The 42,930-nt window shown below is 62.3% G+C and carries 36 protein-coding genes and 1 pseudogene; 34 read left to right on the top strand and 3 right to left on the bottom strand.

From position 1 onward, the window contains the following. From Q6E04_RS07140 to hflX, 16 genes and pseudogenes are all read left to right on the top strand, one after another. Positions 1-539 (top strand): annotated as a pseudogene (locus tag Q6E04_RS07140) (sodium-dependent transporter); the annotation flags it as partial. A 155-nt stretch (positions 540-694) separates the two neighbouring features. Then, entirely contained in the window at positions 695-2,497 is a 1,803-nt protein-coding gene (locus Q6E04_RS07135) for an ABC transporter ATP-binding protein (protein WP_303250098.1), read from the top strand. 276 nt (positions 2,498-2,773) lie between these two features. Next, positions 2,774-4,777 carry a ribonuclease J gene (locus Q6E04_RS07130; RefSeq protein WP_303250097.1) on the top strand — a complete coding sequence of 668 codons (2,004 nt, stop codon included), beginning with the start codon at positions 2,774-2,776 and terminating at the stop codon, positions 4,775-4,777. Between the two features lie 73 nt (positions 4,778-4,850). Beyond that, entirely contained in the window at positions 4,851-7,760 is a 2,910-nt protein-coding gene (locus Q6E04_RS07125) for a DNA translocase FtsK (protein ID WP_303250096.1), read from the top strand. A 20-nt stretch (positions 7,761-7,780) separates the two neighbouring features. Next, on the top strand, positions 7,781-9,052 hold the full coding sequence (locus Q6E04_RS07120) for a RodZ family helix-turn-helix domain-containing protein (protein WP_303250100.1): 1,272 nt from the start codon (positions 7,781-7,783) through the stop codon (positions 9,050-9,052). Positions 9,053-9,131: 79 nt separating this feature from the next. Beyond that, the gene (locus Q6E04_RS07115; RefSeq protein ID WP_303250095.1) at positions 9,132-9,629 is read left to right on the top strand and encodes a YajQ family cyclic di-GMP-binding protein; all 498 of its coding nucleotides are present in this window, start codon (positions 9,132-9,134) and stop codon (positions 9,627-9,629) included. A gap of 15 nt (positions 9,630-9,644) precedes the next feature. Further along, positions 9,645-10,991, top strand: coding sequence for a 30S ribosomal protein S12 methylthiotransferase RimO (gene rimO, locus Q6E04_RS07110; protein WP_303250094.1), 1,347 nt, complete (start codon positions 9,645-9,647; stop codon positions 10,989-10,991). Continuing rightward, positions 10,981-12,102, top strand: coding sequence for a CDP-diacylglycerol--glycerol-3-phosphate 3-phosphatidyltransferase (pgsA, locus tag Q6E04_RS07105; RefSeq protein ID WP_303250093.1), 1,122 nt, complete (start codon positions 10,981-10,983; stop codon positions 12,100-12,102). The genes rimO and pgsA overlap by 11 nt, the downstream gene beginning before the upstream one ends. Before the next feature lie 339 nt (positions 12,103-12,441). After that, the gene (gene recA / locus Q6E04_RS07100) at positions 12,442-13,470 is read left to right on the top strand and encodes a recombinase RecA (RefSeq protein ID WP_303250092.1); all 1,029 of its coding nucleotides are present in this window, start codon (positions 12,442-12,444) and stop codon (positions 13,468-13,470) included. A 118-nt stretch (positions 13,471-13,588) separates the two neighbouring features. Continuing rightward, positions 13,589-14,119, top strand: a complete 531-nt coding sequence (locus tag Q6E04_RS07095; RefSeq protein ID WP_303250091.1) for a regulatory protein RecX — start codon at positions 13,589-13,591, stop codon at positions 14,117-14,119. Positions 14,120-14,340: 221 nt separating this feature from the next. After that, the gene (gene rny, locus Q6E04_RS07090) at positions 14,341-15,882 is read left to right on the top strand and encodes a ribonuclease Y (RefSeq protein WP_303250090.1); all 1,542 of its coding nucleotides are present in this window, start codon (positions 14,341-14,343) and stop codon (positions 15,880-15,882) included. Positions 15,883-16,014: 132 nt separating this feature from the next. Continuing rightward, a complete protein-coding gene (locus Q6E04_RS07085; protein ID WP_303250089.1) occupies positions 16,015-17,097 on the top strand; it encodes an ATP-binding protein in 1,083 nt (360 codons plus the stop codon). A gap of 115 nt (positions 17,098-17,212) precedes the next feature. Further along, positions 17,213-17,524 (top strand): stage V sporulation protein S, encoded by a 312-nt coding sequence (locus Q6E04_RS07080; RefSeq protein ID WP_303250099.1) that lies wholly within the window; start codon positions 17,213-17,215, stop codon positions 17,522-17,524. Positions 17,525-17,562: 38 nt separating this feature from the next. Next, complete coding sequence (miaB, locus tag Q6E04_RS07075; RefSeq protein WP_303250088.1) at positions 17,563-18,918, top strand: tRNA (N6-isopentenyl adenosine(37)-C2)-methylthiotransferase MiaB; 1,356 nt, start codon at positions 17,563-17,565, stop codon at positions 18,916-18,918. Beyond that, the gene (miaA, locus tag Q6E04_RS07070; protein ID WP_303250087.1) at positions 18,911-19,915 is read left to right on the top strand and encodes a tRNA (adenosine(37)-N6)-dimethylallyltransferase MiaA; all 1,005 of its coding nucleotides are present in this window, start codon (positions 18,911-18,913) and stop codon (positions 19,913-19,915) included. Before miaB ends, miaA begins: the two co-directional genes overlap by 8 nt. 15 nt (positions 19,916-19,930) lie before the next feature. Continuing rightward, complete coding sequence (hflX, locus tag Q6E04_RS07065) at positions 19,931-21,235, top strand: GTPase HflX (protein ID WP_303250086.1); 1,305 nt, start codon at positions 19,931-19,933, stop codon at positions 21,233-21,235. Positions 21,236-21,334: 99 nt separating this feature from the next. Here hflX and lexA read toward each other — a convergent pair whose 3' ends face one another. After that, a complete protein-coding gene (gene lexA, locus Q6E04_RS07060; protein WP_303250085.1) occupies positions 21,335-22,012 on the bottom strand; it encodes a transcriptional repressor LexA in 678 nt (225 codons plus the stop codon). A gap of 318 nt (positions 22,013-22,330) precedes the next feature. Between lexA and Q6E04_RS07055 the strand changes: the two genes are divergently transcribed. From Q6E04_RS07055 to dut, 4 genes are all read left to right on the top strand, one after another. Beyond that, positions 22,331-22,504 carry a hypothetical protein gene (locus Q6E04_RS07055; protein WP_303250084.1) on the top strand — a complete coding sequence of 58 codons (174 nt, stop codon included), beginning with the start codon at positions 22,331-22,333 and terminating at the stop codon, positions 22,502-22,504. 184 nt (positions 22,505-22,688) lie between these two features. Continuing rightward, positions 22,689-23,972, top strand: a complete 1,284-nt coding sequence (locus tag Q6E04_RS07050; protein ID WP_303250083.1) for a dicarboxylate/amino acid:cation symporter — start codon at positions 22,689-22,691, stop codon at positions 23,970-23,972. 263 nt (positions 23,973-24,235) lie between these two features. After that, positions 24,236-24,688: a transcriptional regulator NrdR gene (gene nrdR, locus Q6E04_RS07045; protein ID WP_303250082.1), complete on the top strand. Its 453-nt coding sequence runs from the start codon at positions 24,236-24,238 to the stop codon at positions 24,686-24,688. A gap of 126 nt (positions 24,689-24,814) precedes the next feature. Next, positions 24,815-25,261, top strand: a complete 447-nt coding sequence (gene dut, locus Q6E04_RS07040) for a dUTP diphosphatase (RefSeq protein ID WP_303250081.1) — start codon at positions 24,815-24,817, stop codon at positions 25,259-25,261. Between the two features lie 112 nt (positions 25,262-25,373). On the opposite strand, the gene Q6E04_RS07035 is transcribed toward dut, so the two are convergent. Further along, positions 25,374-26,243, bottom strand: coding sequence for a DegV family protein (locus Q6E04_RS07035; protein ID WP_303250080.1), 870 nt, complete (start codon positions 26,241-26,243; stop codon positions 25,374-25,376). Between the two features lie 237 nt (positions 26,244-26,480). Between Q6E04_RS07035 and ileS the strand changes: the two genes are divergently transcribed. The 3 genes from ileS (at position 26,481) to Q6E04_RS07020 (ending at position 31,017) form a co-directional block, all read left to right on the top strand. After that, positions 26,481-29,327, top strand: coding sequence for an isoleucine--tRNA ligase (gene ileS / locus Q6E04_RS07030; protein WP_303250079.1), 2,847 nt, complete (start codon positions 26,481-26,483; stop codon positions 29,325-29,327). Positions 29,328-29,332: 5 nt separating this feature from the next. Beyond that, on the top strand, positions 29,333-29,878 hold the full coding sequence (lspA, locus tag Q6E04_RS07025; RefSeq protein ID WP_303250078.1) for a signal peptidase II: 546 nt from the start codon (positions 29,333-29,335) through the stop codon (positions 29,876-29,878). 182 nt (positions 29,879-30,060) lie between these two features. Next, positions 30,061-31,017 carry an RluA family pseudouridine synthase gene (locus Q6E04_RS07020; RefSeq protein ID WP_303250077.1) on the top strand — a complete coding sequence of 319 codons (957 nt, stop codon included), beginning with the start codon at positions 30,061-30,063 and terminating at the stop codon, positions 31,015-31,017. A 407-nt stretch (positions 31,018-31,424) separates the two neighbouring features. Here Q6E04_RS07020 and Q6E04_RS07015 read toward each other — a convergent pair whose 3' ends face one another. Continuing rightward, complete coding sequence (locus tag Q6E04_RS07015; protein ID WP_303250076.1) at positions 31,425-31,835, bottom strand: peptide deformylase; 411 nt, start codon at positions 31,833-31,835, stop codon at positions 31,425-31,427. Between the two features lie 645 nt (positions 31,836-32,480). On the opposite strand from Q6E04_RS07015, the gene rpsO reads away from it, so the two are divergent. The 11 genes from rpsO to Q6E04_RS06960 all read left to right on the top strand — a co-directional run. Continuing rightward, positions 32,481-32,768: a 30S ribosomal protein S15 gene (gene rpsO, locus Q6E04_RS07010; protein ID WP_123197487.1), complete on the top strand. Its 288-nt coding sequence runs from the start codon at positions 32,481-32,483 to the stop codon at positions 32,766-32,768. Positions 32,769-32,903: 135 nt separating this feature from the next. After that, positions 32,904-35,150 (top strand): polyribonucleotide nucleotidyltransferase, encoded by a 2,247-nt coding sequence (locus Q6E04_RS07005; RefSeq protein ID WP_303250075.1) that lies wholly within the window; start codon positions 32,904-32,906, stop codon positions 35,148-35,150. A 136-nt stretch (positions 35,151-35,286) separates the two neighbouring features. Next, positions 35,287-35,532: a 30S ribosomal protein S16 gene (rpsP, locus tag Q6E04_RS07000; protein ID WP_123197486.1), complete on the top strand. Its 246-nt coding sequence runs from the start codon at positions 35,287-35,289 to the stop codon at positions 35,530-35,532. Between the two features lie 2 nt (positions 35,533-35,534). Continuing rightward, on the top strand, positions 35,535-35,792 hold the full coding sequence (locus tag Q6E04_RS06995) for a KH domain-containing protein (protein WP_303250074.1): 258 nt from the start codon (positions 35,535-35,537) through the stop codon (positions 35,790-35,792). 3 nt (positions 35,793-35,795) lie between these two features. After that, entirely contained in the window at positions 35,796-36,359 is a 564-nt protein-coding gene (locus Q6E04_RS06990) for a ribosome maturation factor RimM (protein ID WP_303250073.1), read from the top strand. A gap of 4 nt (positions 36,360-36,363) precedes the next feature. Then, the gene (trmD, locus tag Q6E04_RS06985; RefSeq protein WP_303250072.1) at positions 36,364-37,095 is read left to right on the top strand and encodes a tRNA (guanosine(37)-N1)-methyltransferase TrmD; all 732 of its coding nucleotides are present in this window, start codon (positions 36,364-36,366) and stop codon (positions 37,093-37,095) included. Positions 37,096-37,137: 42 nt separating this feature from the next. Further along, complete coding sequence (gene lepB / locus Q6E04_RS06980) at positions 37,138-37,707, top strand: signal peptidase I (protein ID WP_303250071.1); 570 nt, start codon at positions 37,138-37,140, stop codon at positions 37,705-37,707. Positions 37,708-37,709: 2 nt separating this feature from the next. Further along, the gene (locus Q6E04_RS06975) at positions 37,710-38,627 is read left to right on the top strand and encodes a glycine--tRNA ligase subunit alpha (protein WP_303250070.1); all 918 of its coding nucleotides are present in this window, start codon (positions 37,710-37,712) and stop codon (positions 38,625-38,627) included. Position 38,628: 1 nt separating this feature from the next. Next, the gene (gene glyS / locus Q6E04_RS06970) at positions 38,629-40,713 is read left to right on the top strand and encodes a glycine--tRNA ligase subunit beta (RefSeq protein ID WP_303250069.1); all 2,085 of its coding nucleotides are present in this window, start codon (positions 38,629-38,631) and stop codon (positions 40,711-40,713) included. Positions 40,714-40,895: 182 nt separating this feature from the next. After that, a complete protein-coding gene (locus Q6E04_RS06965; protein WP_303250068.1) occupies positions 40,896-41,801 on the top strand; it encodes a pyruvate, water dikinase regulatory protein in 906 nt (301 codons plus the stop codon). Between the two features lie 45 nt (positions 41,802-41,846). Further along, positions 41,847-42,930: PEP/pyruvate-binding domain-containing protein (locus Q6E04_RS06960; RefSeq protein ID WP_303250067.1), on the top strand; the 1,084-nt coding region annotated here is incomplete at its 3' end.

Raw genomic sequence — 42,930 nt, 5'->3', positions numbered from 1 at the left:
TCACGCCCGACTCCGGCCCCTCGCTCGTGTTCGTCACGTTGCCTGTGGTGTTCGGCCAGATGCCGCTCGGCAACGTCTGGGGCGCGCTGTTCTTCGTGTTCATGAGCTTCGCGGCGCTGTCCACCGTCATCGCCGTGTTCGAGAACCTGATCAGCTTCACCATGGACAAGTGGGGCATCGACCGCAAGCGCGCGGTGGCGCTCAACGCCGTGCTCGTGGTCGTTTTGAGCCTGCCGTGCGTGTTCGGCTTCAACGCGCTTGCAGGCGTCACCATCCCCGGTATCGGCGATATCCAGTCGATCGAGGACTTCGTGGTGTCCAACAACATGCTGCCGCTCGGCGCGTTGGTCTTCGTGCTGTTCTGCACGCAGCGCTTCGGTTGGGGATGGAAGAATTTCCTCGCCGAGGCCGATGCGGGCGAGGGTATGAAATTCCCGGCATGGAGCCGCCTGTGGGTGAGATGGGGCATTCCCGTGCTGATCGTAATCATCTTCATCATGGGATACGCGCCGAAAGTCGCGCTCTGGCTGGGGCTGTAGCGCTCGTTCGGAATCGTATGCGAGAAATTCTCGAAGCGGCGTCGCGTGGTCGGCGCCGCTTCGTCGTATACGGGCCGCGCCTGCGTCGTCCGTACGGCGTTTCGTCGCGGACATGTGCTCTGTGGCATAATCGGAAGTCCGACGAAAGGGGACTCATGGCGACCGATGATGGCGAAAAGAAGAAGGCGGCATCGACCACGAAGCGCACGCTTCACTACTACTGGCAGGTCACGCGCAAGCATTTCGGCTTGTTCTCGCTGCTCATGGTTTCGACGTTTCTCTTCGTCGCATTGCTTTCATACGGCAACCCGTACGTGATGAGCCTGGTGGTCGACAAGGTGAGCGCAGGACCCGTGCCGCCCGACCGGGTGTTTTCCGAGTTCGGTCCTTTTATTTTCGCACTGATCGCGATCAACGTGTTCGGCCAGGCGGCCAGCAAGTTGCAGGATTACGCCATGTACAAGCTGCAGATCGCGGCGTCCTACGACCTCGCTACGATGAGCTTCGACGCGCTGTGCAACCAATCGATGAGCTTTCACTCCAACCGCTTCGGCGGCACGCTGGTCAGCCAGACCGCGAAGTTCATGAGCGCCTATCAGCTGCTGCTCGAAACGATCACGTTCCCGTTTCTGCCGGTGGCCTGCTCGATCATCTTCACCTGCGCCATCCTGGCGCCACGCGTGCCGGTGTACGTGGCGATCCTCATGGCGCTGCTTACGCTCTACGCTTGCGTTTCCTACTATATGTACAAACGCATCCTGCATCTTAACGAGCAGGCCGCAGGCGCGCAGAACCACCTGTCGGGCGAGCTGTCCGATTCGGTGGCCAACATCCTGGCCGTGAAGACCTATGGGCGCGAAGACTACGAGCGCAGTCTGTTCGATGCCGCGAACAAAGACGTGGTAGCGCGCGATTCCAAACGCATGCAGGCGTCGCTTACGCGCGGCATCATCACGGCCTGCATCGCGGTGACGATCATGGCGGCGGTGTCGGTGTTCATCGCCGGCGGCAACGCGTGGTACGGCATCACGCCCGGCACGCTCGTGATGATGTTCACCTACACCTACACGGTGACCAACCAGTTCAATTTCATCAACAACGGCCTGCAGCGCTTCAACCGTGCTTTCGGCGACGCGTCCGGCATGACGGCTGCGCTCGACGAGCCGCGCCTGGTGGCCGATTCGCCCGACGCGTTCGACCTCGAAGTGAACGAGGGCTCGATCGATTTTGCGGGCATCGGCTTCGATTACGACGACGGCGGCGTCAAGATCCGCGTCTTCGACGGCTTCGACCTGCATATCCCCGCAGGCCAGCGCGTCGGGCTGGTGGGGGCGAGCGGGGCGGGCAAGACCACGCTCACCAAGCTCTTGCTGCGCCTGTCCGACATCCAGGAGGGCAGGATCGAAATCGACGGCCAGAACATCGCCCGCGCCACGCAGCAATCGCTGCGCCGCCGGATCGCCTACGTGCCGCAGGAGTCGCTGCTGTTCCATCGCAGCGTGGCCGAAAATATCGCCTACGGCAGGCCCGATGCCACGATGGAGCAGATTCGCGAGGCCGCGCGCCGCGCCAACGCCCTCGAGTTCATCGAACGGCTGCCGCAGGGCTTCGACACCGTCACGGGCGAGCGCGGCGTGAAGCTTTCGGGCGGCCAGCGCCAGCGCATCGCCATCGCGCGCGCCATCCTGGCCGATTGCCCGATTCTCGTCTTGGACGAGGCGACGAGCGCGCTCGATTCCGAAAGCGAGAAGATGGTGCAAGACGCCCTCGCCGAGCTGATGCGCGGGCGCACGGCGGTGGTCGTGGCGCATCGCCTGTCCACGGTGGCGGGCCTCGACCGCATCGTGGTATTGGAGAACGGGCGTATCGTCGAGGACGGACCGCACGACGAGCTGATCGAGGCGGGCGGCGTGTACGCTGGGCTGTGGAACCGCCAGACGGGCGCGTATCTCGACTAACGGCGGTCTTCGTTCGCCTGCTCGACCGCGCATTCGCACGGTCTGTCGTGCGCGGGCGAGTTGTGGCGTTTGGACGTGCTGCCCGGACGCGATGGAGCGAGGCGCGGTTAATTGGTACAATAAACCGTTGATTATCACGAAACGGGCGCGTCGGCCGTTAGGCCGTACAGGGCGTCCTGGGCACGAAAGCCCTCCTTACGAACGAAGCATCGGCCTTTGGAGCGCCGATGTTTGTATAGCAACCATGTCGTCCGATATCAAAGGAGCATTACCGTTTTGAGCAACGAACATATCAACGGCGAATCGAACGCCGATATTTCCCAGAAGAACGCGGCCGATCGCTCTGAGGCGCGTCGCGCGTCTCGCGGTCAGAACCAGGGACAGGGCCGCTCCCAGTCGCGCGGCGGCCAGGCCAAGTCCGATTCTGAAGGCGCGGCATCCGAGCAGCGCAGCCAGAATCGCCGTCGTCGCAACACGACGCGCCATAAGACCGTCTCGGTCGAGCATAAGCGCCCTCAGATCACGCCGGAAGACCAGATGGAGAAGGAAAGCTTCTCCAAGCCCCGTACGCGCAACGCCTCGAAGACCACGAACGGCACGCGTCGTCGTGCGGGCGTGAAGAAGAATCCTGCCGCCAAACTCAAGATTATCCCGCTGGGCGGCCTCGACGCCATCGGCAAGAACATGACCGTGTTCGAATGCGGCGACGACATGCTGCTCGTCGACGCGGGCCTGATGTTTCCCGACGACGATCACCCGGGCATCGATTTGATTCTTCCCGACTATACTTATGTGCTCGAAAACGAGCATAAGCTGCGCGGCATCATCATCACCCACGGCCACGAGGATCATACGGGCTCGCTGCCGTACCTGATGAAAGACCTGTCCCGCAAGGTGCCGATTTACGGAACAAAAATGACGCTCGGCCTGATCGAGGGCAAGTTCAACGAGCATCGCGTGAAGGCCAAGCTTGCAGAGATCAAGGCGGGCGACGAAATCAAGCTGGGCGGTTTCATCGTCGATTTCTTCGCGGTGAACCATTCCATCCCGGGCGCCGTGGGCGTGTTCATGCAGTCCGCTGCGGGCAACGTCCTGCATACGGGCGACTTCAAACTCGACCAGAGCCCCATCGACGGCGTTCATACCGATTTCGGCGCATTGGCGCGTTTCTCCAAGATGGGCGTCGACTTGATGATGTCCGACTCTACGAACGCGCAGAACCCCAACTTCACGCCTTCCGAGGCCGAAGTGGGTCGTACGCTTCGCCAGATCATCGAGAACGCGAAGGGCCGCGTGATCATCGCCAGCTTCGCAAGCCATATCCATCGTCTGCAGCAGATCGCCGACGCAGCGGTGGCAAACGGCCGCAAGGTGGTCGTTACGGGTCGGTCCATGGTTCAGAACACCGATATCGCGCGTCGCCTGGGCTATCTGAAGATCCAGGATGTCGACCTGATCGACGCCTACGATCTCAAGGGCACGCCGCCCGAAAAGGTCGTCATCATGTGCACGGGTAGCCAGGGAGAGCCGCTGTCCGCCCTCGCGCGCATCGCCAACGGCGAGCATCGCACGATCCGGATCGACGAGGGCGACACGGTGATCATCTCGGCAACGCCGGTTCCCGGCAACGAAAAGGCCGTCACGCGCGTCGTCAACTCGCTTGCCAAGATCGGCTGCGAGGTCTATGACAAGAAGCGCGCCATGGTGCACGTGTCGGGCCATGCGGGCGCCGAAGAGCTCAAGCTGGTGCTTTCCATCGTGCAGCCGAAGCATTTCATGCCGGTGCACGGAGAGTCCACGCACCTGCGCGCCCATGCGCGCCTTGCCGAAGCCACGGGCGTCGATCCTCGCAACATCTTCTTGTGCGAGAACGGCGACACGCTCGAGCTGTCCGAGGCGGGAGTGCGTTTCGGCGACCCCGTCGAAAGCGGCATCGTCTACGTCGACGGCCTGTCGGTGGGCGATACCTCTCGCGACGTTCTCGACGAGCGTCAGGCGCTTTCCAATTACGGCATCGCGACCATCGCGGCCGCGGTCGATGTGCGCAAGAAGCAGATCGCGGCTCCGGTGCGCGTTGAGATGCGCGGCATCACCGGCGGCGACGTCGCTCAGCTTCGTCGCGAGGCCGGCGAGACCGTGAAGGGCACGCTGCGCCGCGCGCTCGACAAGGGCACCAAGGGCAAAGACCTCGAAAAGGTCTGCCGCGACGCGCTGTTGTCGCTGCTGTGGGAACGCACCAAGCAGCGCCCCATGGTGGTGTGCGCGATCATCGAGCTGTAGACTCGGTGCATATGCGGCGAAAACGCAGTTCAAACGCATAATAAACGCGGCATAAGGCAAGGAGTGCAGAAACGTGGCTCGCGGTTCCAAGACCACCGAATCACAATCGAAGAAGAAAAGCGATGCGGCCAAGGAGGGCCGCGTCGCTTTGAAAGACGCGCCCGCGAAAAGCAAAGGACGCCGTAAAGAAGCCGAAGCCGAAGCGCCCGAAAGCGCCGCTCCGCTCATTTTCGACGAACGAACCAAGCGCGATATCGCCGGCGTCGCCATCGCCGTCGCCGCCGTGGTCCTATTCGTCACGGCGGTCCTGCCGCCGTCCGGTTTCATCACGTCGGCTTTGGCCGAGGCTCTTCATGCCGCACTGGGCGTGGGGGCCTATGTCTTGCCCGTCCTGCTGGCCGCAGTGGGGGCTTGCTTTCTCGTGCGGGGCGAGACCGATGCGCTCGCCGTGCGCATGAGCGTCGGTTTCGCCATGTTGTTCGTAGCTTTCGAAACCTTGCTGGCCCTGTTCGTTCCGGGAGCCGACGCCGATGCGTCGCTCCTGTTCGGCGCCGATGCGTTGCGTTCGCACGGCGGATATCTCGGGGCGGGCATCGCATGGGCGCTGCTTGAGCTGCTCGGTCGCGTGGTCGGCTCCATCGTCATGGTGGGCCTGGCCCTGGGCGGCGCGGTGGTCATCGGATTTTCCGTCTCGGGCGCGCTGCATACCGCGCATGACGCCATTTCTTCTGTCAAAGAGCGCGTCGAGCATCGACGCGAACGGCGCGAGGCGGCTGCTGCCGAAGACGAGTCCGATGTAGTGGAAGCGCCGCCGTATCGCGTCGCGCAAGCTTCCGAGCCCCCTGCGCGTATCGTGCGCCGCCCCGATCCGATTCCTCGGGTTCCGCGCGACCTGTCTCGTCCTCGCCGTGCATCCCAGTCGCTTTCCACCCAGGTTCTGGGCGCGCCGCGCACCGTGCAAGGCGGTCCGTCCACGACGTCTGTCGATATGTATTGGCCTTCTGACTACGCTTACGACGAGGCCCGCGCCATCGCCGACGAAGGCCGTGCCATAGAAGCGAAGCGCACGAGGGTCCTCGGCGTGGAAGACCCCCTCGACGAGCGAGGGATGGTGCCGGTGGCGTCCGAGGCGGCGCCTTCGGATCAGGCGTTCTTGCGTTCCGACCGCCCGGCGTCCGCCGCGGTCGATTCTGAATCTGAAGACGTGCGCGAGGAGGCGCCCGCGATGGCGACGCGCTCGCTTTCGGCGCGCAAGGAGAAGCCCGCCAAGCACGTGCTTCCGTGGGAGGATCCTGAAGAAGACGACGCGCCGTATGCGCCGCAGGAGGCGTCGCCTGTGCTCGACGAGCCGAAATCGATGCCGCCTGCGCCCATGCCGCGCAAGCTCGAACGCACGGCGAGCGCATCCGATGCGCCCGTTCCCGCACCGACCCGTTCGCTTAAGAAGCCCGCTGCGGCATCGCGTATCGCGAGCGGCGACGGCGAGACGCGCGGCGGTTTCACGCTTCCCGCGTTCAGCCTGATCCGCCACAGCGAGCATGCGGCGGAAGCCGACGAGCGCGAGCTTGCGGCTACGGCGGCCGATCTGCAAGGGACGCTCGAGGACTTCAATATCATGGCCACGGTGGTGGGCTGGGTCGCGGGTCCTACGGTGACGCTGTTCAAGGTCGATCTGCCTAGCGGCGTGCGCGTGAGCAGGATCATGGCTCTGCAGGACGACATCGCCCTCGCGCTTGCGGCTCCCGGCGTGCGCATCTTCGCGCCTATTCCCGGCACCAACCACGTGGGCATCGAGGTTCCTAACAAGGTGCGTCAGAACGTGCTTCTGGGCGATGTGATCAAAGACGCCAAGGGCTCTCCGCTCGAGATGGCCATCGGCAAGGACGTCGAAGGCCATTCGATCGTCACCGACCTGGCAAAGATGCCCCATCTGCTGATCGGCGGTACCACGGGTTCGGGCAAGTCGGTTGCGATCAACGCCATGATCATGTCTATCCTGATGCGTGCAACGCCCGACGAGGTGCGCTTCATCATGATCGACCCCAAGCGCGTCGAGTTCACGCCGTACAACGGTATTCCGCATCTCTACGTTCCGGTCGTCACCGAGAACAAAGAGGCGGCGAGCGCTTTGGCATGGGGCGTGGCCGAGATGGAGCGCAGGCTCAAGGTGATGTCGAAGGCCGGCGTGCGCAATATCGCCCAATACAACAAGAAGGTCGAGCAGGGCGTCTTCGACGATGAGGCCGATGAAGACGCCGAACCCGCCAAGAAGATGCCCTACATCGTCATCATCATCGACGAGCTCGCCGACCTGATGATGAACGTGGGCAAGGAGGTAGAGCTTTCGATCAGCCGCATCGCCCAGCTCGCGCGCGCCGCGGGCATCCATATGATCGTGGCGACGCAGCGTCCGTCCACCAACGTTGTCACGGGCTTGATCAAGGCGAACATCACCAACCGTATCGCCTTCAATGTGGCTTCGGGCATCGACTCCCGCGTCATCCTCGATACGCCGGGTGCCGAGAACCTGATCGGCTTGGGCGACATGCTTTTCAGCAAGCCCGAATATGCCAAGCCGCAGCGTCTGCAGGGCTGCTTCGTTTCCGAGGAGGAAATCGAGGCCGTGGTGGCGCACCTCAAAGAGCAGGGCGAGCCTGAGTACCATCAGGAGATCCTGCAGACCAACGTCATAGGTCTCGGATCGTCGATGCCCGACGGATCGGGCGGCTCGTCCTCGTCGGACGATCCTTTGTTGTGGGAGGCGGCCGACATCGTGGTGGCGAGCGGCATGGGGTCGACTTCGAACATCCAGCGGCGGTTGAGCGTGGGCTACTCGCGCGCCGGCCGTATAATGGACATGCTTGAAGAGAAGGGCATCGTCGGTCCCCCGAACGGCAGCAAGCCGCGCGAGGTCTTGGTCGATGCGATGGAACTTGAAACGCTCAAGGCATTCGAAGCCCAGGATGCCTCGGAAGGATTCTAAGGAGGAACGGCGTGGACGAAATGAATTTCGGCGACGTTTTGCGTCATGCGCGAGAACAGAGCGGCGAAGACCTCGTGTCGGTCGCCCGACGCATCCGCATACGCCCCGATATCCTCGAACGCATCGAGGATTCCGATATCGACGCCATGCCGCCGCGCGGCTACTCTCGCAATATGATCAATGCTTACGCCCGCTATCTGGGACTGAACACCACCGAAGTGGTGAAGATGTATCAGAATGCGTACTACAGCAGCCAGGTGGAGCATGCTCGCGAAAACATCAGGCCTGCGGGCTTCGACATGCCGTCGTCGCGCCGTTCGGCCTTGCTCGATCATGGCCACGAAAGCGGTCAAGATGCCGGAGAGCAACCTGCTTCCGAGCGCCCGCGCCGCTCGTCGGGCGGCTTCGATGACCGGCTGTTCGACGACATCGACGCGGCCATCGCGCCGCCGAAAGAACCCACCAGCCGCATCGGCGCGGTGCATGTGGGCTCGTATAACGCCTACGGCCAGGGGCTTTCCCAGCGCAATGCCCGCCGCTCGAGCGATCAGACGCGCCGCATCGAGCCGGTCGACGACGGCCGCCGCCACGACGCGCGCAGCACCCATCGCGCCCGCCGTTCGAGCATGCCGGGGGAGCACTACACCAACCTCTACGCCGCGCCGAAAAACATCGGCGTGCGTCCTCCCAGCTGGCGCGACAAGCTGCCCTTCATCATCGCGGGCGTCGTCGTGCTGATTCTCGTGGCGGTCATCGCGGTGTTCGCCAACGGGATCGGCCGTGCTCAAAATGCCGAACAAGAGCCGACTCCTTTGAACGTCACGGGCCTTCCCGGTTCGACGACGACCGATTCCTCTTCGAGCGAGGGCGCATCCGAAGGCGATTCCGCCAAGTCCGAAGAGGAACCTGCGAAGACGGAGGATTCGGCCAAGGCCGCGGCTCCTACGAAGACCGTCATGGCTTACGACATCCCCAAGGGCGTTACGACGTATTTCGAAGTGTATATCGACGGCAAGTATGTCGACGGCGGCGATGTGACAGGCCCCAAAAGCCAGTCCTACGACGTAACGGGCGATTTCGAATTCCACGTCACGCCGCCCGACGGCGTGACGCTGACGCAGGACGGCGTCGAAATCCCGCTTAAGGCAGGTTCGTCGGGCGTGGCTACGGTCAACGTGAGTTTTGCCGACGTCCTTGCGAAGTGGAACGAGGAGCATGGCGCTTCAGGCGATGCTTCGACGACGGGAGCTGCCGATACCGCTTCCGATGACGGGGCTTCCTCTGCCGCATAACGCGCTTTTTCCCACGGGCGGGCCGCACGACTCGCCCGTTTTGCTGTTTTCCATTCAACAAGAAGAAAGGTTTTCGATCATGGCGAAAGAATCCAGCTTCGACGTCGTATCCACCGTCGACATGCAGGAGGTCGACAACGCGTTCGGCCAGGCGAAGCGCGAGCTCGCCCAGCGCTACGACCTCAAGGACTCGGGCGCTGAAATCACGCTCGACAAGGGCGGACGCAAGATCGTCGTCTCCGCACCGGCTGACTTCGTCGCCAAGCAGGTCATCGACGTGCTGGCCAGCAAGCTCATCCGTCGCGGCATCGACCTGAACTCCGTGAAGTGGGGCGAGCCCGTGGCCGCCGCGGGTCAGAGCGTCCGCCAGACGGGCGAAATCGTCGAGGGAATCGACAAGGAGACGGCCTCCAGGATCAACAAGGACATCAAGGCCCAGAAGCTCAAGGTGAAGGTGACCATCGAGGGCGACAAGCTGCGCGTGAGCTCCGCTTCGCGTGACGCGCTCCAGGAGGTCATCGCGTTTTTGAAGGGCAACGACTACGGCCAGCCGTTGCAGTACGTCAACTATCGATAGCAAGGCGGTGCACCTGTGACCAACATCGACGTCACGACGGCGCATTGCGACGAGCGCGCGGCGGCCCCTTCGGTCTGCTTCGTCACGCTCGGCTGCGCCAAGAACGAAGTCGATTCGGCGGAGATGACCAAGCGCGTTCTTTCCGCGGGATTCGACGTGGTCGAAGACCCCTCCGCGGCCGATGCCGTGGTGGTGAACACCTGCTCGTTCATCCAGGCGGCCACCGAGGAAAGCCTCGATACGATCTTCGACATCTGCGGACTTGATAACTTCGAGAACGGTTCGGCGAAGCTGGTCGTTGCCGGCTGCATGCCGGCGCGCTATGGCGACGACCTCGAAGACGAGCTGCAGGAGGCTAAGGCGTTCGTCCCGTGCAGCCGCGAGGACGACATCGTCGAAGTGCTCTGCGCCGTCCTGGGCGCGCGTCCCCGGGCCCGTTGCGAATCGTTCGTCTCGCCGTATGCCGAAAGCCCGGCGTCCTATGTCAAGATCAGCGACGGCTGCGACCGTTTCTGCAGCTTCTGCGCCATTCCTTACATCCGCGGCCGTTACCGTAGCTTCCCGCTCGACGACGTGCGCGCCGCCGTGGCCGAGCGCGTGGCGGCGGGCGTGCGTGAGATCACGCTGATCGCGCAGGACACCGGCCGCTGGGGCGAGGATTTCGACGAGCCCGACACCACGGCGCATCTGCTCGACGTGCTGGCCGGCGAATTCCCCACGACATGGTTCCGTCTCATGTACATCGAGCCGCAGGGCGTCAGCGACGAGCTGCTCGACGTGATCGCCGCGCGCGACAACGTGTGCTCGTATCTCGACGTTCCGCTGCAGCATGCGAGCAAGCCCGTGCTGCGTGCCATGAACCGTGCGGGCGATGCCGAATCCCATCGCGCCTTGGTGGAACGTATCCGTTCGTGGGTCCCCGGCATCACGTTGCGCACCACGCTGATCGCGGGCTTCCCGGGCGAGACCGACGACGACTTCGAGGAGCTTTGCGCCTTCCTCGAAGATGCCGAGTTCGACTACGCGGGCGTGTTCCCGTATTCGGCCGAGGAGGGCACGCGCGCCGCGACGCTCGACGGCCAGGTCGAAGAAGAGGTCAAGATCGAGCGCGCCCAGCGCGTCCGCGACATCGCCGACGCCATCGGCGAGGGCCGCGTGTCGGCTCGCATCGGCAGCGAAATGGACGTGCTCGTGCTCGGCCGCGAGGAAGACGGCCAGCTGTACGGCCGCGCGATGTGCCAGGCCCCCGAGGTCGACGGCGTCGTGTATCTGGAAGAGGGCGAGGTCGGCGACATCGTGCGCGTGCGCATCTCCGACACGCTCGTGTACGAGATGGAAGGCGAGCTGTGCGATGGGCGATAACGTTTCGAAGCCGGCCGAAAGCGTGATGACCCCCGCGAACATCATCACTATGGTCCGCATCTGTCTGGTTCCCGTGTTCGTGGCGGCGATCATCAGCCCGTGGCCCGAGTGGATCGGGTTCGCAGAGCTGAACGTATGGAAGGCCTGGATCGCGGCGGGCATCTTCGTCGTCATTTCTGGCACCGACTGGCTTGACGGGTATCTGGCGCGCAAGCGCAACGAGGTCACCGACTTCGGCAAGTTCATGGACCCGTTGGCCGACAAGATTCTCGTCACGGCGGCGCTGCTCGTGCTGATCGAGCTGGGCGCCATTCCCAGCTGGGTCGTGCTCATCATCGTCGCGCGCGAGTTCATCGTTTCGGGCGTGCGCATGGTGGCCGCCAGCAAGGGCGAAGTCATCGCGGCGTCGTGGTACGGCAAGTTCAAGACGGTGTTCCAGATGGTCGCCATCGTGCTGTTCGTGGTGAAGGAAAGCCCCGCGTTCGGCGATCCCACGTCAGGCTTCTATATCGGCTTGTACGTGTTGAGCTGGGCCGTCATGGGCGTCGCGCTGGTGCTTACCGTGGTGTCGATGGTCGACTACATCTCGAAGGCACGCCATCTGATCGGCTTCAAGCCGAAGGGTGACGCCGCCGTGGAAGAGCTCCCGCTCGCCGAGCGCGTCATCGATGCGGCGAAAGGCCGCAAGCTGCGCATCGGCACGGCGGAAAGCTGCACCGGCGGCCTCGTCTCCGCCGCGTTGGTTGACGTCCCCGGCGCTTCCGATGCCGTCTGGGGCGGCGTCGTGAGCTACGCCAACGACGTCAAGCAGGGCTGCCTCGGGGTCTTGTCCGACACGCTGGCCGTCCACGGCGCCGTCAGCGAACAGACCGCATGTCAGATGGCCAAGGGCGCCCGCGCGGCTCTCGGCGTCGATGTCGCGGTGTCCACCACGGGTATCGCGGGCCCCGGCGGCGCGGTCGACGGCAAGCCCGTCGGAACCGTTTGGGTCGGCGTGTCGTCGGCCTCGGGCGAGCATGCTGCTCTGCACCACTTCGACGGCGACCGCGCGGCGGTGCGCCGCCAGGCCGTCGATGCCGCTTTGAAGGCGCTGCTCGACGAAATCGCGTAGCGTTTCGAAAGCACGTGGTTTTTCCGGCCCCGTTCGTTCCCACCGTTTCGTGGGGGCGGGCGGGGCCTTTTTGCGTTGCGGGGCATGATGCGTGCCGGTTTTCGCCGGCGCGGTGCCGGCGCGTGGATGCGGAGCGCCGTCATGCGGGTCTGATTCGGACGCGATGCGCGCCAGACTGCGGTCGGGAGCCGGATACCCTGCGGCAAGGCCGTCGTGGTTTCATGGTGATGCGGTCATATCGCGAAGCATTTCTTCGTCGACGATTGACATGAGAACATCTGTTCGCAATAATAATGCGGCTGCCGTTTCGCGGCTGCAGGTCGATATCAAGGAGCAGGGATGAATCAGGACAAAGAACAGACGCTGAAGCTCACCACCGAGCAGATCGAGCGTAAATTCGGCAAGGGTTCGATCATGAAGCTCGGCGAGGAGGGGTGCAATCTCGAAGTCGGCGTCATCCCGACAGGCGCGCTTCCGCTCGATGCGGCGCTCGGCATCGGCGGCGTGCCGCGCGGCAGGATCGTCGAGGTCTACGGCCCCGAATCGAGCGGTAAAACCACCCTCGCGCTCCAGATTATCGCTGAAGCCCAGGCTCTCGGCGGCGTGGTCGCATTCATCGACGCCGAGCATGCGCTCGACCCCACGTATGCGGCCCGTCTCGGCGTCGATATCGATGAAGTCTTGATCTCGCAGCCCGACACCGGCGAGCAGGCGCTCGAAATCTGCGACATGCTGGTGCGCTCCAACGCGATCGACGCCATTGTCATCGACTCGGTGGCTGCATTGGTTCCGCGCGCTGAAATAGAAGGAGAAATCGGCGATAGCAGCGTCGGCCTGCAGGCGCGCCTCATGTCCCAGGCGCTGCGCAAGCTTGCCGGTTCGCTTTCGAAATCCAATACGACATGCATCTTTATCAATCAGCTGCGCGAGAAGATCGGCGTGATGTTCGGCAACCCCGAAACCACCACCGGCGGCCGCGCCCTCAAATTCTTCTCGAGCGTGCGTATCGACATCCGTCGCATCGAGACCCTGAAGAACAAGAGCAATGAGCCTATCGGCAACCGCGTGCGTGCGAAGGTCGTGAAGAACAAGGTCGCTCCTCCGTTTCGTCAGGCGGAATTCGACCTTATGTACGGCACGGGCATCTCGCGCGAGGGCTGTATCGTCGACATGGGCGTCGAAGCGGGCGTCGTGAAGAAGAGCGGCGCCTGGTATACCTGCGGCGAGCAGCGTCTTGGCCAGGGCAGGGAAGCGGCGAAGGAGATGCTGCGCACCAATCCCGACCTACGTGATGAAATTGAAGCGAAGGTCCGCGAGTTCTTCGGCATTCCCAGTGTGCGCCCCGGCCAGGACGGCGCCGCCGAATAGGATTCGCCCGGTATCGCGCCGGCGCGGCGGCATGATATGCATCTGCACGGCTCGTCCTGATGGGTCGGGGCGGGTCGTGCGCTTGCGAGAGGCTCGGAAGAAAGAATGCGGAGGCGTCATGCCGATTATCGATGATGAATTCCTGTCGAAGCTCGTGCGCGAACCCGTCGTCGTGCGAGTTTCCGAAGATCAAGAAAAGGCATTCGCGAGAATCGTCAGGCTTTCGGCCGCGCGCGACCGCTGCTCGCATGAGCTTGCCGGACGCCTCGAGCGCGACGGCTTTTCCGCCGATGATGCACATGCCGCGATCGAGCGCGCCACGGCGTGCGGTCTCGTCGATGACGCCCGGTATGCCGAAACGCTCGTACGCACGCGCCTTTCCCAGGGAAAGGGCAGGGCCGGCATCGAAAACGAATTGGCTTCCGCGGGTATCGCCGTCTACGATATCCCCGGATGGCCCGACGAGTATTTTCCTTCCGACGGGCTTTCGGAAGAAGACCGCGCGTTCGAGCTGCTGTGCAAAAAACCTCCTCGGTCGAAGAATATTTACGCTTCCGCATGTCGCAAACTTGCTTCGCGGGGGTTTTCAAGCGATGCGGTGTTCGCGGCGGCGCGCCGTTACGCGCGGGAGAGCGATGGGGTTTTTTGACGAAACGCGGAAGGTTTTCCTGCAGTGTCGGTGTATTATGGGGAAAGCTTGAGTGTATTCGCATCGAATGTTCGATGCTTTTCGATAGAAACAATCGCATATGCATGCCTTTATCGTTCCATGCGCTTCGCTCATGCCAGGTGTTTATGCCCGGCTTTTTTTATTTCCGGTACACCTATACATCATTTTGTCTGAATTCGAATGTAAGAAAGGGGAAGCCGATGCCCGAATTGCCATGGCTTATCGCCGTAGTCATCGTCGCCATCCTCGGCGTCGCTGTCGGTTTCGTTATCTCCCGTTACCTCGTCAACGCTTCGAGCAAGAAGGCCGCCGAAGAGGCCGAGCAGCTCGTCGCTTCCGCCAAGCGCCAGGCAGAGACCCTGCGCCGCGAGGCGGTCGTCGAGGCGAAAGACGAAGTCTTCAAGATGAAACAGGAGGCTCAGGCCGAGAATAAGGAGCGCATGCGCGAGGTGCGCAACGCCGAAAACCGCATCAACCAGCGTGAAGAGAGCCTCGACCGCCGCGTCGAGAGCCTCGACGCTCGCGAACATCAGCTTTCCTCCATGCAGGGCCAAGTCGAGCGCCGCGAACGCGATTTGAAAAATGCCATGCAGGAGGTCAACGTCCGTCTCGAGCGTGTCGCGGGTATGACCCCCGACGAGGCCAAGCAGGAACTGCTTGACAGTCTGCGCGACGAGGTCACGCACGAGAGCGCCGCGATCATTCGCGAGGCGGAGCAGCGTGCCAAGCTCGAGGCCGATAAGAAGTCCCGTGAAATTCTGAGCCTGGCCATCCAGCGTGTCGCTGCCGACCATTCGGCCGAGACCACGGTCAAGACGATCCATATTCCCTCCGACGACCTTAAAGGCCGCATCATCGGTCGCGAGGGTCGCAACATCCGCTCCTTCGAACAGCTCACCGGCGTGAACCTGCTTATCGACGACACGCCCGAATGCGTCACCATCTCGTGTTTCGATCCCGTTCGTCGCGAAGTCGGTCGCGTGACCATGGAAAACCTCATCGCCGACGGCCGCATTCACCCCGCTCGCATCGAGGAGATGTACGCTAAGGCCGAGAAGCAGGTCAACCAGCAGGTCCAGGAAGCAGGCGAGCAGGCGACCTTCGACGTGGGAATCCACGATCTGCATCCCGAGCTCGTCCGTACCCTCGGCCGTCTGCGCTTCCGCACTTCGTTCGGCCAGAACGTGCTGAATCACTCCCTCGAGGTCGCCTATCTCTGCGGCGTCATGGCCGCCGAGCTCGGACTCGACCCGGTTCCTGCGAAGCGTGCGGGCTTGCTGCACGACCTCGGCAAGGCCATCGATCATGAAATCGAAGGCCCTCATGCCGTGATCGGCGCCGATTTGGCCCGTCGTTTCGGCGAGAAGCCCGAAATCGTCCACGCTATCGAGGCCCATCATGCCGATGTCGAGCCCAACAGCGTTCTCGACGTGCTGGTCCAGGCCGCCGATGCCGTTTCCGCAGCGCGCCCCGGCGCTCGCAAGGAAAGCCTCGAAAGTTACGTGAAGCGTCTCGAGAAGTTCGAAGAGATCGCCAACGCCCATAAGGGCGTCGAGCGCACCTATGCCATGCAGGCCGGCCGCGAGATTCGCGTCATGGTCGTTCCCGACCAGGTCGACGAGGCCGCAGCCGTCGTGTTGGCGCATGATATCGCCAAGCAGATCGAGGACGAGATGCAGTACCCCGGTCAGGTCAAGGTCGTGGTCATCCGCGAAAGCCGCGCGGTCGATTACGCGAAATAGCATCGTATGAAGCAGACGCGCCCGTTCGAGATACGGGCGCGTCTTTTATGTCCTGCGGGCGCATGCGCTACGGCTGCATGCGCCCGCTTCGCGTGCGCTCGGCCGAATGCGGCACGGAAGGGGAGGCTTGCTATGGATAATCGCGGTCTAGGAATGTTTCTCGACGAGGTGTCGGACGGATCTTTTTTGCGCGTCGAAAGCGACTTGGGTAACGGGTTCGTGCGCTTGCGCGTTTCCGAAGCCCAACGGCGTCAGGCGAAGCAGGATATCCGTTGCGTCGAGGATGCCGTCATCGAAATGTTGCGCAACGCGCGTGATGCCCACGCCCGAAACATCTTCTTGGCAACGGCCCGCAGCGCTGATTTGCGTACGGTGACGATGGTCGACGACGGCGACGGCGTGCCGCAGGATATGTGCGAGCGTATCTTCGAGCCGCGCGTCACCTCGAAGCTCGATGCTTTCTCTGAGGACGACTGGGGCGTGCACGGCAGGGGCATGGCCCTTTATTCGATCAAGGAGAATGCGGCCGAGGCATCCGTGGCGGCATCCGTCCTCGGCGAGGGCAGCGCGATTCGTGCTGCGTTTCGGATGTGCGATCTGCCCGAACGTAAAGATCAGAGCACGCTTCCCGAGTTGCTGGGCAGTGCGCGCGAAGGGTGGCGGCTTGGAACGGGCCCGCGCAACATCGCGCGCGCGACGGCGGAGTTCGCCCTGTCGTGCCGGTCGTCGTGCACGGTGTATTTCGGCAGTCCTGTCGAGGTTGCGGCGACGCTGCGCGCTTATGGGCGCCGTTGGGCCGCAGGCCTGGCCGAGATGCATGCCGCAGTCGATCGGGCCGCGCCCGCGAAACGCATCGCTCTGTGCTCCGATGCCGTCGCGTTGTCGCAGTGCGCATGCGGGCTCGGTCTCGACGTGTCTCAGCGAAGCGCATATCGGATTTTGCAGGGAGAGGTCGAGCCTCTCATGCCGCTTCTGGGAATCTTGCGCGACCGCTCGTCGCGCGACGATGCGGGATCGCGCGCTGGGCGCGACAGAGTGCGGGATATGAGGGGTCTCAAGATCGCTCCCGAAGATATCGACGATTTCTCGGCAGGACTCAAGCATGTATGGCGCGATTTGGCCGAGGCGTATTATCTGGAGCCTGACGTCGAGCCCGTCGTGAAGGTTTCGCGTGATGGGGTGCAGGTCACATTTCCTGCTTCCAAGCAGCTGTAGTACAATAATCCATTGCGGCTGGAACGGTCGCAAGGCATGCCGTCCAGGCTTACAACGCAGTTCAAACATCGTATAAAGGAAACACATGCCTCAAGATACCGATCAGAAGCCCCGGATAGGCTGTCTGAAAGTCTCATCGAAATCGTCGGCCGCATCCGTGGCGGGCGCCATCGCCGGCATGGTCAAAGACGGGTCGTGCGTCGAAATCCAATCCGTCGGCGCAGGTGCCGTCAATCAGGCCGTCAAGGCCATCGCTATATCCAGGGGGTTCCTTTCTCCTGTCGGTATCGAAATCGTCTGCATCCCTTCGTTCGCCGACATCGTGATCGACGGCGAATACCGCACCGCCATTCGCTTCAATGTAGAACCGCGCGGTATCCAGGGTTTTGCGCCCGCGTCCCGCGAAGCGCTCGATCTTCAATCGTAAATATCTCGGGCGTTTCGCCCTATGAAAAGGAGCCACTTATGCCCAACCTGCCCCAGAAGACGTTCTGTCTTTACACGTATGGCTGTCAGATGAACGAGCACGATTCCGAGCGTATTGCCGGCATGCTCGAATCCCATGGTGCGATCAGGGTCGATGCTGTCGAAGAAGCCGAAATCGCCGTGTTCGTGACGTGTTGCATCCGCGAGGCCGCGGACGTGCGCCTCATGGGACAGGTCGCTTCGATTAAAAATATCCCGCTGCCAGAAGGAAGCACGCTGGGCAAGCGTATGGTCTGCATCGGCGGCTGCATCGGCCAACGCGACGGCGACGCTCTTCCCGGCAAGCTTCCTCATGTCGATGTGGTGTTCGGCACCCAGAATATCGAGCGTCTTCCGTATTTGCTCGAGGCCGCCATGGCCGAGGGCGGTCATCATGTCGAGGTTCTCGAGAAATCCGATTCATTCTCCACCGATCTGCCGTCGAAGCGCGATCGCGCCTGGTCTGCATGGCTTCCCATCACGGTTGGCTGCAATAACTTCTGCACGTACTGCATCGTTCCCTACGTGCGCGGCCGCGAGCGCTCTCGCTCGATCGAAGACATCGCCGCCGAGGCCCGTTCGCTTGTCGCGGACGGCGTGAAGGAAATCACGCTGCTCGGCCAAAACGTCAATTCCTACGGCCGCGACCTGTACAGCGAGCCCCGCTTCGCCGATGTGCTGCGCGCCGTTTCCGAGTCGGGCGTAGAGCGCCTGCGCTTTGCGACGTCTCATCCGAAGGATCTGACCGACGAGGTCATCGGTCTGTACGCAGCGCTCGACAACCTGATGCCCGCGCTCCATTTGCCCGTGCAGTCGGGCAGCGACCGCATCCTCAAGGCAATGAACCGCCGCTATACCGCCGAGCGATACCTGGCCTTGGTCGACGCCGTGCGCGAGGCCAATCCCGATGTCTCGCTTTCGACCGATATCATCGTCGGTTTCCCGGGCGAGACCGAAGAGGATTTCCAGGCGACGTATGATTTGGTCAAGCGCGTCGGCTATTCGCAGGTGTTCACGTTCATCTATTCGCCGCGCGAAGGCACGCCTGCCGCGTCGATGGTCGACGACACGCCGCGCGAGGTCATCCAGCGTCGTTTCGACGCCCTGGTCGATTTGGTCCAGGAAAACGCGCTCGAACAGAATCGCCGCTTCGTCGGCCGCACGCTTCCGGTGCTCGTCGAAGGCGCGTCCAAGCGCGATGAGCGCGTGCTTGCAGGCCACAGCCCGCACAACGTCACGGTGCATGCGCCCGTCCCCGAGGGCCTCGACGCCGCAAGCCTCGCGGGCACCACGGTGATGGTGCGTATCGACGAGGCTCGCGCCTGGTATCTGTCGGGGGCGGTCGTCGGTGCTTAGTCCGGAAGAGCGGCAGGCGGCAACGCCCGGATTCGAGGTTGATTTGAAGCAGCCCGTGGTCTGCGTGGTGGGCCCGACGGCATCCGGCAAGACGGATGTTGCCCAGGAAGTGGCCGCCCGCATCGGCGGCGCCGTCGTCTCGGCCGATTCGATGCAGATCTATCGCAGCATGGATATCGGCACGGGCAAGATCGCGCCTGCGCAGCGCCGCGTGGAGCATTTCGGCCTGGATATCTGCGAGCCCGGCGAACCGTATTCCGCCGCGCTGTTCCAGGATTATGCGCGTTCGTGCTTCCGCGCGCTCGACGCCCAGGGGCGTCGCAGCGTATTGGCGGGCGGCACGGGCCTGTATGTGCGCGCCGCGATCGACGATTACCGTTTCCCGCGCGGCGAGCAGACGGGCAATCCCGTGCGCGACCATTATTCCCGCGTGCTCGAGGAACAGGGAGCCCAGGAGCTGTGGAACATGCTCGAGCGCCGCGACCCCGAGAGCGCGGCGCTGATCCATCCCAACAACACGCGCCGCGTGATCCGCGCGTTCGAGATGATCGAGCTCGAAAACACCACCTACGCCCGCCAGCACGAGGGGTTCTCGCATATGGCGCAGTCTGTGCCTGCGGTATTCTTCGGCTTGGCCGTCGATCCCGCCGTGTTGAACGAGCGCATCGACCGCAGGGTCGATTCGATGGTCGAGCAAGGGCTGCTCGACGAGGTCCGATCGCTTGCCGCGCACGGCTTCGAAGAGGCGTTGACCGCCCGTGAGGCGATCGGATACAAAGAAATCGTCGCCGCGTTGCAGGGAGAGTGCACGCTCGACGAGGGCATCGAGCAGATCAAGACGGCAACGCGCAGGTACGCGAAGCGCCAGCGTACATGGTGGCGCAAAGACGAGCGCGTTCGCTGGATCGACGCCGACGATGCGGACGTCGCGCGCATGGCGGATGAGATCGTCGCTTCGATGGGCGGCGCGGCCGCATGCGGCGCATCGGCCCGATGACGAAAGGGGGCTGCCATGTCGTTTGCCGATATGTCCCAGACCAGCTTCACCGAAGACGCCGAGCGCGCCATTTTGGTGGGCATCGAATACAAGGACGCTTCGCTCGATGACTCCGAATCGTCGCTTGCCGAGCTGGCGCGCCTGACCGATACGGCAGGCGCGACCGTCGTCGCCACGGCTACGCAGAAGCTCGATGCGCCCAATCCGCGCACGTTCATCGGTTCGGGCAAGGCCGAAGAAATCGCCGGGCTTTGCCGCAGCCTCGCCGCCGACGTGGTCATCTTCGACGAGGAGCTTTCTCCGTCGCAGCAGAGCAATCTGGAGAAGGCCATGCCGAAAGAGGTAAAGGTCATCGATCGCACGGCGCTCATCCTGGATATCTTCGCGCTGCATGCCACCACGAAAGAAGGCCGGCTGCAGGTCAGGCTCGCTCAGAACCAGTACCTGCTTCCGCGCCTGCGCGGCATGTGGGCCCATCTTGCCAGCAACCGCATGGGCGGCGGCGTGGGATCGCGTTTCGGCGAAGGCGAAAGCCAGCTCGAGGTCGACCGCCGCATGGTTCGCAAGCGCATCACGTCGATTCGCCGAGAGCTCGAACAGGTCTCCCGCATGCGCCAGACGCAGCGCTCGGCCCGCTATGCTTCGGGCATATTCAAGGTGGCGGAGGCGGGCTACACCAATGCGGGCAAGTCGAGCCTGCTCAACAGGCTCGCGGGCGCCGAGGTGCTGAGTTACGACAAGCTGTTCGCCACGCTCGATTCCACGACTCGCAAGCTCGTGCTGCCCGAAGGTCGAGAGGCGACGCTGACCGACACGGTCGGGTTCATCCAGAAGCTTCCCACGACGCTCATCGAGGCGTTCAAGAGCACGCTCGATGAGATTCGCGGCGCCGATCTGGTGCTCCACGTCGTGGATGCGTCGTCTGACGAATACGACAAGCAGATGCGTGCCGTGGAGGACACGCTCGAGCAGATCGGCGCACACGGCATTCCGCGCATTCTCGTGTTCAATAAGGTCGACCTGGTCGACGCGTCGACGCGCCTTGCGCTGGTATCGCGTTTCCCAGGGGCCGTGCTGGTGTCGGCCGAGACGGGGGAGGGCGTCGACGAGCTGATCGACGCGATCGCCCGCGCGGCCACCGCGAGCGAAACGCTGATGGAAGTGGTGGTTCCGTTCTCGCGCGGCGACCTGACATCGATCGCGCACAGCAGGTGTACGGTGCTTGCCGAATCTTACGACGAGCGCGGCGCGATCATGACGCTGCGCGTTCCGTCCGAAATGAAGGCGTCGTTCGAGCCGTACGCGGTCGAACCCGAATAGACGCGCGTCTCCGCGCATCGACGCCTAGCTGTGTATGAAAAAAGGAGCGAAGGGAGAAATCCCCTCGCTCCTTTTTCGACATCGGAGTGAATGGACGGCCTACAGGCGGCGGAAGACGGCGACGACTTTGCCTGCGATCGAGACGTTTTCGCGCACGATAATCGGATCCATCGATGAATTCTCGGGCTGGAGGCGCACATGGTCGCGTTCTTTGTAGAAGGTTTTCACCGTTGCGCCGTCTTCGACGATCGCCACGACGACATCGCCGTTGTTTGCGGTGGGCTGCTCTTTGACGACGACGTAGTCGCCGTCGTTGATGCCGATTTCGATCATGGAGTCGCCGCGCACCTTGAGCAGGAACGAGCTGGAATCGCCGACGATTTCGGTGGGAAGGGGAATGGTCTCGGTGATGTTCTGATCGGCCAAAATCGGCTGTCCTGCCGCGACGTTTCCGACCACGGGCAGCGAGACGATGCTCGAGAATTCCCCTACGCCGACGGGGGGCTCGTCTTGCCTGCGTTCTTCGGCTGCATTGCGTTCATGGTCGGCGATGGTGATGCAGCGCGACTTCAGGGGGTCGCGGTGGATAAGGCCTTTGTCCTCGAGCGTTTTGAGGTGGACGTGCACGGTGGAAGGCGACGAGAGGCCCAGGCCCTCGCAGATGTCGCGCACGGTAGGCGCGATTCCCGTTTCGTCGATGGTTTTGGCGATGAAGTCGAGCACCGCTTTCTGTTTCTTGGTGATTTTCTTCGTGTTCTTGATTTCCGCTTCGGCCATGGCCTTTCCCCTTTATCGAACAAACGTTTGGTAAAACGTTGACACGAACTTTTGTGCGATTTATTATATATCCGAACAAAGGTTCGTTGCAAGAGTCAGGAGGTCGTAATGGGGAATCGTGAAATTCATCCGTGCGTGGAAGGCACTGCGGCGCTGAAAATCGGTCGACAGAGAATGCAGAGCGGGCCGCGAGTGATTCGCGTCGACTTCCGGGCAACGAACGATCCTGTCGCACGTGAGGGTTCGGTGCGGCACGAGGCGCACAGTCCGCATATCGTTGCGTTCGAACGGTCGGTTCGGCATCGCACCCGTGCCGCGATGCCGCTGAGGGGCGACGCCGCGGTCGTTATCGCCGCTTTGGGCTTGCGCGAGATGCGTGACGAACTCGAAAACGGAACCGCCGCAGGCATCGCTTCGGAGGGGTCCTTTGCGGCCGCTCTGGTGTGCTGTGCGGTGCTGTTCGCGTTCTGCCTTTTCGTGCTCGCCTTATAACGCCGATTTCCGACCCCGCTTCCGTATCGAGCTCCTGGTCGTCGTCGAGAGCGCTCCGTTCGATACCCGATTTACCCCTCGCGCGGTTTTCTGCGGGCTTATGTGCCAATTCCGTGTACTATCTATCAGTTCAATACGGAAGGGGCGTTTTGCTCCTGAATATAAGAAGAGGGGAGTATGAATCATGACGGATACGCCTATGCAACCCCAGGTGTCCGCCTCCGAACATAAGCCATGGTATAAGCGGCTGTCTTTGACTTCGTGGATTCTCGTTGCGCTGGTCCTCGGCGTTCTGTGCGGCCTGGCGCTTCAGTCCAATCCTGAAATCGCGAACACTTATATCAAGCCGATCGGTATGATCTTCCTCAATCTAATCAAGATGATCGTCGTTCCTTTGGTCGTCTTCTCTATCATGACGGGCGTTATTTCGCTGCAGGATGTGAAGAAGGTCGGCGCCATCGGCGGTAAGACCATTCTGTTCTATATGGTCACAACTGCTTTCGCGGTTGTGATCGGCTTGGCATTCGCCAACGTCCTTAATGTCGGCGGCGGTTTTACGATGCCCGTGTCGGAGCTGTCGTACGAAGCCAAGGAAGCACCTTCGTTCATCGACACCATCGTTAATATCTTCCCGGCCAATTTCTTCCAGCCCATGGCCGATGCCACGATGCTTCAGATCATCGTCATCGCGCTTATTTTCGGTTTCGGTGTTATTGCTGCCGGTAAGAAATCGGAACCCGTAGTTCATTTCATTGAGGGAATGAACGAGGTTTGCATCAAGGTCATGCACGGCATCATCTGCTTTGCCCCCTTCGGCGTTTTCGGCTTGATGGTTCCGGTCGTCGCATCGAACGGTCCCGATGTCTTGCTGCCGCTGCTGTGGCTTATCGTGGTCGCTTACCTTGCTATGGGCGCGCATCTCGTGGTGGTTTACTCCGGCATGGTCAAGCTGATTGCGAAGATGAGCCCGGTGAAGTTCTTCCGCGGCATCGCCCCGGCATTCCTGTTCGCATTCTCTTCGGCAAGCTCTGTAGGCACGCTTCCCATGAATATGGAGTGCACCTCTAAGATGGGTGCTCGCAAGGAGATGACCAGCTTCGTCTTGCCGCTCGGCGCCACCATCAATATGGACGGCACGGCGATTTACCAGGGCGTTTGCGCGATTTTCATCGCTCAGGTGTTCGGTATCGAGCTTACCATTACTCAGCAGTTCATGATCGTCATGACCACGGTTCTCGCCTCCATCGGCACCGCGGGCGTTCCCGGATCCGGCATGATCATGCTCGCCATGGTTCTGACCTCGGTGGGTCTGCCGGTCGAGGGCATTGCTCTTGTCGCGGGCGTCGACCGTATCCTCGACATGATGCGCACCGCCCTCAATATCACGGGCGACTCCGCGTGCTGCCTCTGTCTGGACTCCATGGACAAGCGCCGCGCTGCGCGCAAGGCCGAAAAGACCGCTGCCTAATCAAGGGTCGATCGCAAGCGGTCGGCATCGAGCCGGACCCTTAATATTAGACCTGGAATGAAGATTCATTCCAGGTCTTTTCACATTAGGAGGCGGCTTGAAGCGCAAGGGTCCGCGCATTGCGACAGGGAACTCGTCGTGTGTCGTGGTGGTTTCGGGCATGGCATTCTCTTTTTTATGCCGTCTGCGTGATTGCGAAACGGAGCGTGTATTATATGCGCCATATGTAAAAATTCCCCTTATGGGGCCGAACGGAGGAACCGATGCGCTGTCCGTCTTGCGGTCATCCCGAATCCAAGGTCGTTGATTCCCGGCCTTCCGATGAATTCAATTCCATTCGTCGCCGCCGCGAATGCCTGAAGTGCGGCAATCGTTTCACGACGTATGAGAGGTTGGGGGACAACCCCATCATCGTCATCAAATCCGACGGCACCAGCCAGGTGTTCGATCGCGAGAAGCTTTATCGCGGCATCAGCATCGCTTGCGCGAAACGCCCCAATATCCCCAACGATAAGAAGTCCGAAATCATCGACCAGATCGAAGCGGAGCTGCGCAATTCCGGCCGTAGCGAAATCAAATCGAAGGATTTGGGCGATATCGTCCTCGACCATCTGAAAGGTCTCGACGACGTCGCCTATATCAGGTTCGCAAGCGTGTACAAGGATTTCCAGACGATCGAGGAATTCCAGGAGGCGCTGCGCGGCCTGGAGCACTAGCGCGTTTTTCGAAAATCGCCCGCATGGCTTCATGCGGGTTCTTTCGTTCTGTCCGTAATCGATTGCGGGCAGATCGTCGTCGCCTCGGCGGCGACCATGTTCTATGACACGGAAGGAGACGCCATCATGGCCGATACGCTTACCATCCCCATTACCACGCTTGTCGACGACGTGACCATTCCCGTCTATGCCTATCCGGGCGACGCGGGAATGGACCTGCGCGCTATCGAGCATGTCGTGCTCAAGCCGTTCGAGCGCGCGCTCGTCGCTACGGGTCTCGCGATCGCCATCCCCGAGGGCTACGCAGGTTTCGTGCAGCCGCGCAGCGGCCTTGCCATCAAGCAGGGCGTCACGGTGCTTAATACGCCAGGGTTGATCGACAGCCATTATCGCGGCGAGCTCAAGGTGGCCCTCATCAACCTCGACCCCGAAAGCGTCTTCGAGATTCAGCCGGGCGATCGCATCGCACAGCTCGTCATCCAGAAAGTCGAAAACGTCGCCTGGACCGTCGTCGATTCGCTCGACGAGACCGAGCGCGGCGAGGGCGGCTTCGGTTCGAGCGGCGTCGCCTAGCAGGCGCTCTTTACGTTGCGCGTCTGGCATGTCCCGTCCAACGAAGAGGCCGCAGGCATTCGAGCCTGCGGCCTCTTTTCGTTTGCGCTCATTCGCTGAGGAGCGGCGTTCGCTATTTCTCGGTTCCCAAGAAGAACAGGGCCAGCGTGCCCGGACCCGAATGGGCTCCGACCACGGGGTCGATATAGTTCACCACGAAATCGGTAACGCCCAGGCGTTCGGAAATTTCGCGCTTGAGCACCTCGACGTCCTCTATGCAGTCGCCGTGCGTGATGAAGACGGTTTGCGACGCGGGGTCGATGGCGGTCTTCTCCATGTGATCGACCAGGGCTTTGATTGATTTTTTACGACCCCTGACTTTTTCCATGGGGATGAGCGCGCCTTCGGCGTCGACGTGCAGGACGGGTTTGATATTGAGCATCGTTCCCGCCCAGGCGCTCGTGCGGCTTACGCGGCCGCCGCGGAAGAGGAACATCAAATCATCGACCGTGAACCAGTGGCACAGGTGGTCGCGGGTCTCGACGACGAAGTCGCCCGTTTCATCGAGCGATGCGCCTTCTGCAGCTTTCTTGCATGCCAAATACACGAGCATGCCTTGGCCGCCCGATGCCGCGAAGGTCTCTACGGCGCGCAGCTTGCGCTCGGGGTATTCGTCGGCGAGGCGTTGCATCAACAGCTCGATCGAGCCGAATGCGCTCGACAGCGCGCTCGAGAATCCCAGATACAGGATGTCTTCTCCCGCATCGAGAATCGCGCGTATCGTGGCTTCGGTTTCTTGCAGGTTGGGAAGGGACGTGGTGATGACCTTGCCTTCGCGCATCATGGTGTAGAACTGCTTGAGATCGGTTTTTTCTCCTTTGAGATAGCTGCGCCGTTCGATGCCGTCCACCATGAACGTCATGGGCAAGATTTCCAGACCGAATTCGTCAATCATCTCTTCGCTGAGATTGCTGGCGGAGTCGGTCACGATACGGTATGCCATGGGTTACTCCTTGGATCGTAGCGAGATTCCTTCTAGGATTATAGGTCTTTCGCGTGTTTTCGGGCGTTGCGGCGAGGTTACGAAGTCGCGTGCAAGGGCTCCTTTCGCGTTCTCGCGTTCCGACTTTGCAGAAAATGAGGACGATAACGACGAGAAGTTACCTATAATAGGCAGAATTGTGCAATACACCGTGCCGGCGCGCGGTGCGGAAGACGAACGAAAGGGTCGGAGTACACGATGGGAAACGATTACAAGCATTCGATGAACCTGCCCAAGACGGATTTCGCGATGCGTGCGAATCTGCCCGAGAACGAGCCGAAGCGCTTGGAGAAGTGGGCCGAGCAGGACATCTACCACAGGGTCCTGGAGAAGAACAAGGACGGCGAGCCGTTCGTCCTGCATGACGGTCCTCCGTACGCGAACGGTCCGATCCATATCGGCCATGCGTTCAACAAGATCTTGAAGGACTTCGTCGTCAAGTCGCATGCTCAGCGCGGCTACTACACGCCCTACATCCCCGGTTGGGACTGCCACGGCCAGCCGATTGAGCACGAGGTCGAGAAGAAGCTCGGCACCGAGAAGATGAAACAGCTGCCGCAGGCCGAGGTCCGCGAGCTGTGCCGCGAGTGGGCCGAGCGCTTCGTCGACGTGCAGCGCGACGGCTTCAAGCGTCTGGGTGTCGGCGCCGATTGGGACAGGCCGTATCTGACCTTCCAGCCCAACTTCGAGTCCGCCAACGTCGAGGTGTTCAAGCAGATGTATCTGGACGGCGCCGTCTATCGCGGCCGCAAGCCGATCCATTGGTGCAAGCACTGCCATACTGCTCTGGCCGAGGCCGAAATCGAATACGCCGACGAAATGTCGCCGTCCATCTATGTGAACTTCAAGCTCAACGAGGTGCCTGCGGTCTTCGCCGATGCTGGCGTCGAGCTTGAAAACGCCTACGTGCTGATCTGGACCACCACGCCGTGGACCCTTCCCGCCAATGCCGCTGTATGCTTCGGCCCCGAAATCGACTATTGCTTCGTCGAGGCCGACGGCAAGTTCATGCTGTTCGCGCATGAGATGGTCGAGACCGTCGCCCAGGCCGCAGGCTGGGAGAACTACCGCGTGGTCGAATCCGACGGCGAACCCGTCCTCATGAAGGGCAACCAGTTCGACGGCATCACCTACGCCTGCCCGATCATCGAAGGCAACGTGGGCCGCATCATTTGGGGCGACCATGTCACGCTCGATGCCGGCACCGGCGCGGTCCATACCGCTCCCGGCCATGGTGTCGAGGACTACCTGGTGGGCCAGGAGTTCGGCATCGAGACCATCATGCCCGTCGACGACGACGGCCGCTTTACCGACTACGTGAAGGAGTTCGCGGGTCTCGACACCGACGAAGCCAACCCGAAAATCATCGAGTGGCTCAAGGAGCGCGGCACGCTCGTTTCCTATATCGATATCAACCACAGCTATCCGCACTGCTGGCGCTGCCATCAGCCCGTCATTTTCCGCGCGACCGACCAGTGGTTCGTCTCCATGGAGAAGACCGGTCTGCGCGAGCGCGCTCTCGACCAGATCCGCAACCATGTGAACTGGGTTCCCGAGTGGGGCCAGAACCGCATCGGCGCCATGGTCGAGGACCGTCCCGACTGGTGCATCTCCCGCCAGCGCAGCTGGGGCGTTCCCATCCCCGTGTTCAAGTGCGCCTCCTGCGGCGAGACCGTGGCTGACGAGGCCACCTTCGACGCCGTCATCGACCTGTTCAACACCGAAGGCGCCGATGCATGGTTCACGAAGGAGCCCAAAGAATATCTGCCCGAGGGCACGTGCTGCCCGAAGTGCGGTTGCACCGAAGTCGTTCCCGAGAAAGACATTCTCGATGTATGGTGGGAGTCCGGCGTTTCTCACGTCGGCGTGCTGAAGCATCGCGCTGAAGAGGATGGCCTGCGTTGGCCTGCCGATATGTACCTCGAGGGTTCCGACCAGCATCGCGGCTGGTTCCAGAGCTCGCTTCTGTGCGGCGTGGGCGCATTCGGCGAATCGCCCTACAAGAGCGTCATGTGCTGCGGCTTCACGGTCGACGAGAACGGCGAGAAGATGTCGAAGTCCAAGGGCAACGGCATCGATCCGCGCGAAGTGACCGACAAGTACGGCGCCGACGTGCTGCGCCTGTGGGTCGCTTCCACCGACTATTCCGTCGACGTGTCTATCGGCGACACCATTCTGCAGCGCACCTCCGACGCCTACCGTCGTTTCCGCAACACCTTCCGCTTCCTGCTGGGCAACCTTGACGGCTTCGACTGGCAGCGCGACCGCGTCGAGTTCGACGCGCTCAAGCCGATCGACGTTTGGGCGTTGCTGCGTTTGCGCGAGGTGCTGCACGAGGTAGAGCGCGGCTATGACGAGTACCGCTACCACCAGGTGTTCCGCACGCTCTACGATTACGTCATCACGGACCTTTCCGCCGTGTACATGGACGTCATCAAGGACCGCCTGTACGCCGAGGCCCCCGATTCGCCGTCGCGCCGCGCGGCCCAGACCGTGCTCATGAACATCCTCGAGGTGATGGTGCGCATCATGAGTCCGATTCTCACGTTCACCTGCGACGAGGTCTGGGAGCATTATCCCGAGGCCGAGCGCAACCGCGAAGGCCGCGTCCCGAACGTCCAGCTCGCCGGCTGGCCGACGGACGACGACTTCTATCCGGTGCTGCCGCAGGGCGAGCAGGCCGAGGCCTTCATGGCCCGCTTCGACGCGCTGCTCGAGGTGCGCGACGCCGTGACCAAGGCGCTCGAGGACGCGCGCAACGCGAAGACGGTCAACAAGAGCCAGGAGGCCGCGCTGACCATCGTCGCTCCCGAGCGCGCCTACGAGGCGCTGGCCGCATCCGCCGATGAAGACCTCGAAGAGCTCTTCATCGTGGCCGAGGTGGCCGTTGAACGCGGCGAGGGCGAGGAAATCGAAGTGACGGTCGCCAAGACCGCCGCCGAGAAGTGCCCGCGCTGCTGGAACTACCGCGAGCTCGGAGCGGACGCCTCCCATCCCGAGGTGTGCGCTCGCTGCGCGGCGGTCCTTCAGGGCATTGGCGAATAGCGTCCATGGCGCTTAACGAGAAGAGCTCGTTGGCGAGAAGCGGCGGCGTCTTCGCGGGCGTCGCCGTGCTCTGGCTCGTCATCGACCAGCTGACCAAGGCGTATTTCGAAGGCGCCTATGCGCTCGGGCAGGCGTCGGAGGCGTCCTACGGGCTGTTCAGGTTCCGCCTGGTGCACAACACCGGCATGGCCTGGGGCCTGTTCGGCGACTCCACGTTCGCGCTCGGCGTCATGTCGCTTGTCGTGTGCGCGGCGATCATCGCGGCGTTCGTGTGCTATCGGCGCCTGACGGGTCATGCCGCCACCATGATCGAGGCCTGCGCGCTCGCGCTCGTCTTCGCGGGCGGCCTGGGCAATGCGATCGACAGGTTCGCCCAGGCGTACGTGGTCGATTTCATCGACCTCACCTTCATCGACTTTCCCGTGTTCAATGTCGCCGACATCGGCGTGACCTGCGGTTTCGTCCTGCTTGTCGTAGGTTATCTGCTTGCGACGAGAAACGGCTGCCCAGGCGGCGAACACGGCTCGAAGGAAGAGGACGCCGTGGCTTAGAGCGTATGCGCGCCGCGCGGCTGTGATGGACGTTTTCCGCGAAGGCGGACGTCGCGGCCGTTTTGCAGGGCGCGCCCGGCATAATCGAATGATCCGCATCGGAGGGTCTTCGCAGGTTTCCGTTCCGTACGGTTCCGCGAAGGCCCTTCGCGATATATGAGAACGAAGAAAGGAGCGTCGTCGTGACCGATGTCGCGCGCATAGAAGTATCGCCGGAGTTCGCCGGCATGCGCCTCGACGCCTTCATGGCCGCCGAGGGCCTGTATCCGACGCGTTCGGCGGCGGCGAAATGCATCGCCGACGGATACGCCGCGCTGAACGGCAAGATCGCCCGCAAGAGCGCTACGGTGTCCGAAGGCGATGTGCTGGAATACGAGACCTTCGAAGACCCGCATGCGCCCGCCCTCGAGGCGGTGGAGATTCCGCTCGATGTGCGCTACGAGGACGATTACCTGCTGGTGATTTCCAAGCAGGCGGGCCTGGTGTGCCATCCCGCCGACGGTCACTACGGCGACACCCTGGTCAACGCGCTGATCGCCCATTGCGGGCGCGAGAACCTGTGCGACGTGCAGGGCGAGCAGGATAGGCTGGGAATCGTGCATCGTCTCGATAAGGACACGAGCGGCCTGATGCTGTGCGCCAAGACCGACGAGGTGGGCCTGGCGTTGATGGAGGATATCCGTACGCGCGATGTCGACCGCCATTACCTGGCGCTCGTGCAGGGTTGGATCCCGCTTGAAACGGGCCTGGTGGATGCTCCGATCGCCCGCGGCGACCGCGACAGGCTGCGTATGAAGGTGTCCGATCGCGATAACGCGCGTCCGTCGATCACCACCTTCGAGGTGAAACGCCGTTTCGAGCCCGGCAGAAACGACGACGGCTACACGCTGATCGACTGCAAGCTCTACACCGGCCGCACGCATCAGATCCGCGTGCATATGGAATACATCAAGCATCCGTGCGTGGGCGATCCGGTGTACGGCTGGCAGAAGAAGGACAACCTGGGGCTGGACCGCCAATTCCTGCATTCGTACAAGCTGGCCTTCACGCACCCGGTGACGGGCGAGCGCCTGGAGTTCGAAGACACGTTGCCTGACGACCTGCAGCACGTCATCGACGAGCTGGACGCGCGCGAATAGCCTGCAACGCAGGCGGTATGCGCAGGTGAAAAGGGAGGGGAGAGCGAACCGACTCTCCGATGCCGGACCTGGAATGGAAATCCATTCCAGGTCTTTTTGCGTTAAAGGCGGCATTCGCGATAGGCAGCTCTCGCCTTTCGGCTCTATGCGAAAAGGGGCCCGGCGACGAATCTTGGAAAAATCGGCCGTGTCAGGCCATTTTTCTCCAGGTTTGCCACGTTCGCGGCGGCGGCCGGGGCCTTTCGGGTCGATTTGCGCTTCGATAAGCCACGTTTTATAGCGCATTGTGGATTATCGAAGCGTTTCCAGCAGGTTCTCCGCGAGCTTCCGTGCCAAACCTCGCATTTTTCGGCCTGGAGCGCCTGTTTTTTCCAAAGTTCGCCGCATTCGCCCCTTGGCGGCGACGCCTAGATCACCACGCCGTTGCAGTGGTCTATTTCGTGCTGGATGATCTGCGCGGAAAACTCCTCGAATGTTTCGGTGCGCTCTTCGAAGGCAAGGTCGCGGTAGCGCACGCGGATCGTGCGGAACCGCTTCGCCGGGCGGCGGCCGTCCAGCGAGAGGCATCCTTCTTCCGTTTCGTAAGGGCCTTTCGCCGCGATGATTTCGGGGTTCATCATGGCGCGCGGCGTTTCGCCGTCCATGAACACGATGATGCGCTTGCGCTGTCCGATCATGTTGGCCGCCATGCCCACGCATTCGTGCGCGTGCAGCGCCAGCGTGTCGAGCAGGTCGCGGGCGATTGGCGCATCGAGCGGCGTTGCGTCCTCGCTCGGCTGCTGAAGGAAGAATTCGTTTTTCATAATGGGACGAATCATGGGGCTGTTCCGTTTCTCTTCGGTCGTCGGCGCGCGCATCGCGCGGCGTCTTCCATGGTACCATCGGGCGGTATGCATGCGAGTGGCGAAGGCCGCTCGCAAATCATGGACGAATATGAAGTCGAGGGAGGTGAGGCGAGTGTCGAAGAGAGCGAAACGCATACGCGGCGTTGCGAAGGCCGGTCCCGTGTGGCATTTGTCGGCCGAAGAGGCCGCGCTTGCGAAGAAGCCACGCTATAACGGCTATGCGTGCGGCCATGGCGCGCATGGTGATGCGAAATACAATCGCGCCAAGGCGAAGCGCGCATGGAAGCATTCGATGGAACGGGAAGGAACCCTGCGGGGTTCCTCCTCTTTTCTCTCTTCTCGACTTGCCGCCTAGACGTACATGCGGCGAATCGGCATGGACGGCAGGCCGTCTCTCGCCATGATGGGGCGAATTGAGGACGTCCGGTGGATTCGACGGAAAGCGCCGATTCGTCATTGCATCAGGCCTTCGGCTCTCGTATACTACAACGGTTGCTTTTTACCCGACGCTTCGCAGCCACGCACCACCTGCATGGTTTCGCAGCATCGGGCGTATACGGTTCGCGGCTCGCAACGGCCGCACGAAAGCGGGGAAGGCCCGCAGGAAAGGTGGAGCACATGGCTAGCAAGCTCAGCATCAGCAAAGAGCGCACCGCAGAGCTCGTCAAGGAGTTCGGCAAAGGCGAGGGCGACTCCGGCAGCGCCGAGGTTCAGGTCGCTATTCTCTCCGAGCGCATCCGCAACCTCACCGAGCACCTCAAGGTCCACAAGAAGGACAACCACACCCGTCGTGGCCTGATGATGCTCATCGGTAAGCGCCGCGGCATGCTGAAGTACATCAAAGAGCGCGACATCGAAGAGTACCGTGCCCTCATCAAGAAGCTCGGCATTCGCGACAACATCTAGCTTCAAGTCAAGCATTAAGCCCGCTTATGCGGGCTTTTGCATATTGCGGTCGGCGCGGGCAGGGGCCTGCGCTGCTCGCGAGGACGCATGAAAAGCGTGCATCCCGAAGAAGAAGAGAAAGTGAAGAGAATCTCTATGGAAAAGATTTCGACGAGCTTCGAGCTGTACGGCAAAGAGTACCGTCTCGAAACCGGCGAGCTTGCCAAGCAGGCCACCGGCGCCGTGCTGGTCAGCCAGGGCGAAACCACGTGCCTGGTGACCGCCGTCGTATCCAAGGAGCAGAAAGACTACGACTTCTTTCCGCTGACGGTCGACTTCATCGAGAAGATGTATGCGGTCGGCCGCATCCCCGGCGGTTACCTGAAGCGCGAGGCGAAGCCTTCCGACAAGGGCACGCTGACCGCCCGTATGATCGACCGCCCGATCCGCCCCGGCTTCGCCGACGGCTTCAAGCAGGAAGTCCACGTGGTCGCCACCACGCTGGCCTGCGACGGCCAGAATCCGCCCGACTGCATCTGCGTCGGCGGCGCGTCCGCTGCGCTTCTGTGCGGCGGCACCCCCTTCGACGGTCCCGCGGCCTGCGTTCGCATCGCCCGCGATAAGGAGACCGGCGAATTCATCGTCAATCCCACCTATGCCGAGCAGGAGAACTCCGACCTCGAGCTCACGATCGCAGGCACCCGCGACTACATCTCCATGGTCGAGGCCGGCGCCGACGAGGTGACCGAGGAAGACATGCTCGCCGCCATGGAGTTCGGCCAGGAGGCCATCGCCGCGTTCTGCGAGAAACAGGCCGAGTTCTTGGCCCTTGTGGCTCCCGAGCCCAAGGAGTATCCGATTCACGTGGCCGATCCTTCGATCGCCGAGCGCGTGAACGCCCACTTCGACGAGATGAGCGCGGCCCTCAAAGACGCCGACAAGCTCTCTCGCATGGGCAAGGTCGAAGAGCTCAAGGCGTCCATCAAGGAAAACGACTTCTCCGAGGAAGAGCGCGAGATGTGGCGCAGCGACATCGCCGCCGCCTGCAAGGCCCTCGAGAAGCACGCCATGCGCACCATGGTGATCGAGACGGGCGAGCGCGCCGACGGCCGTAGCGCCACCGAAATCCGCCCGCTCTACATCCGCCCGGGCTACCTGCCCCGCGTCCACGGCTCCGGCCTGTTCCAGCGCGGCCAGACCCAGGCGCTGTCCGTGTGTACCCTGGGCCTGCTCAACGAGGCCCAGCGTCTCGACACGATCGACCCGCAGGAATCCAAGCGCTACATGCACCAGTACAACTTCCCGCCGTATTGCACGGGCGAAGTGGGTCGCATGGGCGCTCCGAAACGCCGCGAAATCGGCCATGGCGCCCTCGCCGAGCGCGCCATCCTGCCGATTCTGCCCTCCGAGGACGAATTCCCCTACGCAATCCGCGTGGTGTCCGAGATCCTCGAGTCCAACGGCTCTTCGTCCATGGCTTCCACCTGCGGCTCCACCCTGGCGCTCATGGATGCGGGCGTGCCTATCAAGGCGCCTGTCTCCGGCATCGCCATGGGCCTGATCAAGGAGGGCGACGACGTCGTCATCCTCTCCGATATCCAGGGTCTCGAGGACTTCCTCGGCGACATGGACTTCAAGGTGACGGGTACCGCCAACGGCATCACCGCCCTGCAGATGGACAACAAGGCCAAGGGCCTGTCCACCGAAATTCTCGGCCGTGCGCTCCAGCAGGCCAAGGAAGGCCGCGCCCACATCCTGTCCGCCATGCTCGACGAAATCGCCGCGCCGCGCGAAGAGCTGCGCGACACCGCTCCGCGCATCGAGACCATCCATATCCCGGTCGAGAAGATTCGCGAGGTCATCGGCAAGGGCGGCGAAACGATCCGCGGCATCCAGGATTCCACCGGCGCCAGCATCGACATCCAGGAAGACGGCACCGTGCATGTGGCCGCCGTCGACCAGGAGGCGGGCCGCGCCGCGCGCGCTGCCATCGAGGCCATCGTCAAGGAGCCCGAGGTGGGCGAGGTCTACGAAGGCCCCGTCGTCGGCATCCAGAGCTTCGGCGCGTTCGTCAAGCTCACGCCTTCCAAGGACGGCCTGCTGCACATCTCGCGCATGGCTAACGGCCGCGTGGGCCAGGTCGAAGACGTCCTCAACATGGGCGACGTGGTGAAGGTCGAAGTCATCGAGATCGACCCGAAGAACGGCAAGATCTCGCTCGACCGTCTCGACAAGCCCGACGCTCCCGAGGGAAGCGCCCCTGCCCGCGAGCCGCGCGGCGAGGGTCGCGAAGGCCGCGAGAACCGCGGCGAGGGTCGTCGAGAGCGCACCGACCGTCGTCCGGGCCGCGCCAACCGCGAGGCTGCGAACAACGAGCATCGCACCCCGCGTCGCCGCCACTAGGCGCATCATTCGTCGATTCGTCCGCGTTTTTGCCGGTTTGCAAGGCGCGGACGCTTGAAAAACGAGGTGGTACGTTATATCATGTCCTCTCGCATGTTTTTTGAAGTAACTTGTATACATGAAGGAGTCTACTGAAATGGCAGTTAAGATTCGTCTCGCCCGCCATGGCGCCAAGAAGAAGCCGATCTACCGCGTGGTCGTTGCCGACGCCCATAGCCCTCGTGACGGTCGCTACATCGAGCAGGTCGGCCGCTACAACCCCAACGTCGAGCCCTCCGAGATCGTTCTGGACCTCGAGAAGGTCGAGAAGTGGGTCGCCAACGGCGCTCAGCCCACTGACACCGTCAAGCGTCTCATCGAGACCGCCAAGAAGGCTCAGTAGCAATGTCTCAGACGTCATCCGACATCGTCGCCTTGGTGCGTGAAATCGTCGAACCTCTTGTCGAAGACAAAGAGGCCGTCGAGGTGTCCTCTTCGTTTTCGGAGAGCGGCGCCGAGCTCGTCGAGATTCGCGTCGCCGCCGATGACGCCGGAAAGGTCATCGGCCGCCAGGGCCGCGTCATCAAGTCCATCCGCATCCTCGCTCGCGCCGCGGCCTGTGCCGACGGCGGCGATGTCGAGGTCGAGCTCATCGAGGATTAGCTTATGGCGCGTCGTTGGGCTGACGTAGCTGAACTCATCGCAACCCAAGGTCTCAAAGGAAGGCTTGTCGCACGCTCCGTGCGCGGCCTTCCTTTCCTTCTATGCGAGGGTTTGGACGTGCATTTCGTGCCGCCGACGCTCGACGGGCCCCGCAAGGCCCGCGTGCGCGGCGTGCAGCATCTCGGAGCAGGCGAATACGCCGTCGAATTCGACCGCGTGAAAGACCGCGACGCGGCGGAGCTTCTCATGGGAAGCCACTGCCTCGCGGCTCGTGCCGACCTGCCCGAAGATTTCGAAGACTTCATGCATTCGAGCGCCGATTACCTGGCGGGATTCCTGGTCGTCGACAGCACGCTCGGCACCATCGGAACGATCGAGGACGTGCAGGAAATGCCTACGCAGGACCTCTTGATCGTCGCAGGTGCGGCGGGGGAGGTCTTGATTCCTCTCGTCGACGATCTCATCGTCGAATTCGACGACGAAGAACGCGTGCTTACGATGGATTTGCCGTGCGGCCTCGTCGATCTGGATGCGGCCGATGACGATTCGGCCGAGGACGACTCATAGCATCATGAAGATAGAAACGCTTTCGACATTCCCCCACATGTACGATTCCGTGATGGGGGAATCGATTATGAAGCGCGCCCAGACATGCGGCGCGCTTGATTTCCATGCCTACGATCTGCGCGATTGGACGCATGACCGCCATCGCACCACCGATGACGACCCTTACGGCGGAGGCCAGGGCCTCGTCATGAAGTGCGAGCCCATCTTCGAAGCGTACGACGACATCGCCGCTGCGGGTCCGAAGCCCTACACGATCTTTCTCACTCCGTGCGGCGAGCCTTTCGACCAGGGCGTGGCCACCGAGTTGTCCTCGCGGGACCGCCTGTTGTTCATCTGCGGGCACTACGAAGGCATCGATGAGCGCGTCTACACGCTGGCCGACCGCTGCATCTCGCTGGGCGACTACGTGCTGACGTCGGGCGAGCTCGCATCGATGGTGGTGATCGACGCCGTGGTCAGGCTGCTCGACGGCGTCCTCGGCGATGAGGGAAGCGCCATCGACGAGAGCTTTTACGACGGCTTGCTCGAATACCCGCAATACACGCGTCCCGCCAGCTATCGCGGCATGGATGTTCCCGACATCTTGAGGTCGGGCAATCACGCCGCCATAGAGAAATGGCGACGCGAACAGTCTCTGCTGCGCACTGCGCGCCTGCGTCCCGATTTGCTGGAGACGGCGAATATAACCGAGGATGAACGGGCTTTTTTGCTATCATTGCACGGCGAGGCATTCTAAGGCGTCTGTAGGGCGCCTTTTCATTTCATAGGAGGATTTTCCGTGAGCTATGGCCAGCATGCGACGCCGCGTTCGCGCGGCATGCTGAGAACCGTCCTGTCGTGGGCGGGCTACATCCTGCTCGTGGTGGCTTTGGTGTGGGGCCTGCAGACGTTCGTGGTCTGCCCGTACACCATTCCCTCAGGCTCGATGGAGGACACGATCGAAATCGGCGACAACGTCTGGTCCGAGAAGATCACCTACTACTTCCGCGACGTCGAACCGGGAGACATCATCACGTTCGACGACCCTGAAATCCCTGGCCGCACGCTGATCAAGCGTGCCATCGCCACGGGCGGCCAGACGGTCGATCTGATCGAAGGCGTCGTCTACGTAGACGGGGTGCCGCTCGACGAGCCCTATACTCAGGACAAGCCCACCGCGCCGCTCAAGACGGCGTCGGGCGTCGATATCCTCTATCCGTACACGGTTCCCGAAGGCGAGATCTGGGTCATGGGCGACAATCGCACCAACTCGGCCGACTCGCGTTATTTCGGTTCCATCGACGAGACGTCCGTGAGCGGACGCGCCGTCGCGATCTACTGGCCCCTCGATCATATAGGAGTGCTTTAATCATGAGTCATGCTGCTAAGCCCGACGCGCTCAGCTTCCAGGACATCATCCTGACGCTGCAGCGCTACTGGGCCGATCTGGGCTGCGTGGTGCTGCAGCCTTACGACAACGAAGTCGGCGCGGGCACCAATGCGCCTGCGACCACGCTTCGCTCGCTGGGCCCCGACACCTGGCGCACCTGCTATGTGCAGGGTTGCCGCCGTCCTACCGACGGCCGCTACGGCGAAAATCCCAACCGCACGCAGTTCTATTATCAGTTCCAGGTCCTCATGAAGCCCTCTCCGGACGACATCCAGGAGCTCTACCTGGGCAGCCTGCGCGCCATCGGCATCGACACCGATAAGCACGACGTCCGCTTCGTCGAAGACGACTGGGAAAGCCCGACGCTGGGCGCATGGGGCCTTGGTTGGGAGGTCTGGATCGATGGCATGGAAGTGACCCAGTTCACCTACTTCCAGCAGGTCGGCGGCTTCGAGTGCAGCCCCGTTCCCGTGGAAATCGCCTACGGCCTCGAGCGTCTGACGATGTACATCCAGGGCGTCGACAGCATGTTCGATATCGTGTGGAGCCGCGGCAAGGACGGCATCGTCTTCACCTACGGCGACGTCTATCTCGAAAACGAGCGCCAGTATTCGCGCTACAACTTCGAGGTGGCCGATACCGACTTCCTGTTCCAGGAATTCAACGACCGCGAGGCCGAGTGCCTGCGCACCCTCGAAGCGGGCCTGCCGCTTCCGGCGTACGACAGCGTTCTGAAATGCTGCCACGCCTTCAACCTGCTCGACGCGCGCGGCGTCATTTCCGCGACCGAGCGCATGGGCTACATCCTTCGCGTCCGCACGATCGCCAAAGCGTGCTGCGCGTCGTATATGGAGCATGTCGTGGGCGTCAAGCCCGAAGCCGATTCGAAGGAGGCATAGGATGGAAAAGACCACGCTCGCATTCGAAATCGGCACCGAAGAGCTTCCCGCATTCGACCTGCACGCCGCGACCGAGCAGCTGCCGCGCCTGGTTTCCGAGGCACTGGCATCCGCCCGCGTTCCCTTCGACGAGGTCAAGGCCTATTCCACGCCCCGTCGTCTGATCGCGATCGTCGAGGGCGTGCCCGAACGCACCGAGGCAACCGTCGAGCAGTTCCGCGGTCCCGCCGCCAAGATCGCGTTCGACGCCGAGGGCAATCCGACCAAGGCCGCCGCAGGCTTCGCGCGCGGCAAGGGCGTCGATGTGTCCGCGCTCGAGCGTCGCGACGAGGGCGGCGTCGAATACGTCTACGCGGTGAAGGAGACCCCTGCCGCCGACGTGGCCGCGCTGCTGCCCGAGGTGCTCGAGGGCGTCATCGCATCCATCTCCTGGCCCAAGTCGTGCCGTTGGGGCACTACGAGCCAGTACTTCTCGCGCCCGGTGCGCTGGATCGTGGCCATGCTGGGCGACGCGGTCGTCCCGGTCCGTTTCGCAGGCCTCGAGGCCGGCAACGAGACCCGCGGCCATCGCTTCCTGGCTCCCGGCCCGCACGCTGTGGCCCACGCCGACCAGCTGATCGATACGATCCGCAACGCGTTCGTCGTCGTGACCGAGCAGGAGCGCGAGCAGTCCATCCGCGCCCAGGTGGCCGAGGCCGAGAAGGCATGCGGCCTGACCGCCGAGCTTCCCGCGAAGACCCTCGCCGAGGTCGTGAACCTCTCCGAGTATCCTACGGTCATGGTGGGCGAGTTCGACGAGCTGTTCCTGGCCGTGCCGAAGGAAATCATCGTCGACGCGATGCTCGTCCACCAGCGCTATTTCCCGCTGTTCAACGCCGACGGATCGCTTGCGAACAAGTTCCTGATCACCTCGAACGGCAATCCCGAGTTCGAGGCGAACATCGTCGACGGCAACCAGCGCGTCGTGGCGGCCCGCCTCTATGACGCCAAATTCTTCTACGACGAAGACCTCAAGGCTCCGCTGGAGTCCTACGTCGAGCGCCTCGACGAGGTCGTCTTCCAGGAGAAGCTGGGCACCACGCTCGCCAAAACCAAGCGCATCGTCAAGCTGGTCGAGCACCTGTGCGCCGCCGCAGGCCTCGAAGGCCAGGAGAAGGCGGACGCCCTGCGCGCGGCCTATCTGTGCAAGGCCGACCTGGTGACGGGCGCGGTCGTCGAGTTCACGAGCGTCCAGGGCATCATGGGCTCTTACTATGCCAAGGCCGCGGGCGAGACCGACGTGGTGGCAGGCGCCATCGCCGACCACTATCGTCCTCGCTTCTCGGGCGACGCCACCCCCGCGACCCGCGTGGGCAAGGCCGTCGCGTTCGCCGATAAGCTCGACACGATCTGCGGCCTGTTCGCGGTCGACCAGGCTCCGACCGGTTCTTCCGACCCGTTCGCCCTGCGCCGCAGCGCCCTCGGCATCGTGGCCATGTTGACTGGCGATGACGCGATCGACGTCGAGCTGGTCCCCGCGATCGACGCTTCCTTGGCCGCGTACGCCGCCGACGGCATCGAATTCGACGCTGCGGCCGTGCGCGAGCAGGTCATCGAGTTCTTCATCACGCGTACGAAGGTCATGATGCGCGACGGCGGCAGCAGCGCCGACGCCATCGACGCCGTGCTCGCCGCAGGCGTGCGCGAGCCGCTCGAGCTCATCAACCGCGTCCACGCCCTCGAGCATGCGCGTCAGGAGGCTCCCGATACCTTCGCCGACCTGGCCATTGCCTACGCCCGCGCCAACAACCTGCGCGACGCGTCGCTGGGCTGCGATTATGACGAATCGCTGCTCTCCGAGGTCGAGCATGCGCTGGCTTGCGCGGTCGTCCAGGCCGAAGGCCGCGTGGCCCGCGCCCTCGATGCCGACGATTATCCCGAGGCGCTCGCCGAGCTCGCCTCGCTGCGCAAACCCGTCGATCTGTTCTTCGAGAAGGTCATGGTCATGGACGAGGACGTCGCCCTGCGCGAGAATCGTCTGCGCATCCTGAACCGTTTCGTCGACGTGTTCGCCCGCGTGGCCGACTTCGGTCAGCTCGCCAAGTGATCGACGCCGATAGCGCGCGTATCGATTCCGTTTCTATGGATGAACCGGCTTCCCGTTTTTACGGGGGCCGGTTTTTTGTATATTGAGCAGAACTACGGACGGATTCTCGTCCAGGCGGCTTATGCCGCTTCGCCCAATCGTATCGCTGCGTCGGGTTTCGACGCACGGAAAGGGGAGAGGCCATGTCGGGAGACCTGCGAGAGCGTATTTGCATTCACAACGATTCTCCGCTTCCTACTATCTATATCGTCAGCGACTCTCTCGGTGCTACCGCGCATACGCTCGCCCGAGCGGCCGCAGGCCAATTCGGCGTTCCCGAGCCGTATATCGAGATCTTGCCGAAGGCGCGCAATTTCGACGAGATCGTGAACTTCCTTACCTCGCACCAGGAGCGTTATCGCGAAGCGGGGCTCAAGGACGACCTGGTGGTGTTCTTCACGCTGGTCGATCCCGAAATGCGTTCGAAGCTGCGCGCGTTCTGTCAGGAGGCGGGCCTGCATGGCGTCGATATCATGAGCACGCCGATCCATGCCCTGGCCGATGCGTCGGGCCTTTCGCCGCGCAACAACCCCGGGCTTCTGCGCACGACCGACGCCCATTACTTCCGCCGCATCGCCGCCATGGAATTCACGGTGGAACACGACGACGGCCGCAATCCGCAAGATCTCGCCGAAGCCGATATCGTGCTGCTCGGCGTGTCCCGCTCGTCGAAGACGCCTATCTCTATATATATGGGCATGGAGGGATACAAGGTGGCCAACGTGCCGCTTGCGCTGGGCGTCGAGCCTCCGAAGGAGATTTATGATTGCGATCCTTCGAGGATCTTCGGCTTGATGACGACGCCTGACGTGTTGGTGGGCATCCGTTCGCGCAGGCTCGGCGGCGCCGGACGCGGCGCGGCCGCCGTGGCGGCGAGCTATGCCGAGCCCGAGATGGTCTATCAGGATCTCGAAGAGGCCCGTGCGCTGATGCGCAAACTGGGCTGCATCGTCATCAGAACGGACAATAAGGCCGTAGAAGAAACCGCTCAGGAGATTTTACGCTACTATGAGCTGGCTCATCCGTTCCAAAAGACCATCTTTGAGTAATATTGCTCTTTGTGCAGTAGGGTATCTATCACGAAGGAGAATACAGTGACTGCTGACGTCAAGCGTGTCTACGCGTTCGGTAAGGACGCCGAGGGCAACAACGTTACCGAGGGCAACAAGGATATGAAGTACATCCTTGGCGGCAAGGGCGCGAACCTCGCCGAGATGGCCGTGATCGGCCTTCCTGTGCCTCCGGGATTCACCATCACCTGTCAGACCTGTATGGAATACGCCAATGCCGACAACACCTGGCCCGCCGGCGCGCTCGATGAAATCGAGCAGTACCGTCTCGACCTGGAGCGTCGCATCGGCAAGAAGATCGGCGACTCCGAAGATCCCCTGCTCGTCTCCGTGCGTTCCGGCGCTCCCATGTCCATGCCGGGCATGATGGACACGGTTCTCAACCTGGGTTTGAACGACCAGTCCATCAACGGCCTGATCAAGCACACCGAGAACCCCCGTTTCTCGTGGGACAGCTATCGCCGCTTCATCCAGATGTTCTCCAACGTCGTTATGGGTCTTGACGGCGACCTGTTCGAGAACGCCATCAATGCGAAGAAGATCGTCCGCGGCGTGAAGAGCGACGCAGACCTCACTGCCGAGGACCTGCAGGAGCTCGTCGAGGAGTTCAAGAACATCTTTTCCGAGAACGTTTCCGCCGAAGAGTATCCCGCGCTCGTCGTCGACGGCCGCGTGACCTTCCCGCAGGATCCCGACACCCAGCTCAGGCTTGCCATCGAGGCCGTTTTCGGCAGCTGGAACAACCCGCGCGCGACCCTCTATCGCAAGCAGAACAAGATCGCCGACGACCTGGGTACCGCCGTCAACGTGCAGACCATGGTCTTCGGCAACAAGGGCGAGACCTCCGCTACCGGCGTCGCGTTCACGCGCAACCCCGCTAACGGCGAGAAGGAATTCTACGGCGACTACCTGGTCAACGCCCAGGGCGAAGACGTCGTCGCAGGCATCCGCAACACGAGCCCCATCGCCGAGCTCAAGCATGTCGAGGGTCTGCAGGAGGCCGGCGCCGAGCTCGAAGAGGTGTTCGTCACCCTGGAGAACCACTATCGCGACATGTGCGACATCGAGTTCACCATCGAGCAGGGCAAGCTGTGGATGCTGCAGACCC

It is taken from the genome of uncultured Slackia sp. (genome assembly GCF_959608125.1).
GTDB lineage: Bacteria > Actinomycetota > Coriobacteriia > Coriobacteriales > Eggerthellaceae > Slackia.
The sequence above is the reverse complement of the archived record's forward strand: the minus strand, read 5'-3'. Positions and strand labels throughout refer to the sequence as shown.

Bases quoted from the DNA above. Each gene is read 5' to 3' on its own strand.
- Q6E04_RS07035 (WP_303250080.1), bottom strand. From the start codon at position 26,243: ATGGCATACCGTATCGTGACCGACTCCGCCAGCAATCTCAGCGAAGAG.
- pgsA (WP_303250093.1), top strand. From the start codon at position 10,981: ATGGGCGATAACGTTTCGAAGCCGGCCGAAAGCGTGATGACCCCCGCG.
- Q6E04_RS07120 (WP_303250100.1), top strand. From the start codon at position 7,781: ATGAATTTCGGCGACGTTTTGCGTCATGCGCGAGAACAGAGCGGCGAA.
- trmD (WP_303250072.1), top strand. From the start codon at position 36,364: ATGAAGATAGAAACGCTTTCGACATTCCCCCACATGTACGATTCCGTG.
- nrdR (WP_303250082.1), top strand. From the start codon at position 24,236: ATGCGCTGTCCGTCTTGCGGTCATCCCGAATCCAAGGTCGTTGATTCC.
- hflX (WP_303250086.1), top strand. From the start codon at position 19,931: ATGTCGTTTGCCGATATGTCCCAGACCAGCTTCACCGAAGACGCCGAG.
- Q6E04_RS07115 (WP_303250095.1), top strand. From the start codon at position 9,132: ATGGCGAAAGAATCCAGCTTCGACGTCGTATCCACCGTCGACATGCAG.
- Q6E04_RS07055 (WP_303250084.1), top strand. From the start codon at position 22,331: ATGCCGCTGAGGGGCGACGCCGCGGTCGTTATCGCCGCTTTGGGCTTG.
- lexA (WP_303250085.1), bottom strand. From the start codon at position 22,012: ATGGCCGAAGCGGAAATCAAGAACACGAAGAAAATCACCAAGAAACAG.
- Q6E04_RS07135 (WP_303250098.1), top strand. From the start codon at position 695: ATGGCGACCGATGATGGCGAAAAGAAGAAGGCGGCATCGACCACGAAG.
- Q6E04_RS07095 (WP_303250091.1), top strand. From the start codon at position 13,589: ATGCCGATTATCGATGATGAATTCCTGTCGAAGCTCGTGCGCGAACCC.
- miaB (WP_303250088.1), top strand. From the start codon at position 17,563: ATGCCCAACCTGCCCCAGAAGACGTTCTGTCTTTACACGTATGGCTGT.
- lspA (WP_303250078.1), top strand. From the start codon at position 29,333: ATGGCGCTTAACGAGAAGAGCTCGTTGGCGAGAAGCGGCGGCGTCTTC.
- Q6E04_RS07005 (WP_303250075.1), top strand. From the start codon at position 32,904: ATGGAAAAGATTTCGACGAGCTTCGAGCTGTACGGCAAAGAGTACCGT.
- Q6E04_RS06990 (WP_303250073.1), top strand. From the start codon at position 35,796: ATGGCGCGTCGTTGGGCTGACGTAGCTGAACTCATCGCAACCCAAGGT.
- rpsP (WP_123197486.1), top strand. From the start codon at position 35,287: ATGGCAGTTAAGATTCGTCTCGCCCGCCATGGCGCCAAGAAGAAGCCG.
- recA (WP_303250092.1), top strand. From the start codon at position 12,442: ATGAATCAGGACAAAGAACAGACGCTGAAGCTCACCACCGAGCAGATC.
- Q6E04_RS07015 (WP_303250076.1), bottom strand. From the start codon at position 31,835: ATGATTCGTCCCATTATGAAAAACGAATTCTTCCTTCAGCAGCCGAGC.
- Q6E04_RS06965 (WP_303250068.1), top strand. From the start codon at position 40,896: ATGTCGGGAGACCTGCGAGAGCGTATTTGCATTCACAACGATTCTCCG.
- glyS (WP_303250069.1), top strand. From the start codon at position 38,629: ATGGAAAAGACCACGCTCGCATTCGAAATCGGCACCGAAGAGCTTCCC.
- Q6E04_RS06975 (WP_303250070.1), top strand. From the start codon at position 37,710: ATGAGTCATGCTGCTAAGCCCGACGCGCTCAGCTTCCAGGACATCATC.
- dut (WP_303250081.1), top strand. From the start codon at position 24,815: ATGGCCGATACGCTTACCATCCCCATTACCACGCTTGTCGACGACGTG.
- rny (WP_303250090.1), top strand. From the start codon at position 14,341: ATGCCCGAATTGCCATGGCTTATCGCCGTAGTCATCGTCGCCATCCTC.
- ileS (WP_303250079.1), top strand. From the start codon at position 26,481: ATGGGAAACGATTACAAGCATTCGATGAACCTGCCCAAGACGGATTTC.
- Q6E04_RS07050 (WP_303250083.1), top strand. From the start codon at position 22,689: ATGACGGATACGCCTATGCAACCCCAGGTGTCCGCCTCCGAACATAAG.
- rpsO (WP_123197487.1), top strand. From the start codon at position 32,481: ATGGCTAGCAAGCTCAGCATCAGCAAAGAGCGCACCGCAGAGCTCGTC.
- Q6E04_RS07085 (WP_303250089.1), top strand. From the start codon at position 16,015: ATGGATAATCGCGGTCTAGGAATGTTTCTCGACGAGGTGTCGGACGGA.
- Q6E04_RS06995 (WP_303250074.1), top strand. From the start codon at position 35,535: ATGTCTCAGACGTCATCCGACATCGTCGCCTTGGTGCGTGAAATCGTC.